Annotated in this window: 54 protein-coding genes and 2 tRNA genes (1 of these 56 running past the window's edge); 13 read left to right on the top strand and 43 right to left on the bottom strand. The window is 55.9% G+C overall.

What is annotated here, in order from left to right; translation table 11 throughout:
- The first annotated feature begins 327 nt into the window (after nucleotides 1–327).
- From BR83_RS0102030 to BR83_RS16310, 4 genes are all read left to right on the top strand, one after another.
- Nucleotides 328–1,425: an amidase domain-containing protein gene (locus BR83_RS0102030; protein WP_027355675.1), complete on the top strand. Its 1,098-nt coding sequence runs from the start codon at nucleotides 328–330 to the stop codon at nucleotides 1,423–1,425.
- A complete protein-coding gene (locus tag BR83_RS17080) occupies nucleotides 1,368–1,904 on the top strand; it encodes a hypothetical protein (protein ID WP_157832947.1) in 537 nt (178 codons plus the stop codon). Before BR83_RS0102030 ends, BR83_RS17080 begins: the two co-directional genes overlap by 58 nt.
- A 138-nt stretch (nucleotides 1,905–2,042) precedes the next feature.
- Nucleotides 2,043–2,411, top strand: a complete 369-nt coding sequence (locus BR83_RS16305) for a copper amine oxidase N-terminal domain-containing protein (protein ID WP_051617744.1) — start codon at nucleotides 2,043–2,045, stop codon at nucleotides 2,409–2,411.
- A 26-nt stretch (nucleotides 2,412–2,437) separates the two neighbouring features.
- Nucleotides 2,438–2,950, top strand: a complete 513-nt coding sequence (locus BR83_RS16310) for a hypothetical protein (RefSeq protein ID WP_051617746.1) — start codon at nucleotides 2,438–2,440, stop codon at nucleotides 2,948–2,950.
- A gap of 472 nt (nucleotides 2,951–3,422) precedes the next feature.
- Here the strand turns inward: BR83_RS16310 and nadD are convergent, their stop codons facing one another.
- A complete protein-coding gene (gene nadD, locus BR83_RS0102040) occupies nucleotides 3,423–4,037 on the bottom strand; it encodes a nicotinate-nucleotide adenylyltransferase (RefSeq protein ID WP_027355676.1) in 615 nt (204 codons plus the stop codon).
- Between the two features lie 213 nt (nucleotides 4,038–4,250).
- On the opposite strand from nadD, the gene BR83_RS14805 reads away from it, so the two are divergent.
- Nucleotides 4,251–5,159, top strand: coding sequence for a selenium metabolism-associated LysR family transcriptional regulator (locus BR83_RS14805; RefSeq protein ID WP_034634366.1), 909 nt, complete (start codon nucleotides 4,251–4,253; stop codon nucleotides 5,157–5,159).
- Nucleotides 5,160–5,309: 150 nt separating this feature from the next.
- Here the strand turns inward: BR83_RS14805 and BR83_RS0102050 are convergent, their stop codons facing one another.
- Both BR83_RS0102050 and proB read right to left on the bottom strand, forming a co-directional pair.
- Complete coding sequence (locus BR83_RS0102050) at nucleotides 5,310–6,569, bottom strand: glutamate-5-semialdehyde dehydrogenase (RefSeq protein ID WP_034634320.1); 1,260 nt, start codon at nucleotides 6,567–6,569, stop codon at nucleotides 5,310–5,312.
- Nucleotides 6,570–6,608: 39 nt separating this feature from the next.
- A complete protein-coding gene (gene proB, locus BR83_RS0102055; RefSeq protein WP_027355678.1) occupies nucleotides 6,609–7,733 on the bottom strand; it encodes a glutamate 5-kinase in 1,125 nt (374 codons plus the stop codon).
- Nucleotides 7,734–7,971: 238 nt separating this feature from the next.
- Between proB and BR83_RS0102060 the strand changes: the two genes are divergently transcribed.
- Nucleotides 7,972–9,687 carry a stalk domain-containing protein gene (locus tag BR83_RS0102060; protein WP_027355679.1) on the top strand — a complete coding sequence of 572 codons (1,716 nt, stop codon included), beginning with the start codon at nucleotides 7,972–7,974 and terminating at the stop codon, nucleotides 9,685–9,687.
- Between the two features lie 98 nt (nucleotides 9,688–9,785).
- Here the strand turns inward: BR83_RS0102060 and obgE are convergent, their stop codons facing one another.
- From obgE to BR83_RS0102195, 27 genes are all read right to left on the bottom strand, one after another.
- The gene (gene obgE, locus BR83_RS0102065) at nucleotides 9,786–11,051 is read right to left on the bottom strand and encodes a GTPase ObgE (RefSeq protein ID WP_027355680.1); all 1,266 of its coding nucleotides are present in this window, start codon (nucleotides 11,049–11,051) and stop codon (nucleotides 9,786–9,788) included.
- 51 nt (nucleotides 11,052–11,102) lie between these two features.
- Nucleotides 11,103–11,672, bottom strand: coding sequence for a Spo0B domain-containing protein (locus tag BR83_RS14810; protein ID WP_051617748.1), 570 nt, complete (start codon nucleotides 11,670–11,672; stop codon nucleotides 11,103–11,105).
- A gap of 131 nt (nucleotides 11,673–11,803) precedes the next feature.
- Nucleotides 11,804–12,070, bottom strand: a complete 267-nt coding sequence (gene rpmA / locus BR83_RS0102075) for a 50S ribosomal protein L27 (RefSeq protein WP_027355681.1) — start codon at nucleotides 12,068–12,070, stop codon at nucleotides 11,804–11,806.
- Nucleotides 12,071–12,112: 42 nt separating this feature from the next.
- A complete protein-coding gene (gene rplU, locus BR83_RS0102080) occupies nucleotides 12,113–12,424 on the bottom strand; it encodes a 50S ribosomal protein L21 (protein ID WP_027355682.1) in 312 nt (103 codons plus the stop codon).
- A gap of 282 nt (nucleotides 12,425–12,706) precedes the next feature.
- A complete protein-coding gene (locus BR83_RS0102085) occupies nucleotides 12,707–14,386 on the bottom strand; it encodes an Rne/Rng family ribonuclease (protein ID WP_027355683.1) in 1,680 nt (559 codons plus the stop codon).
- 20 nt (nucleotides 14,387–14,406) lie between these two features.
- The gene (locus tag BR83_RS14815) at nucleotides 14,407–15,075 is read right to left on the bottom strand and encodes a TIGR03936 family radical SAM-associated protein (protein WP_034634322.1); all 669 of its coding nucleotides are present in this window, start codon (nucleotides 15,073–15,075) and stop codon (nucleotides 14,407–14,409) included.
- A 26-nt stretch (nucleotides 15,076–15,101) separates the two neighbouring features.
- On the bottom strand, nucleotides 15,102–16,964 hold the full coding sequence (locus BR83_RS0102095; RefSeq protein ID WP_027355684.1) for a TIGR03960 family B12-binding radical SAM protein: 1,863 nt from the start codon (nucleotides 16,962–16,964) through the stop codon (nucleotides 15,102–15,104).
- Nucleotides 16,965–17,047: 83 nt separating this feature from the next.
- The gene (locus BR83_RS0102100) at nucleotides 17,048–17,929 is read right to left on the bottom strand and encodes a M50 family metallopeptidase (protein ID WP_027355685.1); all 882 of its coding nucleotides are present in this window, start codon (nucleotides 17,927–17,929) and stop codon (nucleotides 17,048–17,050) included.
- Nucleotides 17,930–17,940: 11 nt separating this feature from the next.
- Nucleotides 17,941–18,675 (bottom strand): M23 family metallopeptidase, encoded by a 735-nt coding sequence (locus tag BR83_RS0102105; protein WP_027355686.1) that lies wholly within the window; start codon nucleotides 18,673–18,675, stop codon nucleotides 17,941–17,943.
- Between the two features lie 67 nt (nucleotides 18,676–18,742).
- Nucleotides 18,743–19,036: a carboxypeptidase-like regulatory domain-containing protein gene (locus BR83_RS0102110; protein ID WP_027355687.1), complete on the bottom strand. Its 294-nt coding sequence runs from the start codon at nucleotides 19,034–19,036 to the stop codon at nucleotides 18,743–18,745.
- An 82-nt stretch (nucleotides 19,037–19,118) separates the two neighbouring features.
- Entirely contained in the window at nucleotides 19,119–20,447 is a 1,329-nt protein-coding gene (gene rodA, locus BR83_RS0102115; protein WP_027355688.1) for a rod shape-determining protein RodA, read from the bottom strand.
- Nucleotides 20,448–20,567: 120 nt separating this feature from the next.
- A complete protein-coding gene (minE, locus tag BR83_RS0102120; protein ID WP_027355689.1) occupies nucleotides 20,568–20,855 on the bottom strand; it encodes a cell division topological specificity factor MinE in 288 nt (95 codons plus the stop codon).
- A 25-nt stretch (nucleotides 20,856–20,880) separates the two neighbouring features.
- Nucleotides 20,881–21,675, bottom strand: coding sequence for a septum site-determining protein MinD (gene minD / locus BR83_RS0102125; protein WP_027355690.1), 795 nt, complete (start codon nucleotides 21,673–21,675; stop codon nucleotides 20,881–20,883).
- Between the two features lie 32 nt (nucleotides 21,676–21,707).
- Nucleotides 21,708–22,058, bottom strand: coding sequence for a septum site-determining protein MinC (gene minC / locus BR83_RS0102130; protein WP_242655859.1), 351 nt, complete (start codon nucleotides 22,056–22,058; stop codon nucleotides 21,708–21,710).
- 101 nt (nucleotides 22,059–22,159) lie between these two features.
- The gene (mrdA, locus tag BR83_RS14820; RefSeq protein WP_051617855.1) at nucleotides 22,160–24,502 is read right to left on the bottom strand and encodes a penicillin-binding protein 2; all 2,343 of its coding nucleotides are present in this window, start codon (nucleotides 24,500–24,502) and stop codon (nucleotides 22,160–22,162) included.
- An 82-nt stretch (nucleotides 24,503–24,584) separates the two neighbouring features.
- Nucleotides 24,585–25,079, bottom strand: a complete 495-nt coding sequence (gene mreD / locus BR83_RS0102140) for a rod shape-determining protein MreD (protein ID WP_034634371.1) — start codon at nucleotides 25,077–25,079, stop codon at nucleotides 24,585–24,587.
- Between the two features lie 65 nt (nucleotides 25,080–25,144).
- Nucleotides 25,145–25,984: a rod shape-determining protein MreC gene (gene mreC, locus BR83_RS0102145; protein ID WP_027355693.1), complete on the bottom strand. Its 840-nt coding sequence runs from the start codon at nucleotides 25,982–25,984 to the stop codon at nucleotides 25,145–25,147.
- A 21-nt stretch (nucleotides 25,985–26,005) separates the two neighbouring features.
- Nucleotides 26,006–27,037 carry a rod shape-determining protein gene (locus BR83_RS0102150; protein WP_027355694.1) on the bottom strand — a complete coding sequence of 344 codons (1,032 nt, stop codon included), beginning with the start codon at nucleotides 27,035–27,037 and terminating at the stop codon, nucleotides 26,006–26,008.
- A 27-nt stretch (nucleotides 27,038–27,064) separates the two neighbouring features.
- Complete coding sequence (radC, locus tag BR83_RS0102155; RefSeq protein WP_027355695.1) at nucleotides 27,065–27,760, bottom strand: RadC family protein; 696 nt, start codon at nucleotides 27,758–27,760, stop codon at nucleotides 27,065–27,067.
- Between the two features lie 53 nt (nucleotides 27,761–27,813).
- Nucleotides 27,814–28,407: a Maf family protein gene (locus BR83_RS0102160; protein ID WP_027355696.1), complete on the bottom strand. Its 594-nt coding sequence runs from the start codon at nucleotides 28,405–28,407 to the stop codon at nucleotides 27,814–27,816.
- A 15-nt stretch (nucleotides 28,408–28,422) separates the two neighbouring features.
- Nucleotides 28,423–28,680, bottom strand: a complete 258-nt coding sequence (locus BR83_RS0102165; protein WP_242839607.1) for a DUF4321 domain-containing protein — start codon at nucleotides 28,678–28,680, stop codon at nucleotides 28,423–28,425.
- 111 nt (nucleotides 28,681–28,791) lie between these two features.
- Nucleotides 28,792–29,805: a sodium:calcium antiporter gene (locus BR83_RS0102170; RefSeq protein WP_027355698.1), complete on the bottom strand. Its 1,014-nt coding sequence runs from the start codon at nucleotides 29,803–29,805 to the stop codon at nucleotides 28,792–28,794.
- A 243-nt stretch (nucleotides 29,806–30,048) separates the two neighbouring features.
- Entirely contained in the window at nucleotides 30,049–30,279 is a 231-nt protein-coding gene (locus BR83_RS0102175; protein WP_027355699.1) for a hypothetical protein, read from the bottom strand.
- Between the two features lie 25 nt (nucleotides 30,280–30,304).
- The gene (locus BR83_RS0102180; protein ID WP_051617752.1) at nucleotides 30,305–31,552 is read right to left on the bottom strand and encodes a Ger(x)C family spore germination protein; all 1,248 of its coding nucleotides are present in this window, start codon (nucleotides 31,550–31,552) and stop codon (nucleotides 30,305–30,307) included.
- Between the two features lie 49 nt (nucleotides 31,553–31,601).
- Nucleotides 31,602–33,242, bottom strand: a complete 1,641-nt coding sequence (locus BR83_RS0102185; protein WP_027355701.1) for a spore germination protein — start codon at nucleotides 33,240–33,242, stop codon at nucleotides 31,602–31,604.
- A gap of 387 nt (nucleotides 33,243–33,629) precedes the next feature.
- Nucleotides 33,630–35,015, bottom strand: a complete 1,386-nt coding sequence (locus BR83_RS0102190; RefSeq protein ID WP_027355702.1) for a bifunctional folylpolyglutamate synthase/dihydrofolate synthase — start codon at nucleotides 35,013–35,015, stop codon at nucleotides 33,630–33,632.
- 48 nt (nucleotides 35,016–35,063) lie between these two features.
- Complete coding sequence (locus tag BR83_RS0102195; RefSeq protein ID WP_027355703.1) at nucleotides 35,064–37,712, bottom strand: valine--tRNA ligase; 2,649 nt, start codon at nucleotides 37,710–37,712, stop codon at nucleotides 35,064–35,066.
- Nucleotides 37,713–37,861: 149 nt separating this feature from the next.
- Here BR83_RS0102195 and BR83_RS0102200 point away from each other — a divergent pair, with 149 nt between their 5' ends.
- A complete protein-coding gene (locus tag BR83_RS0102200; RefSeq protein ID WP_157832948.1) occupies nucleotides 37,862–38,950 on the top strand; it encodes an ABC transporter substrate-binding protein in 1,089 nt (362 codons plus the stop codon).
- Here the strand turns inward: BR83_RS0102200 and yihA are convergent.
- The 6 genes from yihA to tig all read right to left on the bottom strand — a co-directional run bounded on the left by yihA (nucleotide 38,928) and on the right by tig (nucleotide 47,482).
- Nucleotides 38,928–39,512 carry a ribosome biogenesis GTP-binding protein YihA/YsxC gene (gene yihA, locus BR83_RS0102205; RefSeq protein ID WP_027355705.1) on the bottom strand — a complete coding sequence of 195 codons (585 nt, stop codon included), beginning with the start codon at nucleotides 39,510–39,512 and terminating at the stop codon, nucleotides 38,928–38,930. The two genes, BR83_RS0102200 and yihA, sit on opposite strands and share 23 nt — an antisense overlap.
- Nucleotides 39,484–41,928 (bottom strand): endopeptidase La, encoded by a 2,445-nt coding sequence (gene lon, locus BR83_RS0102210; protein WP_027355706.1) that lies wholly within the window; start codon nucleotides 41,926–41,928, stop codon nucleotides 39,484–39,486. Before lon ends, yihA begins: the two co-directional genes overlap by 29 nt.
- 374 nt (nucleotides 41,929–42,302) lie before the next feature.
- Nucleotides 42,303–44,045 carry an ATP-dependent protease LonB gene (lonB, locus tag BR83_RS0102215; protein WP_051617754.1) on the bottom strand — a complete coding sequence of 581 codons (1,743 nt, stop codon included), beginning with the start codon at nucleotides 44,043–44,045 and terminating at the stop codon, nucleotides 42,303–42,305.
- A 184-nt stretch (nucleotides 44,046–44,229) separates the two neighbouring features.
- Complete coding sequence (gene clpX / locus BR83_RS0102220; RefSeq protein ID WP_027355708.1) at nucleotides 44,230–45,480, bottom strand: ATP-dependent Clp protease ATP-binding subunit ClpX; 1,251 nt, start codon at nucleotides 45,478–45,480, stop codon at nucleotides 44,230–44,232.
- 15 nt (nucleotides 45,481–45,495) lie between these two features.
- The gene (clpP, locus tag BR83_RS0102225; protein ID WP_027355709.1) at nucleotides 45,496–46,089 is read right to left on the bottom strand and encodes an ATP-dependent Clp endopeptidase proteolytic subunit ClpP; all 594 of its coding nucleotides are present in this window, start codon (nucleotides 46,087–46,089) and stop codon (nucleotides 45,496–45,498) included.
- A gap of 67 nt (nucleotides 46,090–46,156) precedes the next feature.
- Entirely contained in the window at nucleotides 46,157–47,482 is a 1,326-nt protein-coding gene (tig, locus tag BR83_RS0102230; protein ID WP_027355710.1) for a trigger factor, read from the bottom strand.
- Nucleotides 47,483–48,045: 563 nt separating this feature from the next.
- Here tig and BR83_RS0102240 point away from each other — a divergent pair.
- From BR83_RS0102240 to BR83_RS0102250, 3 genes are read left to right on the top strand one after another with little or no spacing between them, the layout of a single operon-like run.
- Nucleotides 48,046–48,234: an OadG family transporter subunit gene (locus tag BR83_RS0102240; RefSeq protein WP_027355711.1), complete on the top strand. Its 189-nt coding sequence runs from the start codon at nucleotides 48,046–48,048 to the stop codon at nucleotides 48,232–48,234.
- A 17-nt stretch (nucleotides 48,235–48,251) separates the two neighbouring features.
- Entirely contained in the window at nucleotides 48,252–48,467 is a 216-nt protein-coding gene (locus BR83_RS0102245) for a biotin/lipoyl-containing protein (RefSeq protein WP_027355712.1), read from the top strand.
- A gap of 16 nt (nucleotides 48,468–48,483) precedes the next feature.
- Nucleotides 48,484–49,599, top strand: coding sequence for a sodium ion-translocating decarboxylase subunit beta (locus BR83_RS0102250; RefSeq protein WP_027355713.1), 1,116 nt, complete (start codon nucleotides 48,484–48,486; stop codon nucleotides 49,597–49,599).
- 78 nt (nucleotides 49,600–49,677) lie between these two features.
- Here the strand turns inward: BR83_RS0102250 and BR83_RS0102255 are convergent, their stop codons facing one another.
- On the bottom strand, nucleotides 49,678–50,928 hold the full coding sequence (locus tag BR83_RS0102255; RefSeq protein WP_027355714.1) for an MFS transporter: 1,251 nt from the start codon (nucleotides 50,926–50,928) through the stop codon (nucleotides 49,678–49,680).
- A 172-nt stretch (nucleotides 50,929–51,100) separates the two neighbouring features.
- Between BR83_RS0102255 and BR83_RS0102260 the strand changes: the two genes are divergently transcribed.
- Complete coding sequence (locus tag BR83_RS0102260) at nucleotides 51,101–53,194, top strand: beta-propeller domain-containing protein (protein WP_027355715.1); 2,094 nt, start codon at nucleotides 51,101–51,103, stop codon at nucleotides 53,192–53,194.
- Nucleotides 53,195–53,246: 52 nt separating this feature from the next.
- Here BR83_RS0102260 and upp read toward each other — a convergent pair whose 3' ends face one another.
- Complete coding sequence (gene upp, locus BR83_RS0102265) at nucleotides 53,247–53,885, bottom strand: uracil phosphoribosyltransferase (RefSeq protein ID WP_027355716.1); 639 nt, start codon at nucleotides 53,883–53,885, stop codon at nucleotides 53,247–53,249.
- Nucleotides 53,886–54,072: 187 nt separating this feature from the next.
- Here upp and BR83_RS0102270 point away from each other — a divergent pair, with 187 nt between their 5' ends.
- Entirely contained in the window at nucleotides 54,073–54,819 is a 747-nt protein-coding gene (locus BR83_RS0102270) for a thymidylate synthase family protein (protein WP_027355717.1), read from the top strand.
- A gap of 116 nt (nucleotides 54,820–54,935) precedes the next feature.
- Nucleotides 54,936–55,304, top strand: coding sequence for a hypothetical protein (locus tag BR83_RS0102275; RefSeq protein ID WP_027355718.1), 369 nt, complete (start codon nucleotides 54,936–54,938; stop codon nucleotides 55,302–55,304).
- A gap of 90 nt (nucleotides 55,305–55,394) precedes the next feature.
- Here the strand turns inward: BR83_RS0102275 and BR83_RS0102280 are convergent.
- The 5 genes from BR83_RS0102280 to BR83_RS0102310 all read right to left on the bottom strand — a co-directional run.
- A tRNA-Arg gene (locus tag BR83_RS0102280) sits at nucleotides 55,395–55,471 on the bottom strand.
- A gap of 97 nt (nucleotides 55,472–55,568) precedes the next feature.
- A complete protein-coding gene (locus BR83_RS0102290; RefSeq protein ID WP_027355719.1) occupies nucleotides 55,569–56,498 on the bottom strand; it encodes a PP-loop family protein in 930 nt (309 codons plus the stop codon).
- A 115-nt stretch (nucleotides 56,499–56,613) separates the two neighbouring features.
- Nucleotides 56,614–56,687 (bottom strand) — tRNA-Gly (locus BR83_RS0102295).
- A 183-nt stretch (nucleotides 56,688–56,870) separates the two neighbouring features.
- Nucleotides 56,871–57,074 carry a hypothetical protein gene (locus BR83_RS0102305; protein ID WP_027355720.1) on the bottom strand — a complete coding sequence of 68 codons (204 nt, stop codon included), beginning with the start codon at nucleotides 57,072–57,074 and terminating at the stop codon, nucleotides 56,871–56,873.
- Between the two features lie 322 nt (nucleotides 57,075–57,396).
- Nucleotides 57,397–57,671, bottom strand: partial view of a sigma-54-dependent transcriptional regulator gene (locus BR83_RS0102310; RefSeq protein ID WP_027355721.1) — the 3' portion only. The gene runs 91 nt beyond the window's last position; only the last 275 of its 366 coding nucleotides appear in the window; its start codon lies off the right edge, out of view; the stop codon is at nucleotides 57,397–57,399.

Raw genomic sequence — 57,671 nt, forward strand, 5'->3', positions numbered from 1 at the left:
CAGACAACCGGGGTTGGGGCATGAGAGTGGTTGGGGAAAGGGAAAATCTTTGCCCAGGCGGGCGTATTCTTCCGGCGGTACAGGCGTGTAAAATATCTGCTGCATGGCGGTCACTTCCAGCAAATATTCTACCTGTTCCACAGCCGGAAGAAAAGGGGTCAGTCACTGGTTGTCATATTCTGGTGAATAGACGGACTGACTGACCTGAAATACCAGCACAATTTGCGAAGCAGTTGCAGATTATTCTGGTATCGGAAATAGTTGCAGATTGTTCAATCTGCGAAAATGGGCAGGGGTTGGGCTAAATCAAAGTGAGAATTGACAGTAATGCCAGCAGTAGTAATACTAGCAATGTTTGGTAATAACACTTTAGGCCAGGCAAATGTTGCTGATGAGGCTGCAATCAAGTCAACAATAACTAAGTATTTTGCTTCCAAGTACGAATCACTTTCAACATTAACTGAGGTTTCAATTGACAACTTCTTTTTTAGAGAGGACCCGGTTTCAGCCAGGAGTGCACAATTTGAGAAAGATGTACGTCGCATATTAGTAGAGTGGAGAAAATTAAGAGATCTTCCCATAGAGAAATTCAGCCTCAAACCAAATTTTGAGGAAATAAAAATATCTGGAAACAACGCGAAAGTCCGTGTTTTTGATACATGTACTTACCAATATAAAAACCTCCCATTTGAAACAACAGAAAGCACGCTTCATGAAATTACATTAAGAAAAGTTGGCTCATCCTGGAAAATTATTAATGATTTTTATGAAGATTCAATAACACAACTTATCAGGCTTAACAAAGAACAAGGTAAGTCCATTGAAGAGTTATTTTCTATGCTACCGCGATTCAGCAGGAACATAGATACTCTAAAAAATATGAGCTCAAGCACGTTTAGTCTAGAGAAAGAGGATTCGGTTATTCCGCTGGGAACAGGGTGGTACGATCGTACTAGCGCTGCACAACATGCTGATAGATATGCCACCAAAGATACTAGTGACGACGGTTATGGATATGATCCAAACTATATAGACTTCTCCACACAGGGCGGTGACTGCACAAACTATGCTTCACAAAATATCAGAGCAGGTGGAGCAACTTTAAATGACACAACAGGACCCTACACTTGGTATTACCGGAACGCCGGTGGATCAACTGCTGATGATACTTGGTCAGCTTCATGGTGCAATGTCGACCCACTAAAAGAATATATAGTAAACAATACCACTAACGGAACACCGTCTGGCTATATAACAAGCGATATTACCCGCTTAGGTGTTGGAGATATTATTCAGTATAATTTGGATTCAGATAGCGCTTTTGAACATACCGGTTTTATTGCATACTGCTATAAGGATGGTCTCGTATGGTTTTACTTGATAAAAGTGCTAATAAAGATTCTGTATGGCGCAATAAAACCGTAAAAATCCAAGAACCCATAAAAATATATGACGCCACTGACTCATTGTACAGCTACTTGTTTAAATGGTCAGGGCCTTCCGGTTGTTCTCCAACGTCAGCAGCAAATATTATGAAGTACTGGGCTGATCATGGTTTCCCAGAACTAGTCAGAGGATTATCCGATGAACAGTTGTTGTATCAATTGAGGACTGCTATGGGCACTAGAAGTGATGGATCGACACCAGTGAATAATATTTCTCCAGGAATGAGAAATTTTGCTCGAAATCGTGGTGTTAGCAGCGCAGATGCATGGTATCTCAATCCACCCACATGGAATGCGTATAAATCAGGAATTACAAATAATGGGCCAAATGTTATAAGTTTTGTTGGTCAAACTTATTATAGAGATCATTCTGTCACGGGTGTTGGATGGGTTGAATTTTATTATAACGGATCCTGTGAGGGTCATCAGTATATGGAGGTTCACGATCTAACAAAATAATTAGTCTTTACTGAGAGGCTAGGGTGACCTATTGAAAATTAATGCGTTACTTTTTTCTAAGTTATATGGCCTCCCAGTAAAGATTATTTTTTAGGGTTAATTTAATTAATTTTATGCACATGCGGGGAGTGGTTTAAAATGAATAGATATATTTTATTGTTATTATTGATGTTTATTCCTATAATGACTTTTCCCACTATGGTCATTGGGTACAGTCCCGCTAATATAAAAATATACATAAATGAAAAGAAAATAACCTTTGACGAGGATCCTATCGTTGTAAATGGAAGAATTTTGGTGCCGTTGCGAAAAATTGCTGAAATATTTTTTGCATCTATAGATTGGAAGGATCCGCAGGTATTAGTTAAAAAGGGAGATGTGGAAGTAATTTTGACTATAGGCTCTTCTAAAGCATTTATAAATCGTAAAATTGTTTTTTTCGAACAGCCACCAGTTATTGTAAACGGGCGAACTAGGTTTCGCTTCGTTTTATTACTGAAGCGTTAGGAGCAAAAGTCGTATGGGATAGCCGTATGAGAATTGTTAAAATTTCATCTGAAGGATTGGAACTACCGGGTAATGAAAATCTTTATAAAAATAATGTACCACTAATTGGTCCTGTAAGAGGGCCTGATTTTGAAGAAGCGAAAGCATATGTGTTAAGTCATAAACTCTTAAAAGATATTGAAAATATGCAATACACACCAATTCGTTTTTCCGAATTTTTGGATACTTATACAATGATTGCAGGAAAAGATGAGTTTGACCGTAATAAGGCTTTATGGTTGAAAAAAGATAAATATACTGGTCAAGTAGTCGAAGTTGATTCGGTCATGATCGATGAAGGTATTGATGAAGAGAGAGTATATTTTATATTGGAGCAAAAAGGCATTATAAGGGAAATGGTTCAAAAAATATACCTTGCTCCCTATAATGAAGGTAATGTTTGTTGGTATGTTGTTGCTAGGACAAATGACAAAGAATATTATTATTGCTTGGATTTTAAAACAGGGGTTATTGTTATTGAGAATATCAATACGATTTAAAAATATTTTGCTGTAGCGTGGGACGTCACGGACCTCCCCGTCCCGGCGGATCTCCTCGTTTATACCATAGCCGAAGGAAGGCCCTGGTCGATCAGAAAAACCGGTTTCACGAGGTATTTGTGCGCGAGACTGTGTGGGTGTACTGCGCGGATGACTGCCACTAGGTTTTGCTATGAACACTATTACGCAGCATCTTTTAGGTACAGTCGCTAAACCACCCAATAGCCCAACCTCTGGCAAATAACAGAAACTACCAGACTGTTGGGAACAGCTTGCATTTGGATTGTCCAATTACAGGTAACGGTCTCTTCCTGTGGATTGTGGATAAAACGCCCGCCGTGTGCTAAAGCCCCTAAAGGCATCAATTAAACAGTAAAACCTGTAAACAACTTAACGTAAAAGATGGCCTCACGGCGGGCTGCACCTGCATCCCGGCTTTATTCCGGACAGGTGCTGCCCCTCCGCGGGCCATTCACTTATACAGCCCCCGGTTCAGGATGTACGCCTCCACCGGCTCGGGCAAAAGATACTTGATGGGGCGCCCTTCCCGCACCCGGGCCCTGATTTCCGTGGAGGAAATGGCCAGGGCCGGCACCTCCATGGGGATAATGCGCTTCACGTGCTCCGGGTTTATCCCCGCCAGCCGGCGTTTTAAATTTCCCAGGGGATAGCCGGGCCTGGTAGCGGCAACAAACCAGCACATTTCCAGCAGTTCGTTTACGTTTTTCCAGCTCAAAATTTCCAGCACCGCATCCGCACCGGTAATAAAAAAAATTTCCGCCCCCGGGTACAAACCCCGCATTTCCCGCACCGTATCAATGGTATAGGAATAACCGGGCCGATCCACTTCAATGGTGGAAGTGTCAAAGTAAGGGTTGCTGGCCACGGCCAGTTCCGTCATAATCCAGCGGTGGTGCGCATCGGTGATTTTCCGGCCCGTCTTATGGGGGGGACGGCCGGCGGGGATGAAAATAACTTTTTCCAGTTGAAAGGCATGACGGGCTCCCTCGGCAGCCACCAGGTGCCCGTAGTGAATGGGGTCGAAGGTACCGCCCATAATACCCAATCTTTTCCATATCCGCGTCATAAGCCAAAACCTCAGCAACATTTTAATGGCCGGGGCGACAAAAAGCAACCCCTTGTTGACACAATTGGCGGGTGCGTATAGAATTAAAAAGTGTTATTAAGTATGTAATAATTCACATTTTTCAACGGAGTTACCCAGCATTTGCCGCTTTTCAGGAAATATCAAACCAGAGGCAGCACCAAATATATTCACAACTGGAGGGTAGAAAAGATAGTGCTCGATCACCAATTAAGGGTTTTTGTAACCGTCGCGGAAAAGAAAAATTTCTCCCGGGCTGCTGAGGCGCTCAACCTCACCCAGCCAGCCATCAGCCAGCACATCCACTCCCTGGAGGAACACTACCGGGTGCGGCTTTTCGACCGTTCAAATAAAAAGGTGGAACTGACCCAGGCCGGCGCCATCCTTTACTCGTATGCGAAAAAAATTTTAAACCTGCACCAGGAAGCCGAGCGGGCGGTAACCGATCTCATGGAACTGGTTACGGGTAAAATCGCGGTGGCGGCCAGCATGACCATCGGCGAGTACGTGCTCCCCCGGCTGCTGGGTGCTTTCGCCCGGAAGTACCCCGATGTGGAGCTGGCCATGACCATTGGCAACACGGCCATGGTTTTTGAGCAGACCCTGGAGGGGAGCATTGATATTGGCCTGGTGGAAGGACCGGTGGAGCACGCCCACCTGCAGGTGGAGCCCTTCTTAATCGATGAGATGGTGCTCATCGTCTCCCCGGAGCACCCGCTGGCCAGCAAATCCCAGGTCACGGGAGAGGATCTGGAACCCTGCACCGTCATCCTGCGGGAGGAGGGTTCCGGCACCCGTATAGCCGCGGAAAACGCCCTGCGCCAGCTGGAGGTCACGCCGGCCAGGACAATTGTCATGGGCAGTACCCAGGCCATCAAGCAGGCCGTGGAAGCGGGGCTGGGTATCTCTTTCCTTTCCAAGTGGACTATCCGCAAGGAGCTGGCCCTGGGCACCATCAAGCCGGTACGGCTGAAGGACATGAACATAACCAGGGAATTCAAGATCATCCGCAACCGCACCAAATTTCATTCCCGGGCCTGCGACGAATTCGCCCGCTTCATCACCGCGGAAGAAACCATCGCCACCCTGCAGGCCAGGGCCTGACCGCCAGAATTCAAAGGGACAGGCCTTTTATCAAAGCCTGTCCCTTTTATGTGCCCCGGTTTTACAGCAGGAGCGACCTGGAGTGAGCGTTGCCGGGCCAGGCCCGGGCGACGGGATGAGGCGGAGCCGCGGACAGGATGTCCAGAGATATCAACTCCGGATCTGGCCTTCCCCGAAAACAATGTACTTGTATGTGGTGAGCTCCTTTAACCCCATGGGACCGCGGGCATGGAGTTTCTGGGTGGAAATGCCGATCTCGGCACCAAAGCCGTACTGGTAACCGTCGGTAAAGCGGGTGGAAGCATTGACGTACACCGCTGCCGCATCAACTTCCCGCAGGAACCGGCGGGCCCGGGCATAATCCCGGGTGACGATGGCCTCGGAATGCCTGGTGCCGTACCGGTAAATGTGCTCCATGGCCTCTTCCATGGACTCCACCACCCGCACGGCCAGGATCAGGTCCAGGTACTCCGTGGCCCAATCCTCCTCCGTGGCCGGTACCACCCAGGGCACCAGCTCACGGGTCTTTGCGCATCCCCGCACTTCCACTCCAGCCGCTTTTAAATCCTCCAGAAGTCCCGGCAGCAATTCTTCAGCCACCTGCCGGTGCACCAGGAGCGTTTCCATGGCGTTGCATACCCCGGGACGCTGGCATTTGGCGTTGATGACGATGGAACGGGCCATTTCCAGGTCCGCACCTTCGTCCACATAAACGTGGCAGTTGCCCACGCCCGTTTCAATTACCGGCACGGTGGCGTTCTCCACCACCGTCCTGATCAACCCCGCCCCACCCCGGGGGATGAGTACATCCAGCAGGCCGTTCAACTTGAGCATCACATTCACTGCCGCCCGGTCGGTATGCTCAATGAGCTCGATGGCGCCGGCGGGAATACCCGCACCTTCGGCAGCAGCGGCAATAACGGCCACGATGGCGCGGTTGGAGTTGATGGCCTCGGACCCGCCCCGCAGCACCACAGCGTTGCCCGCCTTCAAGCACAGGCCGGCGGCATCCACAGTAACGTTGGGCCGGGCCTCGTAAATCATCCCCACCACTCCCAGGGGAACCCGCATCCGTCCCACCTGCAGGCCGTTGGGCCGCAACCACATGGATTCCACTTCCCCCACCGGATCGGGCAGGGAAGCCACGGCCCGCAAACCTTCAGCCATATCCGCGATCCGCTCGGGAGTCAGCAGCAGGCGGTCAATCAGGGCCCGGGAAAGCCCCTTCTCCCGTCCCGCCCGCACATCAATTTCGTTGGCCTCCAGGATGCGTTCCTGGTTCCTCACCAGGCTGTCGGCCATGGCCAGAAGGGCGCGGTCCTTAACCTCCGTGGAAAGATAGGCCAGGTGCCGGGCTGCCTCCCTGGCCCGGCGGGCTTTTTCCTTTACCTCCCGTTCAATTTGTTCCATCAACCTTCACCCCCAGTATCCCTGCCGCTATGGCATGCATTATATATCCAGCACCAGGTTATTGCGGTGGACCACTTCGTCATAGTCCTTGTGGCCCAGAACCCTGGCAATTTCCCTGGTCTGCAGGCCCTTAATGCGTTCCACTTCCGCGGAGGAATAGTTGACAATGCCGCGGGCTATTTCTTTACCCGTCGGGTCACAGATGCTCACGGTATTGCCCATTTCAAAGGAACCCTCCACCCGGGTGATCCCCGAAGGCAGGAGGCTCTTACCGTTTTCCTTGAGCGCCCGCGCTGCTCCTTCATCCACGTAAATGCGGCCCTGCACGGTGGAACTGTAGGCAATCCAGCATTTTTTCTTTTCCAGACGGCTGCAGGGCCAGAATATCGTACCCAGGGGTTCGCCGGCCACCAACCGCCTGACCACATCTTTTTCGGAAGAACTGGCCAGCACGGTAACAATACCCGCATGCATGGCAATGCGCGCCGCCTGCAGCTTGGTTACAATGCCCCCGGTACCCACCGGAGACCCCGCCCCCCCGGTAAGGGCCTCCAGTTCCGGCGTGATCTCGTGCACTTCCGCGATCAATCTGGCCCCGCTGTCCTTGCGGGGGTCGGCATCGTAAAGGCCCTCTATATCCGAAAGAAGTATCAGCAATTCGGCATCCACCAGGGTGGCCACCAGGGCTGCCAGGTTATCGTTATCCCCCAGCTTAATTTCCTCCACCGCCACCGTATCGTTTTCATTGATCACGGGGATAACCCCCTGGCGCAAAAGGGCATACATGGTGTTGCGGGCATTTAAAAAGCGCTTGCGGTCGCTGAAATCCTCCCGGGTAAGGAGAATCTGACCCACGGGAACGCCGTATTCGCCAAAAAATTTATCATAAAGGTGCATGAGCATGCCCTGTCCCACCGCCGCAGCGGCCTGTTTTTCCGGGAGGGTCCTGGGGCGGCGGGTGTAGCCCAGCCGGTGCAGCCCCATCCCGATGGCCCCCGAAGTAACCAGGAGCACTTCCCTGCCCTGGTTATGTATATCGGCCAGCTGGCGCGCCAGCTGTTCCATCTGCGAAAGGTTGGGCCGGCCGGTAGGGTGGATTATGGAGCTGGAACCTACCTTAACCACAATGCGCCTGATGTGACGAAAGTCCCTTTCCCCGGCCATGAACATCACCACCGGCAACAGTATACCATAAACTGCAGGCCGGTGCCAAAATACTCTTATTTATGGCGCTTATTTTCTCAGGATACTGTGAAACCAAATTTCGCCATAATGCGTCTAAAATATTGGGTCCATATATTTAGACAGGGGAGGTGAATACGCTGGTACGGGCACGGGAAAAACCTCCGTCCCGGTTATCCAGGCAGGATTAACCCAACAAAATTGATAAGAGGTGTTTTTCATGAAACGATTGTTCTCCGGGCTCCTGATGGCCCTGCTGTTCTCCGGGCTGTTTTTCCTTTCCTTCACCAACCCGGCTGCTGCCAGCACGGGCGTAATTACCCTGAAGCTGTCCTCCAGCCAGGCGACGGTTGACGGGGCAGTTTATGATCTCCCGGCAGCACCGGTGGTTAAGGATGGTGTAACGCTTGTGCCCCTGCGTTTCCTGGTGGAAACCCTGGGCATGGAAGTGTCCTGGGACAGCCGGTCCCGGGAGATAACCATAAGCGCGCAGGAAGGCCGGGTACAGCTCAATCCGGGGAGCAAAACGGCAGTGGTTAAAGGAGAGGTGCAGCAGCTGCCCTGTGCACCGGTAATCAGCAACGGCACCACCCTGGTACCCCTGCGTTTCGTTGCTGAAACTCTCAAGTACCAGGTGTACTATGACGCTTTCAACCGGGAAATCAGGCTGGCACCACCCCTCCCACCACCTCCACCGCCCCCACCAAACCGGCCCCCGGTAGCCCGCTTTGAAGTTGAAAAAACCACTGTGGCCCAGGGGGAGACGGTAATTTACCGGGATGAAAGCTATGACCCTGATGGGGACGAGCTGGTGGAAGTAAAGTGGACGGGCAAGCAGCGGGCCTTCTTTAAACCCGGGGAATATACCGTCACCCTGCAGGTCAGGGACAGCCGCGGGGCGTGGAGTGAAATAGCCAGCAAAACCATCACCGTTACCCGGGAAGTGGTTATGGACGAGATTACCTACAACCTGCACAACCCCATCCCGGGAGAACCCCTGGACCTGTCGGGTATTGAAGTGCTGCAGCTGCCGGTGGTGGATCCCGCCACCACCATGAACCGGGAAATGCTGGTAGTCAGCAACAGCCCGGAAATATTCACCCGGGAAGGCATCCTCTATACTGATACCGTGCAGGGAGACACCAGGCTTTACTACCATCACATCAACGGCAGCACCGTCAGCCAGCGCGTCTACCTCCTGGCCACCAACCAGGGCCTGGAAACAGCCGCGGTCACCATTAAAAGGCAGGCCCTTGCCGGCCCCGGGGACCCCATGGCTGCGGGCCGGGCGGCCACCTACCGTTACCTGGCGGCGGATACGGGGCAGGTCCGGACCATATATATCAAACCGGGGGAAACCCGTATTTTAATTGAAGACAGCAGGCCCATTGCCCCGGGCCTGTGCGTGCACGGCATCCTCGACCTTAACACCGACCGGGAGGTGCAATTAACGATACTGGCCCTGGAAAAAGGGGATCCGGTAACCGTATACCGCAACCTGCCCGTCCTGCCTCCCGACGGCATACATATCCGGGGCACGTTCCCCCGGGCCAACCGGTTCCTCTCCGTACACCTTTATGAAAACAAGCCGGCCCGGCTGATCATTGCCGACGGGGATGGTGACTCCTTCCTCTACGGCAGGGACGGGACTACCAACCTGGTGGGGTACAACAAGGGCAATTACGGCGTGTCCTACGAAATAACCATTGAGTCGAAGTACCGCATGGGCGTGTTCTTTTCACCCCGGGGCGGGCCCTTTGCCGGGGCGGCCACCTGGGAAGGTCAGCCCTTCTACCTGCCCAACCGGGGTATGCTGAACCCGCCCAACCAGGGAGCCCTGGTGGGCATCGTCGAACCCGGCCAGCGGAAAACCCTGCGCTTTATGCCCCCGGCGGCGTCCTACCTGCCGATTAACCTGATCTTCGTACCCTTTTAGCCACCACCGCCTGCCCGGGCCGGGCGGGACCGGCTCCCCCACTCCCTGTGCGCTACCCATAAATTTTGAGGCCTCCCCTTTGCCGGGGGAGGCTTTCTTTACTCCATGTAGGTAAACTCAAATCTCCCGATACGTACCGTATCTCCTTCCCGGATGCCCGCCTCCTTTAAAGCTTCTTCCAGGCCCATCCGGGAAATAATCCGCTGCAGCCTTTCCACCGCCTCTTCATTCTCCAGGTCGGTCATGGCCACGTGGCGCTCGATCTCCCGCCCTTCCACCACAAACACCCCATCCCGGCGGGACACGGTAAACCGGGGTTCCTCCACCCTGGTTACGCGCACCCTTTCCTCAACCGCCGGCTCCGGGGCCGGAAGCTGATCCAGCAAGTCAGCCAGGCGGTAAATCAGGGGAGCGATGCCCTCCCCGTTCAGAGCGCTGATAGGAAAGATTTCATACCTGTCACCCAGGGCCCCGCGCAGTCGCTCCAGGTTCTCCGCAGCCCCGGGCAAGTCCATTTTATTGGCCGCCACCAACATGGGGCGCGCCGCCAGGTCCGGGTCGTACAGGGCCAGCTCCCGGTTGACGATCTCAAAATCCTGCAGGGGGTCCCGCCCCTCGCTCCCGGCAATATCCAGGACGTGCACCAGAAGGCGGGTTCGCTGTGTATGACGCAGGAAGTGGTGGCCCAGCCCGGCACCGGCGTGGGCTCCTTCAATGAGGCCGGGTATATCGGCCATGACAAAACTGCGTCCCTCACCTACCCGCACCACGCCCAGGTTGGGCACCAGGGTGGTGAAGGGATAACTGGCGATTTTGGGGCGGGCAGCCGAAACACGGGCGATCAGGGTGGATTTGCCGGCGTTGGGGAAGCCCACCAGCCCCACATCGGCCAGCAGCTTGAGCTCAAGCTCCAGCCAGCGTTCCTCTCCCGGCTCGCCTTTTTCGGCCAGGCGGGGAGCCCTGTTCACCGCAGTGGCGAAACGGGCGTTCCCCCGGCCTCCCCGTCCCCCCCGGGCCACCACCGCTTCCTGCCCCGGGTACACCAGATCGGCAATCACCTCGCCGGTGGCAGCATCCCGCACCACAGTACCCGGCGGAACCCTGAGGATCAGGTCTTCCCCCTGCCTGCCGTGCATGTTTTTTCCCATGCCATGCTGGCCCCGCTCAGCTTTATAATGACGCTGGTAGCGGAAATCCACCAGCGTGCGCAGGCCCGGATCCACCTTCAGAATTACATTTCCACCCCGGCCCCCGTCACCGCCCGCGGGCCCTCCTTCGGGCACATATTTCTCCCGGCGAAAAGCCACACACCCGTTTCCGCCGTCGCCTCCCCGGACGTATATTTTCGCTGTATCATAAAACATACCGCTCACCCTGCATAACTTAATATACCCTTTCCCAACCCGTATAAATGCTTACGGCTCCCGGCGGGGGAAGAAAAGTAAAACCTCAAAAAATTTCCCGTTATCACGCCATATTTCGCCCATCTCCACCCGGCCGTCCTGACCGGACAGAATATCCTTAAGAGGCTGCAGCTCTTCCTCTACCCCCGGAAAACCGCCGGACGGGAAGACCAGCTGGCAGGTATAGCATTCCCCCGACTCCTGCAGGATAATTTCCAGCCTCCGCATCCTGACCTCGGGCGGTGACAGGAAGGATAAAACCCGCTGGAAGGCTGTTTCCAGTGCCCTGCCCACCCGGGCTCCGGAAACAGCACAGCCGCCCAAGTGGCACCGGATATCGTAATCCACCTCAACCTGCAAGCGGTTGCCCCGGGCGAGGGCTGCCAGAAAGGCTGCCGTGGCTTCGGGCATCTGCAAGTGAATCACCCTGCCCAGGCGCTCCAGCTCCCGGGCCACTCCCAGGAGATACTCCCGCGCTTGTTCCCCTTTATTCATCTGGATAAAACCGGAAATTACCTGCAGGTGATTAAGAAAATCGTGCCTCTGCAGGCGGATAAATTCCAGCAAGGACTGCAGTTCCATAAAATAACTTCCTCCAGCCATCAAATTCTAGAGATTAACATTTTCTATACAGAACAGGCAATCCCTGCCGTTCATTGAAAATAGCTAAAAAATAAGGCCAGCCCTGGAGCTGGCCCGGATAGCCGTTTTTTTTAAGCCTGTGCCGCCACCGGTATCACGCTGACCTGCTTTTTATCGCGCCCCTTGCGCTGGAAGGAAACCACGCCGTCCACCAGGGCAAACAGGGTATCGTCGCCGCCCTTGCCCACATTACGCCCCGGGTGAATACGGGTTCCCCGCTGCCGGACCAGGATGCTTCCGGCGGTGACAAACTGGCCGTCCTGGCGCTTTACGCCAAGAAACTTGGGATTGGAATCCCGGCCGTTCCGTGAGCTGCCTACACCTTTTTTATGCGCCATAAAACTCACCTCCTGCTGTAGGACGGTACGGGCAAATTCACCTCAAGCTTCGATTTTTTCCACCACAACTTCGGTAAAAGGCTGCCTGTGGCCTTTTTTGCGGCGGTAATTCTTCTTGGGCTTGTACTTGAAAACAATAATCTTGGGACCCCGGCCGTGGCGCAGGGCCTTTAAAACCACCCTGGCTCCTTCTACCACCGGGTTGCCCACGCGGAGCTCCCCATCCTTTTCCACGGCCAGCACCCGGTCGATTTCCACCACTTCACCGGGCTCCACCGCCAGTTTTTCCACCAGCAGCTTATCACCTTCACGTACCCGGTACTGTTTACCGCCTGTAGCAATGATGGCGTACAAGATTTAAACCTCCCCTTTTCAGGTCTCGCCGAAAGCAGGTAGGGCGCCGGCCCTTTTACCAAAACCCCTTTCGTGCGGTTGCGGCAGCGCGAAAACTGCCTACGGTATAACATTTTAACATAACGGGTGGTTTTGTCAAGCAATACGGGAATTTACGTAAATGTTCAGTAACCCGGCTATGGTGCCGTGTTGTCCACGCTCGCTCCAGCGCTCCGCAAGTCGCTCGCTTTGGACAACAAGGCACAGCGCCGATGGTAGCGGTTGTATTGAACAATTACGGAATTACTTCACCAGGCGGGCCCGGGCATAGGTGCGGTAGACCTTGCTTACTTCCACGGGCACCGTTTCGCCCACCAGGGAACCGGCCCCTTCGATATCCAGGATGAAACCGTCAATGCGGGCAATGCCGTCGTTGGTATTGGAGATATGGGGTTCCTCCACCTTGACCTCCAGCACCTGCCCCGGCTTTACCGGGAGGGTGCAGGCAATATCTTCTTCCTTGTTGTAAAGCGGCCGGATGCTTACCGATTCGATATGCTGCCCCTGGGAACCGCGGATGTAGAGGTTCTTACCCGTTTTCTGCTCCAGTTCCCGCAGGTTGACACCGCCACTGCCGATCAGCCGGGCAGCCACCAGGGGGTGCGCCTCCACCAGAATGGTGTCGGCACTGGTCCGACGGGCCAGCTCAATAATGCGGTTTTTAAAATGAATGCCCACCGTTTCTTCCGAAAGCACCTTGCCCCGCCCGTCGCAGTACGGGCAGGGGCGCTGCAACACCTCGGAAAGGCTGGGGCGGACCTTCTTCCTGGTCATCTCCACCAGCCCCAGCTGGGTAATCCCCAGGATATTGGTTTTTGTCTTATCTTTTTTGATTTCTTCTTCCAGAACTTTTAAAACCTGCCGCCGGTGACCTTCCTGCTGCATGTCGATAAAGTCGATAATGATAATGCCGCCTATATTGCGCAGGCGCAGCTGGCGGGCGATTTCCACCGCCGCATCCAGGTTGGTCCTCAGCACCGTATCTTCCAGGTTGGTGCTGCCCACGTACTTGCCCGTATTAACATCAATCACGGTAAGGGCCTCGGCCTGGTCGATGACCAGGTAGCCGCCGCACTTGAGCCAGACCTTGCGTTTGAGCGCCCGCTCAATTTCCTGTTCAATGCCGTAATCCTGAAAGATGTTTTCCCTTTCCTCCAGGAACACCTTGTATTTCAGCTTTGGCGAAGTGATATCCAGCAGCTCCATGATTTTTTCATACTCGGAGCGGGAGTCCACCGTCAGGCGGTCCACATCCTCGGTAAAAACATCCCGCAGGATGCGCTGGATCAGCTCCAGATCCCGGTGAATGAGGTTGGGCACCGGCCCCCGGCTGGCCCGCTGGAGGATCTTGTGCCAGAGCCGGGTCAGCATATGCACGTCCTGGGCAATATCCTCCTCGCCCACCCCTTCGGCCACCGTGCGGACGATTAATCCCATACCCTCGGGTTTGAAACGGGCAGCCAGCTCCTTTAACCTTTCCCGCTCCCGCTCCTGCTCAATGCGGCGGGAAATGCCGATGTAATCCATGGTGGGCATCAGGACCACGTATCGTCCGGGAAGGGTGACGTGCGTGGTCACCCGCGGCCCCTTGGTACCTATGGGTTCCTTAACAATCTGGACGATTACTTCCTGGCCCTTTTTCAGGACGTCCGCAATGCTGGCCCCCAGCCCGTGGTGAAAACCATTACCCCCCCGGGACGGCAGAGCATCCTCCACGTACAAAAAGGCGTTCCTGTCCAGGCCAATGTCCACAAAGGCCGCCTGCATGCCGGGCAAAACGTTTTCCACCCGGCCGCGAAAGATATTGCCTACCAGGCGCTGCCGGGACGAACGCTCAATGTACATTTCCACCAGCACCCGGTCTTCCAGCACCGCTACCCGGGTTTCTTCTTCGCCCACGTTAATGACAATTTCTTTATACAAAACCAAAACCTTCTTTCAAATTAACCTCCACAGTACAAGCCTGTTCTGCTTACCCCCGGCTGCTCGTCCGCAACCGGAAGCCCGAACCGTTCCGCCAGCACCTGTACCACCTCTTCGGGGCGCACGGTTGCGCGGCTGCCCACGGCAAGGCACATCTCCAGCGTGACCCGATCCCCTTCCACCCGGCCGGACAGGGCGTGGATACCCGGGCGGATATCCAGAGTCTTTTCCTTTTTATCCCCGGAACGACGGGTAATGATGATCTCAGGTAAGGCCAGCAGGCCGTCAATGATTTTCCGCAGGTCCTCCGGGGTGATTGCCCGTACCAGGCGCAGGTCCACCCGGTAGGTAGCTTTCTCCAGGGTGGCCATTAACGCCGGCGCATCCTCGGGAATGGACCAGACCCGGGTAACCTCAAGGCCCCCGGGAAGCTGCTCGTTCAGGCGTCCTTTGATCTCGTCCTCCGGGAGCGCAGTAACCAGCTCCAGGTCCAGGTATTCCCTTTCGCCCTTCACTCCCACCGGCAGGGGCGCCCCCAGGCTGAAACGGGGATGGGGGTTGAACCCCCGGGAAAAGGCCAGGGGCAGGCCGGCCCGGCGCATGGCCCGCTCCAGGGTGCGCACCAGGTCCAGGTGGGAGATGAAGCGGGCCATCCCTTCCTTGCGAAACTCAATCCGGTAACGGGGCAAAATGGCTACCTCCTCCACAGCTTTCCTTATCCGGATGCATTCTCTTTAACCCGCTCCAGCAATTCCGGTTCAATTTCCAGGGTGGGGCAGAGCCCGCACCCCGGACACACGCCGGTGCGGCAGTCGGGGGTTGCTTTCCCCTCCATGGCCCTTTTATGCTCCAGAACCAGGTATTTCCTGCTCACGCCGGCATCAATATGATCCCAGGGCAGGAGATCATCGTATGCATAGCGCCGGTAGGCATACCGGGCCGGGTTTATGCCGGCCAGGCGGAATGCTTCCTGCCACTTCTCAAAATCAAAGCATTCGGACCAGCCGTCAAAACGGCAGCCCAGCCGCCAGGCCTCCTCCAGCACCCGGCCCAGGCGGCGGTCCCCCCGGGCCAGGACTGCCTCCAGAAAGCTGGCTTCCACCTCGTGCCAGTGAAAGACCAGCCCTTTACCCCTTAACAGGCCGCGCAGGGTCCTCTGCCGGCGGCGCAGTTCCTCCATCTCCACCTGCGGCTCCCACTGGAAGGGGGTGTGGGACTTGGGGACAAAGGAGGAGGTACTGACGGTAACCCTGAGCCTGTTCCCGGGCACACCCATTTCCTTTCCCCGGGCCAGTACCTGCCGGGCCAGGCCGGCAATGCCGTGCAGGTCCTCTTCCCTCTCCGTGGGCAGGCCGATCATGAAGTAAAGCTTGATGGCCGTCCAGCCGGCGGCAAAGGCAGCCGATACGGCCTCCATCAGGTTTTCTTCCGTCACACCCTTGTTGATCACATCCCGCAGGCGCTGGGTGCCCGCCTCGGGGGCAAAAGTAAGGCTGGCCCGGCGTACCCGCTGTACTTCCCGGGCCAGGGCCACCGAAAAGGCATCCACCCGCAGGGAGGGCAGGGATACGCTCACACCCATGCCCTCCAGCCGGTCAAGCAGTGAACGTACCATTTCCTGAATCCGGGAATAATCGGCGGTACTCAGGGAAACCAGGGAAATTTCATCGTACCCCGTGTGCCTGATAATTTCATCGGCCTGCTGCAGCAGGGTGGCCGGGCTTTTCTCGCGCACCGGCCGGTAAATCACCCCGGCCTGGCAGAAACGGCAACCCCGGGTACACCCCCTCTGCACCTCCAGCATACCCCGGTCGTGAACCACACCCAGGGAAGGCACCAGGGGCTTTACCGGAAAAGGAGCCCGGTCGAAATTACGGACGACCCGCTTGACCACCCTCGCCGGCACACCGCTGGCCACGGGCTCTATGGCGGAAATAGTCCCATCGGCATGATATTCCACCCGGTACAGGGAGGGGACATAAACACCGGCAATGGCTGCCGCCCGGTGCAAGAAGCGCTGGCGGTCCAACCGGTGACCGCCCAGTTCCAGGTAGAGATCCAGCAACTCGTGAATAACTTCTTCCCCCTCGCCAATTACAAACAGGTCGATAAAATCGGCCAGGGGTTCGGGGTTAAAGGCACAGGGCCCCCCGGCAATCACCAGAGGGTGCCCGGGGCCCCTTTGCTCGCTGCGCAGGGGAATACCTGCCAGATCCAGCATATTCAAAATATTGGTGAATGTCATCTCGTACTGGAGGGTGAAGGCCAGGATATCGAAGTCCTTCACCGGCCGGTGGGACTCCAGGGTAAACAGGGGCAGCCCCCGGCGCCGCATCTCTCCCTCCATATCCACCCAGGGAGCGAAGGTGCGCTCCAGGAGCGCATCCTCCCGGCTGTTCACCACATGATAAAGGATCTGCAGGCCCAGGTGGGACATGCCCACCTCGTAAACATCGGGAAAAGCAAAAGCCACCTTAACATCAGTTTTATCCCAGTCCTTGCGGACAACATTCCACTCACCGCCCACGTAACGGGCCGGTTTCTGTACCCGGTGCAAGACCTGTTCCAGTTCAAACATAAGCTCCTCCTGCATCGTATTATTGCCCGGGAAGGCATTACTTAAAATTATTTTACCTGCATATCCAGAAGATGTAAACCCGATTAAAGCGGGTTTAAAGGCAACCGCCCCACGGGCAGGTCCAGCCCGTGGGTTAACAGGCCGTCGACTATCTGGGCCTCCGTAAGAAAGCCCTTGTACCGCCACTGGCGGTCAATAACCAGTACCAGGTGGAATTTCTGCAGCAGAAAAGGCCTGACAATTTTACCCAGAGGCACGTCCTCCAGGGCAACCAGGGGCTGTACCGGAAGCACACCGGCCCTGATTATTTCTTCCTTCTTACCGGCCAGCTGGCCCACGAACAGGTAGGGAGCCATGCTCCGCTCCCGGGTGGCGGCAAAAAACAAAAACAGCCCCGTCAGTAAAATATCCAGACCCGTTAACCCCAGCAATAAGCCAAGGGAACCCAGCACCACCACAATCCCGGCAATAATCTGCCCCAGGGTGGCTGCCCGGTAAGTGGCTTCCTTTACGCTCATCTGGCCGGCCAGGCTGGCACGGTAGACCCGGCCGCCGTCAAGGGGCAGGGCGGGCAGGAGATTGAAGGCGGCAATGAGCAGGTTGCACTGGAGAAAAAAGGGCCCCAGTTCTTCATGCCATAAACCGTAGTTCCGGCCGGCCAGGCCCAGAAGAAGCATTACCACGTTGCATAACGGCCCTGCCGCAGCCACATAAACCTCTTTAGCAGGATCCAGTACCAGTTCGCTGCCCATGTGGGTAACTCCTCCAAAGGGCAGCAATTCCACTTCTTTTACCGGCACCCCCAGATAACGGGCGCAGGCCACATGGGCCAGCTCATGAAGCAGCACCACCGCAAAAGCCACCAGCCCCTTGCCCAGGATACCGGCCACAAAGAACAGCCCCAGCAGGGCCAGAAAAAAGGTATTCAGGTATAATTCCACCCCCATGAACCGCCCCAGGCGCACCTGAAACCACCTCAAAACTGCAGCTTGATCAGGGGATCGATCAGCCTTCCCTTTTCACGCACCTCAAAGTGCAGGCCGCCCCCGGCCACATCACCCTTATCCCCCACTTCGCCCAGCTTCTGTCCCCCGGCCACCTGCTGGCCAGGGGTCACAGCAATACCGGCCAGCCCGGCGTAAAGGGTATAATCCCCGTTCCCGTGATCGAGGAGCAGGTAGCGTCCCAGGGAAGGGTCCTCGCCCACCCTGGCCACCTGACCTTCCCGGACGGCTTTCACGGGCGTACCCACCGGCGCTGCAATATCAATACCGGGGTGAAAGCGCTCCAGGCCATCCAGGGGATCCTCCATCCAGCCGAAGCCGCGCACCACCTTGCCCGAAACGGGAACCTGGAAGCTTTCCCCACCGGTGGGGCTCAGGGTCTGGCGGGCGCCCCAGGAAGTATCCCCGGGGAAAGGCTGGTCCACGTTGACCATTTGCAGGGCCAGCTGGACCACTTTCTGGATTACGGGCTGGTAGTTCCATTCGGTGGTTAAGAGGTAACGCAGGCTTTCCCGAACCTGCTCCCCGCCCGGTGAGGGGAGTTCCCGGGCCAGGAGCAAAATAGCAAAAATGACCACAGCCACCATACACCGCCAGAACCAGCTGTTATTCCTGCTCCGCCTGGAAGGCGTATGGCGGTATGGCCAGTCTTCCGCGCGCGGGAATTCAGAAAAGGAGTAGCTCCTCTTACGCCTGTTCCAGAGCAAGGTTCATCCCCCCCCGTTTAAAATATACTGGGCAGGGGGGACAAATATGACAAGCTCCATTCCAAATCTAATTGGCTACGGCATCATCCCGCTCCACCCGGCGGTGGAGGACAAAATTCACCGTATCCCGGAGAAACAACACGGTAATTTCCTCCCGGGGCTCGTAATCGGGAGCTTCGACCCGCACCCGGTAGGTACCGGCATCAATACCTTCAAAGGCATAACTGCCGTCGGCGGCAGTGGTGGTTTCGTACAGCACCTTATCCTGCTCCATGTCCAGCACCAGCACCTTTGCCCCGGCTACAGGCTGCCCGGTGGCAAAAGCCGTCACCTTTTTACCTGCCCGTATTTTCCCCCGCAAGCCCACCCCCAAAACAGGAAATTGAAAATAAAAATAAACCGGAGCATTTTGCTGCTACCCCGGTAAAAGCCTTCCCTAACATTTAAAACAGGATTTTCCTGCGCCGCATATAAACGTTGAGCAAAAGCCCGAGAGCCGCCAGATTCATCACCATGTTGCTGCCGCCGTAGCTGAACAGAGGCAGGGGGATACCGGTAACGGGCATGATTCCAATGGTCATACCGATATTGACAAAGATGTGAAAGGCAAACATGCAGACCACTCCCCCGGCCAGAAGCGTCCCCTGCAGGTCCCTGGCCTGGGAGGCTATCTTCAAACCCCGGTATAGAAAGACCAGGTACAGGGCCAGGAGCGCCCCTGCCCCCAGAAATCCGAACTCCTCGCCCACCACCGAGAAAATAAAGTCGGTATGTCGGATGGGCAGGAAGGTAAGGTGACTCTGGGTACCACCCAGCAGGCCCTTGCCCAGGAACCCCCCGGAACCAACGGCAATGAGGGACTGCCATATATGGTATCCGGCGCCCAGCAAATCGCTCTGGGGATCCAGGAAAACGGTCAGCCTGGTCATCTGGTATTCCTTGAGGGTGTAACGGTGAAAAGATTCGTGCCGGCGGTGAACCTCCCGGTAATCCTTTTCCACCTGCTGATATTTTTTCTCCAGCTCTCCCCTGTCCTTTTCGCTAACGGCCACCTTTTTCTGCTGTTCCAGGGCCAGTAGCTGTTTCTCCAGGTTAACATCAGCTTTATGCAGATACGTATGCAGAGCAAATAAACCAATCATTAAGATCAGGCCGGTACCAATCAGGGCCAGGAGTAAACGCGGCCTGGCTCCGGCCAGGTAGAGCATGCCGAACATGACGGCCACAAAAACCATGGAAGTGCCCAGGTCAGGCTGCATTAAAATCAAAAGGGTGGGCACCCCCACGTACGCAAAACAGGGCAGCAGGTCCCGGAAGCGGTCCAGGCGGCCTTCCCGGGCGGAGAGGAAACTGGCCAGGGTGATGATCATGATGAGCTTGGCAAACTCGGAAGGCTGAAAGGTAAAGGGGCCGATACTAATCCAGCGCTGGGCTCCCAGGGCCTCCCGGCCCAAAAAGATTACCGCCACCAGCATGATCAGGTTAAATACATAAAGCGCCCGGGCGTGCTTGCAGATATCCTCATAAGGTATATACATGATTAAGGCCATCAAGAGCAACCCGACCAGAATCCAGATAACCTGTCTTGTAACATAGGTATAGTCCAGGTGCAGGAGCTTGACCATAAAAAAAAGATCTTTTAACCGGCTGAATGATTCATCGGTAAATTCCAGGGTGGCACTGCCAATGGTTATCAGGCTGAAGCAGATCAGCGCGGCGGCAGAAAGGAGGAGGGTGTGATCAAGGCTGCGGACAAAACGCTTGCTGACCAAGAAAATCACCGCTTTCGGTCAGGTCTTAAAAAATACAATTTTAATTATATACCAACCCGGAGGGACAAAAAAGCCCCGGGGTAATACCAAATTACCACAGGGTCAGGTGATAATTATCCTTCAAATACCCGACGCCAGGTGCCTGGAAACGCGTTTCATACCTTTAACCGGGATACTGGCCACCAGGGCCACCTGGGTTTCATTGCTGTCCAGGTTGATTTCCAGGGCCTCTTCATCAATATCCATATACTTTTCAATAACTTTAATCAGATCCGTCTTCAAAGTTTGCAATAACTGGGGTGATACACTGGCCCGGTCGTGCACCAGCACCAGGCGCAACCTCTCCTTGGCCACGTTTTTACTCCCACCGGTTTCCCGCCCGAAAAAGCGGTTTAAAAAATCCAGCAAGGCCAACCCCCCTCACCTGCAAAAACTAGGATAAACCCATCATGCGCCGCAAAAAGCGGGACATCAAGCCGCCTTCCTCGAGCTTCATCATTGGTACCTGCTCACCTTTGATGCGCCGAACAATATTGCGGTAAGCCTGACCCGAACGCGAGCGTTCATCCTGAACCACGGGTTCCCCCCGGTTGGTGCTGATCACCACCGCCTCATCTTCCGGCACCACTCCCAGTAAATCGATGGCCAGGATGTCGATAATATCTTCTATGCTCATCATATCCCCGTGCCGCACCATGCGCGGGCGAATACGGTTGATAATCAGCTTGGGATCCCGCAGTTCGGACGCCTCCAGCAGGCCGATAATCCGGTCCGCATCCCTTACAGCGGCCACCTCGGGGGTGGTTACCACGATGGCCTTGTCCGCCCCGGCAATGGCGTTGCGAAAGCCCTGCTCAATCCCTGCCGGGCAGTCAATAATTACATAGTCAAACTCCTGCCTGAGTTCTTCACACAGGGCCTTCATCTGGTCCGGGCTGACTGCCGTTTTGTCTTTGGTCTGGGCGGCAGGTAAAAGGAACAGCCCCTCAAACCGCTTGTCCTTGATTAAGGCCTGCCGCAGGCGGCAGTGCCCGCCGGTGACATCTGTTATATCGTAAACTATCCTGTTTTCCAGCCCCAGAACCACATCCAGGTTGCGCAGCCCGATATCGGCATCTACCAGAGCTACCCGGTGACCGTGGGCAGCCAGACCCGCACCCAGGTTGGCCGTGGTGGTGGTCTTGCCAACCCCACCCTTTCCGGAAGTAACTACAATGACCTCACCCATTTCCAGGCCTCCCCTTTAAAATTTCCTGTCATTCATCCCTGGCGTTCCCCGTTATAAATTTCAATGGTTACCACACCGTTTTTTATCCTGGCTATTTCAGGCTGTTCGGGTTTCAAATCCTGCCCATCCGGGGGGCGTGTGATATGACCCGCAATACGCAGCTGGGTGGGTTCCAGGCGGAAGGCCAGTACCATGGCCTTTTCATTTCCACCGGCACCGGCATGAACAACCCCCCTTACTGCACCCATGACAATAATGTTACCCGTGGCCACCACCTCGGCCCCCGGGTTTACATCGCCAATGATGACCACGTTGCCGTCGTAATGGATCTTTTGACCGGAACGCAAGGTGCGCTGAATTAGAACAGTATTATCATCTACCATTTCCCCCGTGCAAGACAGCCGCTCCCTGCCCACGGTAAATACCCCCCAGTGGTGCTTTAAATTCTACAGCTGGCAACCAAATCCTGCTAAAAATTATAGTTTTATTGTCCTTCCCCTTCCCCGGGCGCCTCCGGAGCACCCCCGGAAGGAGAGGGGGAATTGCCGTTGGCCGGGGGCTGGTTGCCCGCACCTGGCGGGGCAACCGTCTCCTCTTCATTGGGAGGCGAGCCGGCAGCCGGGGTACCCCCTCCGGAATCGGCGGGGGGTGTAACACCTGCAGGCTGCCCGGAAGAGCTCCCCCGTCCCGCTCCGCCGGAGGGGGCCTGCGGCGCCGCTGCTGCACGCCCGGGCCGGTTATTCCCGGAGCTGGCAGCCGGGCGTTCGGGTGCCGGCGCAGCCTGCTGTGTCCCGGCTGCTTTCTCCTTGGAGAGCCCGGCAGTGGGAGGTGCTTTTTTCAAACTGAAGTAAGCATCCAGGATCTCCCGGGCCACAGAGCCGGCAGCACTGCTGCCGTGGCCACCGTATTCCACCACCACGGCCAGGGCTACTTCCGGCTTTTCATAGGGAGCGAAGGCCACAAAGAGGGCGTGGTTATCGTGGCCATGGACCTCGGCGGTCCCGGTTTTGGCGGCAACACTGTATTCCGCCCCCGCAAACACACCGGCTGCAGTCCCATCCGGGGGCAGAGCTACCTCGCGCATGCCCCGGCGTATAATCTCCAGCGTCTTGCTGGATACGTCGACCCGGCGGATTACCCGGGGTGAAAACCGGGCCACTGTCTGGCCGTCGGGGGCGACCACTTCTTTTACCAGGTAAGGTTTGTAAAGGGTACCCCCGTTGGCAATGGCGGCTATATAATTGGCCAGCTGAAGAGGGGTATAGTAGTTATTACCCTGGCCGATGGACATATCCAGCGTGTCGTATTCCCGCCACGTCAATTCCCATTCGATCTTGCTGTACTGCTCCTGCAGAGGTGCCAGCCGGCGGTTCATTTCCCGCTCCAGGGCCGCCCTCTCCCCTTCACCGGCACCGGCCAGGCGCTTTTCATACTCTTTGCGGATCTCGTCCATCTGTCGCTGGACATTGTCCAGCAGGGGTTTCCACAGCTTGTATTTTTGTTCCGGTCCCGGAATGCGGCCGGCGTGTTCCCCGGGGAGTTCCACCCCCGTCTTTTGCCCCAGGCCGAATTCCCGGGCATAGCGGGCAATGGGTTCGGGGCCGAGCATTGCTCCCACGGTCCAAAAAAACGTATCGCAGGACACCTTCAGGGCCCTTACCACATCCACCCGCCCGTGACCCCCGGGCTTCCAGTCCATCTTATACTTATATCTCCCGGTGTCATAAATGGAGAACCGGGAAGTTATCTTACCCATTTCCAGCGCGGCAGCAGCCACCACCATTTTAAAGGTGGAACCCGGCGGGTAGAGGGCCAGGGCCCGGTTGAGCAGTGACTGATCCCGGGAAATTTTGGCCCAGGCCTCGTTCCACTCTTGAGGAGAAAGATCCCGGGTAAAAATGGTGGGATCATAGGTGGGATGGCTGGCCAGGGCCAGGATCTCCCCCGTCCGGACGTCCAGCACCACCGCCGCTCCGGCCCTGGCCTGGCTGTAACCCTCTTTCTGCACCCGGGCTATACCCCGGGCCAGGGCATCCTGGACCGCCCGCTGCAGGCGGGCGTCAACAGTCAGCACCAGGTTGTCCCCCGGGACGGGCTCTTTTACGCCCAGGTCCCTTACCGGCTGCCCCTGAGCATCCACTTCCACCTGGCGGGCACCCCGCCGGCCCCTGAGGTAGGATTCAAAGGATTTTTCCAGACCGTCCTTACCCCAGGAGTCACCCAATGTATAACCCTTATCCTTGTTTTCCTCCAGCTCTTTTTGATCCATTATCCCCACGTAACCCAGGGTGGGCACCAGGAGGTCCCCATAGGGATAATGCCGTACCGGCCGCACGTCTATGAGCACTCCCGGAAGCTCCAGGCGCTGCTCCTCAATCCGGCTTACCGTTTCACTGGATACTTTATCGGCCACGGGTACAGGTTCATATAGACGTAATTTCTGCTCCTTAAGTTTTTTATGGATTTCCTGTTCAATTTCTTCCGCCGTCTTGCCCTGGAATGATTTTTCACCCACCAGAATACGGGCCAGCCGGGCAATTACCCGATCGGTATCCTCAACCCCCAGGTAAGCAAAAGAAATGGTGTAAACCGGCTGGTTGCCCACAATGCGCACGCCGTTGCGGTCGAAAATTTCCCCCCGGGGAGCAGCGATGGGGATCAGGCGCAGGTGATTCTGCTGGGCCATCATCTTGTACTTGTCCGCCTCCACCAGCTGCAGGTAAGCCAGGCGGAGGAAAAGAAGGGCAAAAGCAGCAATCACAAGGCCCAGCAGAACCTGCAACTTTTTCTCCACTTTCCTGCTGGTAATAATCCCGTCCGTTGCCATAACCTTCCCCCTGCCCTGCCTATCGTTCACCCTTTTCCTTTCCCCATGAAAGGTACAGGACGTTATCATGGTCATCCTTAAACTATAGCCGGGACACCCTGAACCATCCCCTCAGGTACAAGCGGTAAAACCGGCGGTAAATTAACGCGGACAGCAAGGCATTGTATGCGGCTGCAGGCAGGATAACTCCCATCAAGGCCACACCGGGGGAGATCACGACCTGCAGGTAAAACAGCAGGAGGTAATAAATTAATTGGCCTGCGACGGTGGCCAGGAAAGTAAGTACCATCATCACCAGGCGGCTTTCCTTGTACAGGCGGGTCTCAAACCAGCCCACCAGGTAACCGGCTGCCGCCATGGAAATGGCATTCAGGCCCCAGTAGTGGCCCGAAACCAGATCTTCCAGGAGGCCGGCCACAAACCCCCAGAAGGTCCCCTCCCGCTGTCCCTTCCAGAAGGCATAAAAAACCACCAGTATAAAAACCAGGTCCGGTACCACACCCCGGATGCGGATCAAATCCACCACCGTTACCTGCAATAAAAGGGCCAGCAATAAAAAGCCGGGCAGGAACACCATACCTGGCAAGAAAAAAACCCCCTCTGGCATCCGTTAAATACTGTCATCATACGGGCAGGCGGCGGTTACAGGGCCGGAGAACGGACTCCGGTAACCACCAGCACTTCCTCCAGGCGGTTGAAGTCCACAAAAGGCCGGACAACCGCTTCAAAAAAAAGGCCGGTGGGGTCTCTTTTCACGCTTACTATCTCGCCAACGGGTATACCCTTGATGAAAATGCTCCTGGAAGTGCCGGAAGTGACCACCACCTGCCCGGCTTTCACGGGCATATCATTGGGGATGTGGATCATGCGCAGGTTGCCGGCCCCCCCGGCGATTCCCTCCACCATCCCCGGCGTGCGGCTGTCCTGCACCAGGGCGCTTACCGCACTGCGGGGGTCGGTAATCAATAAAACGGTGGCCGTCTGGCTGGTGGTGGAAATCACCCGCCCCACGAGACCCCGGGGAGTTATTACCGTCATGTTTGTTTTGATGCCCTGGGCCCGGCCCTTATTAATGGTTATGGTACTGAACCAGCTTCCCGGATCCCGGCCTATAACCGCCGCCGCAGCCAGTTCCAGATGGGAACTGGCTGCCGGACCGCTCTGAAAATCCAGCAGCCTTTTCAACCTCTCATTTTCCAGCTGATACTCCCTGGCCTGCTGCAGTTCGCTCTCCAGCAGGTCCACCCGTTCCGAAAGCTCCTGAGCCCGTTGCGAGGCCCTGACCAGGGAAAAGGGAAAGGTGAACACATCCCTGGCCAGCCGGCCTGCCCTGGTAACCGCCTGTTCCACCGTGCCAAAAGCATCCACCAGGGTGTTCCCCAGGGGTGGCACCTCCACCCGGCCGTGAGCAGTAATCCGCATCACATAAAGGGCCACAACCAGCAGGATAACCAGGAAAAATAGCCTCTTGCCCGAAGTCAACGGGGATCAACACCCATCTTCTCACGATAATTTGCGCGGGTTGATGAGCACCCGGCGCAGCACGTCAATATTCTCCAGCACCCGGCCGGTACCATAAGCCACGCACAACAGCGGCTCGTCGGCCACGTGGATGGGCATGGATGTTTCCTCACTCACCAGGCGGTCCAGGCCCCGCAGCAACGATCCTCCCCCGGCCATGACGATGCCCCGGTCCATGATATCGGCAGCCAGTTCCGGCGGGGTCTGCTCCAGGGTGCCTTTAATGGCTTCCAGGATGGCCGATACCGGCTCGGAAAGGGCCTTGTAAACTTCTTCGGAGGTTATGCGCACCGTTTTGGGCAGGCCGGTCACCAGATCCCTCCCCCGGACGTCATAGGTCTGAACCTCTCCGGTGGGGTAGGCGGTCCCAATCTCGATCTTGATTTCTTCCGCCGTGCGTTCCCCGATCAAAAGGTTATAAGCCTTCTTTACGTGCTGGATGATGGCATCATCCATTTCATCGCCAGCAATGCGGATGGAGCGGCTGGTGACAATTCCCCCCAGGGAGATTACCGCCACCTCCGTGGTACCCCCGCCGATGTCCACGATCATATTGCCTGTGGGCTCGTGCACGGGCAGGCCGGCGCCAATGGCTGCCGCCATAGGCTCCTCAATGAGATAGGCCTCCCGGGCACCGGCCTGCAGGGCAGCTTCCCGCACCGCCCGCTCTTCCACCGGCGTTACCCCGGAGGGAACCGAGACCACCACCCGGGGGCGGACAAGAAAAGTGCGGTTGCGCAGGGCCTTGTTGATAAAATACTTGATCATGCTCTGGGTAACGTCGAAATCGGCAATTACCCCATCCTTCATGGGGCGGATGGCCACGATATTTCCAGGAGTACGGCCAATCATCTGCTTGGCCTCTTCCCCCACGGCCAGAACCTGGCCGCTGTCCCGCTCTATGGCCACCACCGAGGGTTCTCTTAAAACAATACCTTTACCTTTTACATAAACCAGGGAGTTGGCGGTGCCCAGATCTATACCCATATCCCTGGAGAACAACCCGAGCCGCATGTTTTCTCCCCTTTCTCACTGGTTCATCTAAATCAGGCCTTCAGCCTTGAAACTGACGTACTTATTATCTCCGATAATCAGGTGATCCAGAACCTCAATGCCAATAATACGCCCGGCCTCCCAGAGGCGCCTGGTTACATCCAGATCTTCCTGGCTGGGGGTCGGGTCGCCGCTGGGGTGATTGTGCAGCAGGATGACCGCCGCCGCGTTACGGCGGATGGCATTCTTGAACAATTCCCGGGGATGCACCGTGGAGGAATTGAGGGTACCAATAGATACGATCTCCCGGGCAATGACCTCGTTTTTGGTATTGAGCAACAGGGCCCGGAAATGCTCCCTGTCCAGGCGGCGCATTTCCTCCATAACCAGACGGGCGGCATCCTCGGGACTCCTGATCACCGGCCGCGCCTCACTGCCCGCCCGGGCAATGCGCAGGCCCAGCTCCAGGGCAGCCTTGAGCATGGCCGCTTTGGCCGGCCCGACCCCGCGGACGCTGCTCAATTCTTCCACGGATGCATCCACCAGCCCCCGCAGGCCGCCAAAATGTCCCAGGAGCGCCGCTGCCAGTTCCAGGGCACTGGCCGTGGGCGTACCCGTACGCAGGAGGACGGCCAGAAGTTCCAGGTCCGACAGCACCCCGGCCCCATCCCGCAGGATGCGCTCGCGGGGGCGCAAATCCACAGGCATGTCCTTGATGGTAATACGGTACACCTGGGAATCCAAAGCTCCTTCCCGCCTTCACAAACATATTTAACCGGGAATACTCCGACGGGTTTTCATTTCTCGAGGAAACACTTCAGGGGGTCCACCCCGAACTCCCTGAGCACCCGGGCCAGGCGGGCCAGGGGAAGCCCCACCACATTAAAATAGCAACCCTTGATTCCGGCAATAAAAATTGCCCCCAGCCCCTGGGCAGCATAGGCCCCCGCCTTATCCAGGGGTTCACCGGTGGCCACATATCTGGCTATTTCTTCCTCCTCCAGCGTCCGAAACCTGACCCTGGTACACTCATGGGTAACCACCAGGCGCCCGGAAGGTTTCTCCATCACCGCCAGGCCGGTATAAACCTCGTGTTCATTACCCGACAGCAGGCTGAGCATAAAAACGGCTTCCCGGGGACCGGCGGGCTTGCCGAGAATCCTGTCCTGGAAGACCACCACAGTATCCGCCGCCAGTACCAGCCCCCGGGAAATGGCGGGCGCCACAGCCCGGGCCTTTTTTTCGGCCAGCGCCTCTACCAGTTTCCGGGGAGGCAGGCCGCCATGCTCCTCTTCTTCTACATCGGGCGGAACCACAGTGAATGGCAGGCCCAGCTGTTCCAGCAGCATTTTCCGGCGCGGCGAAGAAGAGGCCAGGTAGATGGGTAACAATGCCAAACCTCCACTTTAAAGTTTACGGTACAAAAGGAATCCCAGAAGCAATCCCAGAGCCGTAAGGGGACCTAAAGTAAGGGTAAAACCAAGGGTAAGCCGGGCAAAATGGAGATCAAGGGTAGCCGGGGCAAGACCTATAGAGGTAAAGGGTTTCAGCGCGGGCAACAGGGGAACGAGTACCACGCCCAGCGCATCACCCACCAGTGCTCCAATCAGCATCAGCAACAGCAGCAACCAGAAGCTTTTCTGAGGCCTGTACACGTTAGCCACGGTTATCACCCGGCGTCAGGTAGTAAAATGAGCGCTATCTGTACTAGTTTATCATTTTGCTCCCCTGCTGACAAGCTGCAACCAGGAATTTTACCCGGGGCACCTGTAAACCTAGCTTACTTTCCCGGTAAGAACCGCTGCCACAAAGGCCGCGTAAAAAATTCCGCCGTAGACCATTGTAAGCCTGGCGTCCAGGTAACCCCGCCACAGGAGCAACAGGTAGGTCAGCAGTCCTGAGGCCAGGGCCAGCAGGGCGCTAAAGATAGCCGTTTCCGTCAGCACCCACGGCGTCAGCACAATACCGATGGCCGGAATGACGGAACTCTGGAAAACCATTGCCCCCGTGATATTCCCCAGAGCCATGGTATCCTTGCGCTGGGCAAGCCAGATGACGCTGTTGAATTTCTCGGGCATCTCCGTGGCCAGGGGAGCCACCAGGAGGGAGAAGACAAGGGCGGGCACTCCCAGCAGGGCCGAAAGATCCGCCACGCCATCCACAAAAACCCTGGCCCCGCCCACGATGCCCAGAAAACCCAGCAGCACCTGAACAATAACCAGTCCCAGGGGGGGATTGCCGGCCTTCCTGTACAGGTAGAGCGGGTCACCTTCACTTTCTTCCACATCCAGGGTATGGCCCTTGCTCATGGTTTCATAGACAAAGTAAATGTAGGCCGCCACCAGCCCTGTTGCCACCACCAGTTTCCACGGGCGGGGGAAAAAAGCGGCGCCAATGGCCAGTGTATAAACTACCAGGAAGAAGAGCAGGTCCCGCCGGATGACAACGGCATCGGGCTCCAGACGGGGGTAATTAGCAGCCCGCTGGCGGCGGAAAGCCAGCACGGCCCCCCCGCTGATGAATAAGGCCAGGGTCCCCAGCATAAAGGGCGCGCCCAGGATGGCCCCGATGCCTATTTCTTCCCCCGCTTCACCATGCCCCAAAAGGAGGGCGATCAGGGGAATAACCGTTTCCGGCATGGCCGTGCCCACCGCGGCCAGGATGCTTCCCACCGCCCCCTCGGTAAGCTGAAGTTTTCTTCCCAGCCATTCCACACCATTGGTAAAAACGCCGGCACTGATCAGAATAATCCCCAGGCTGATTAATAAAAGGGCTGCATCCAGGCCCATAACACGCTCCCCTTTTATGTAAAAAGGCCCACCGCCTGCAAAACGACGGGCCTTTCTATACTGAAATTAATTATAGTCCCCCCGCCGGGCAAAAGTCCAGCCCCCTCGCCCGGAGCCCGAATAGGATTCCAGCACCCCCATCCCACGCAAACGCCGTTCCGGCCCCGCTTCTGGCACGGCTCCCGACAGGGCCGGGCCACACAACCGGATCACCGTTCCCGGTACCCAATCCCGCCCGGGCCATCAGCTCAGCACCTTCTGAATCATGGAGGTAACGGGAGTGAAAACGATCTCCACCACCCTGGCCGGGTTGGGCAGCGGTATATTGAGGGCCAGGCCATAACTGTAAAACATGGCCACTACCATGAGCACGCTGTACGCAACCAGCTCCCGCCACATTTTCTGCTTCACCAGGGGTGGCACCTGCAGGACGATGATGGCGATAAAAAGCAGGCTCAGCAATGCAATCTCCATTGCAGATTACCCTCCTTTGATATGTTCACCGGGGACGCAGGGGCTTATTGATCAGGCCGATGCGCCGGATTACCGCCTTCACTTCCACCGTAACGGGCATGGTGGCGAAAACATCCTCCCATTCTCCTTCTACCTGCCTCCACACCCGGGGATACTTGCGGTGCACCGCTTCACCAAAGCCGAGGGCATCGGCCCGGTATTCCTCCTGCAGCCTGGTTACGCAGGCCATGACCTCCTGCTTGATTACCCCGGCCAGCTGTTTTTCCAGCCGGGAAATGACCTGGGGATTCCTTAAATCAATCTCCAGGTTTTCCGATTCGGTAAGGTTCACGCGGGTGTTGATCTCCACCCTCATGCCCGGCTGCCCGCCGGCCAGAAACGGTTCCAGCTTCACTCCCCCGCGGCCGGCACGCAAAATTTCCACGGCCAGTTTCTGTTCACCCCGGGAACCGGGAAGGGAAAAGGTGATTTGCCCGCCCCGCACTTCCCCCCGCACCCACAACAATCCCCGGGTTTCCCGTTCGTTAAGCCAGCCCACCAGCCTGTCCCGGCGAAAGACGGCCGTCCCGGTAAGTTTGATGTTATGAAAGGGCGCAGGTCCTGCCCCCCCGGGATGCAGGGACATGCGGCTGAAAGCCTCGTTGGGTACTGCTTCCAAAATGGCCGTATAGGGCTCCTCGCCTGAACTCTCCAGCATCTCGGTAAATTCCCCCAGGCGAGTGGGGGCGAAACGGGCGGAAAGTTCCTGGTTGTTGATTACCCCCACGATATTCTGGGCCGGGGTGGTTTCCAGGTGGACGGGAACCTCCATGATATCCCTGGGATCCCCCCTGGCCACCAGGATCCAGGTATTCCGCCGGAACTCGCGGTTGCGCTCAAAGAAATCCATCACTTCCGCAACCCCCCTTTCCCGGGCCAGTTTTTCAGAAATAAGGATCACCTGGTTATGAGCGAAAAAAAGCTCCCGGGGGCTTTCCATGGACATCCGGCGGATGGCCTCAAAAACCGTCCTACCCTCCGTAGTCAGGTCGAGGTAGCGCTTACGTCCGCCACCTCCACCACCACCGCCCATACCTGTGATTCCACCTCCGCCGGCAACGGCCGTGGGAACCAGGGTCTGCACTACCACACGTATCTTGCCCCCGGGGGCGGCATCCACGGCCGTGAGCAAAACAATGCCCAGCTCTTCCACCTCCCGGTGGTCCCAGCAGCCAGAGACGATAGTTACCAGCATCAGCAATAACGTCAGAGAAACCAGGCGAAACCTGTTCATTGTTGTCACTACCCTTTAAGCCGCAAGTACAAAATGCCGGACCTGCCGCTTACCCCTGCCCGCCTCTTTTATCCGGCGGGGCAGGTTTGAGGCCCTCTTCCTGGCGGAGGGGATCTCCCTTGGCCAGCTCCGATGGGCGTTTATCCATGGCCCACAGGGGAACCCGCATCAGCAGATCTTTCAAATCGCTGGTGTGCAGGGGAGCCAGGGGGGCCAGGTAAGGAATGCCAAAAGAACGCAGGGAAGCCATATGTACCAGGATGGCCAGAAGCCCCATCATTACCCCGAAAATACCCAGGGTAGCCGCCAGGACCATCATGGGGAAACGCAGCAGGCGCATGGTAATGGCCATGCTGAAAACCGGGGCCACAAAAGAACTGATCCCGGTCAGGGCCACAATGATAACCATGAGGCTGGAGACAATCCCGGCGGAAACGGCCGCCTGGCCAATTACCAGGGCCCCCACAATGCTCACCGCCTGGCCCACGTTCCGGGGCAGGCGGATGCCGGCCTCCCTCAAGGCCTCAAAGGTAAACTCCATTAAGAAGGCCTCCACAAAAGCCGGGAAGGGCACCCCCTCCCGGGACGCCGCTATGCTGATCAGCAGCCGGGTGGGGATCATCTCCTGGTGAAAGGTGGTTAAGGATATATACAGGGAAGGTAAGATCAGTGAAGCCACAAAAGCAATGTAGCGCAGCCAGCGCACGGCTGTGGCCAGGAAAAAACGCTCGTAATAATCCTCGGAAGACTGTAAAAAAACGATAAATTCCGCCGGTACCACCAGCACAAAGGGCGTACCGTCAGTGACAATGGCCACCCGCCCCTCCAGAAGCATGCTCACCACCCGGTCGGGGCGTTCCGTGCGGAACACCTGGGGGAAGGGCGAGTACGGGTGGTCCTCGATCAATTCCTCAATATTGCCGCTTTCAAGAATGCCGTCCACCCTGATCCGGGAAAGGCGGTCCTTGACTTCCCGCACCAGGGTGGGAGCAGCCAGGCCCCTAATATAAATGACTTCCACGCAGGTGCGGGTGCGCTCCCCCAGCGTGATCCGTTCCAGCACCAGGTTGGGAGTGCGCAGGCGGCGGCGGATGAGGGAGGTGTTGGTGCGCAGCAGTTCGGTAAACCCCTCCCGGGGCCCCCGCACCAGGTTCTCACTTGTGGGCTCCTCGATGCTCCGCACCGGCCACCCGGGGGCGGTAGCAAGGAGAGCCTTTGTCTCCCCCTCGATCAGCACGGCCGCGTCGCCGTAAAGGATCCCGTCCAGCACTTCAAATACCGTTGCGGCTTCCCTTACCGAACTGGTATTGACCATGAAATTGCGGACCAGGGTAAATATATTTCCGGCGTTCTTCCCTCCCAGGCCGGCCATGCGGGACTCCAGGGTCAGGCCCTTGAGCAGGGTATCATTAACCGTACCCTTGTCCGTCAGGCCGTCAATAAACACCACGGCTCCGGGAACACCCCCGTCAACACCAAGCTGAAGCTCGCGGATAACCAAATCGCTGCTGTGCCCCAGGATTTGCTTAATAAGGGCCAGGTTGTCCTTTAACCGGGAACTCAGGGGCACCTTTTTCAATTCCCCGGCCTCGTAGCTTTGCTCCCATTGAACGTGGCTTTCCTTGAGGGATTGGGGGCTTTTTTTGCCCTTCGGCAAAATCCGGGCAAAATTTTTTAAAATGCGGACCAAAGGAACACCTCCCGGAAACGGGGCGAATGGTGAATTACCCCTTCGAGATGGTATTATGAGTTGGCCGGGGAGGTTTTATCCAGAGACACCAGAATTAAAAAAGCACCGGATAAACCGGTGCTACAGCCTGTAGACAAACTCTTTATGTGCCCTGGTTTTAATGGAGGAGCGACCTGGAGTGAGCGCTGCCGGGCCAGGCCGAAGCGACGGGATGAGGCGGGGCCGCGGACAGGATGTCCGCGGAGGCCACCTGAACACAGGACGTGTGAATGTGGCCGGTACCCGCCGAAGACCGGAGCTGAGGCCTTGAGGCCCGGCCAGCGAAACGACCGGGAGCGACGACTTAAACCAGGGCACATTCCGGAAACACTTTGCCTAAAGGTTGAGCTACAATCTCCCGCTCTCGTGAACACCATGGCCGATCCCCTTCTCCAGGAGCACCTCCCGGGCCTCGGCCACCATATACAGCGAGCCGGTGATGCACACCAGCTCATCCGGCCGGGCTAAAGATAAGGCCTTTTCCACGGCCCCGGGAACGGACTCGATGGTATAAACTTCGGGTACATACCTGCGGGCCTCTTCAGCCAGGCGCTGCCAGTCACCGGCCCGGGGGCTGTTGGGACGGGTTACCACCACCGCCCGGGCCCGGGGAGCCAGCTCGGCCACCACCCTGCCCCGTTCCTTATCTCCCAGCATCCCGATGACCAGCACCACCTGCCTGCCGGGAAAGTAGTCGTCCCACGCCCTGGCCAGGCTGCGGGCGCCGTCGTGGTTGTGGGCACCATCCAGGAGCACCAGGGGGCGGTGCTGGAGAATTTCCAGCCGTGCCGGCCAGTGAACCCCGGCCAGGCCCCGGTACAGGGCTTCCTCCGGGATGGGAAAACCCTGTTCCGCCAGCAGATCCAGCACTGCCACCGCCCCGGCGGCGTTAGCCAGCTGGTGCCTGCCCAGCAGGGGGATGAAGAGATGGCCATAGGTGCGGCGCAGGCCCCGGACCGCCAGGTACTGCCCGCCCTGCCCGGCCTCCCCTCCGCCCGCCTCCCATAAAACAGTGCGGCAGGGGAAAGCCGGATCAAAACCGGGGCCGGCCATATCCTCCCCTTTTTCACCCACCAGCACCATGGGAGCACCTTTCTCCCGGCAAAATCCGGCCATCACCTCCAGGGCTTCCCCCCGGCAGGCCGTTACCAGGGGAACGCCGGGCTTGATGATCCCGGCTTTAACCGTGGCAATTTCCCGGATGGTCCGGCCCAGGTAATCCATATGGTCCATGGCCACGTTGGTGATAACTGTGACCAGGGGCCCGGCCACCACATTGGTGGAATCAATGGCTCCCCCCAGCCCCACCTCGAGAACTAAAAAATCCACCTGCTCCTCGTCAAAATATTTGAAGGCCATGGCGGTGCTGACCTCAAATTCGGTGGGATGCTCATAACCCTGCGCCACCATGGCATCCAGGTGGGGTTTTAACTGGCCAATCAATAGAGCCACCCGTTCGGGAGAAATCTGCACGCCGTCAATCTGGTAACGTTCCGTATAGGAATGCAGGTGGGGAGAGGTAAAGGTACCCGTGCGGTAACCGGCAGCGGTAAGCACCGAGGCCACCATGGCCACCGTGGAACCTTTACCGTTGGTCCCCCCCACGTGAACCACCCGCAGCCTGTCCTGGGGGTTACCCAGCCGGCGCAGTAGCTCCCTGATCCGGCCCAGGCCGAAATTCATCCCGAACTTGGTCAGGTTCTGCAAGTAGGTCAAAGCTTCCTCATAATTCACCGCTGTCACCTCGTAATGCAGGTCAGCCCGGGACCATGGCTTTACTGCCTACACCTTTTCCAGCAGGGCCAGCCGTTCCCGGATGGCCGACGCCTTCCCGGCCAGCTCCCTGCCCCTGGAACGTTCTTTTTCCACCACTTCTGCCGGCGCCCTGTTCAGGAAACCGGCGTTACCCAGCTTGCCCTCCACCTTCCGGAGTTCTTTTTCCACTGCCGCCAGCTCTTTCTTCAGGCGGGCCAGCTCCCGGTCAATGTCAATGAGCCCGGCTAAAGGCATGTAAATCTCCACCCCCCGGGCCACCCCATGGGCAGCCTGCGGGGGAACCCTGTCCAGTTCGGATTTTACCTGCACCCGGCAGCGGGCCAGCCCCTGGATGTAAGCGGAATGGCGCTGGAGCAAATCTCCCACGGGATCCCCGGCTGTCACCAGAATAACGTCTGCTGTCTTGCCCGGGGGAACGTTCATTTCGCTCCTGAGGTGCCGGATAGCCCGGATGATCTCCATAAGAACAGCCATTTCGGCCTCGGCTTCTTCATCCCTCAATTCGGGCTGGAACGCCGGCCAGGGAGCATACATGATGGTTTCCCCCCGGTGCGGAAGGCGCTGCCAGATTTCTTCGGTGATGAAGGGCATGAAGGGATGGAGCAGCTCCATGGTCCCCCGCAGCACCCGGGACAGCACGTCCTGGGCGCAGGCCCGGTCAACGGGATCCTGGCCGCGGTAAAGACGGGGTTTCACCAGCTCAATATACCAGTCACAAAACTCATTCCAGACGAACTCGTAAAGAACCCGGGCTGCTTCCCCGAGCTCGTAAGATTCCAGGAACCCGGTTACATCCCGCACGCAGGACTGGTAGCGGCTCAGGATCCAGCGGTCGGCCAGGGTATGGGCCTCCCTTCCCGGGGCCGAAGCAGGATCGTAATCCTGCAGGTTCATCAGGGCAAAGCGGGAAGCGTTCCAGATCTTGTTGGCAAAATTCCTGGCCCCGTCCAGGCGCTCGAAGTGAAAGCGCAGGTCATTGCCGGGCGTGTTGCCGGTAACCAGCATAAAGCGCAGGCTATCCGCCCCGTGACTTTCAATAACATCAATGGGGTCCACCCCGTTACCCAGGGACTTGCTCATCTTGCGCCCCAGGGCGTCCAGAACCAGGCCGTGGATGAACACCTCCCGGAAGGGTACATCCCGCATGAAATGAAGGCCGCTCACAATCATCCGGGCCACCCAGAAGAAGATAATATCCCGGCCTGTCACCAGCACGGAAGTGGGGTAGTAATAGTCCAGTTCCGGCGTTTTTTCCGGCCAGCCCAGGGTGGAAAAGGGCCACAGGGCCGAAGAAAACCAGGTATCCAGCACGTCGGGATCCTGTTCTAAGTGCGTGCTGCCGCAGCGGGTGCACTTCCCGGGAGGTTCTTTGGACGCAATTACCTCCTCACAGTCCTGGCAGTACCACACCGGGATACGGTGCCCCCACCACAGCTGCCGGGAAATGCACCAGTCCCTGATGTTTTCCATCCAGTTCAGATATATTTTTGTAAACCGCTCCGGAATGAAACGAATGCGTCCTTCCCTGACCGCCCGGATGGCCGGTTCCGCCAGCGGTTTCATGCGCACAAACCACTGCCGGGACAGCATGGGCTCGATAACCGTGTTGCAGCGGTAGCAGTGCCCCACGGCGTGGCTGTGATCCTCCACTTTAACCAGGTAACCCTGCTCTTGCAAATCCCTGATGATCTTCTTGCGGCATTCCCAGCGGTCCAGGCCCCGGTAAGGGCCAGCTTCCTCATTCATCACCGCGTCCTTGTTGATCACCTGCACCCGGGGCAGGTTGTGCCGCCGTCCCACTTCAAAGTCGTTGGGATCGTGAGCGGGCGTGATCTTCACCGCCCCGGTACCAAAGGAGGGATCCACATACTCATCGGCAATGACGGGCATTTCCCGGCCCACGAGGGGCAGGATCAGGGTTCTGCCCACCAGGTGGCGGTAGCGTTCATCGTCCGGGTGAACGGCTACGGCCACGTCCCCCAGCATGGTTTCCGGCCGGGTGGTGGCTATGATGATGGCATCACGGCCGTCGCTGGTGGGGTATTTGATGTAGTAAAGCTGTCCGGGCTTGTCCAGGTGCTCCACTTCAATATCGGATATGGTGGTCTGGCAGCGGGGACACCAGTTGACGATGTAATAATCCCGGTAAATGAGGCCCTCCTCATACAGGCGCAGGAAAACCTCCTTCACCGCTTCCGAACACCCGGCATCCATGGTAAAGCGCTCCCGGTCCCAGTCGCAGGAGGCACCCAGCCGGCGCAGCTGGTGGGTTATGCGCCCCCCATACTGTTCCTTCCAGGCCCAGACCCGTTCCAGGAACTTCTCCCGGCCCAGGTCATACTTGCTCCTGCCCTCTTTCGCCAGATGTTCTTCCACCCTGGCCTGGGTGGCAATGCCCGCGTGGTCAGTACCGGGAAGCCACAGGGTATTGTAACCCTGCATGCGGCGCCAGCGGATCAGGATGTCCTGCAGGGTATTGTCCAGGGCATGCCCCATGTGCAGCTGCCCGGTGACATTGGGCGGGGGCATGACAATGGAAAAGGGTTTACGGGCATCAACTTCCGTATGGAAAAACTTGTTTTCCTCCCAGAAGCGGTACCACCTTTCTTCCACCGCCCCGGGGTCGTAAGTGGTAGGCATATCAAACCGGGTCATCTTGCCTCTCCTTATCTCTATAATCTGTGAACATTATAATGTGCTCCCCATTCTTTTAGCAACATCCAGGTTAATTTCTGGCATTAAATGCTAACCGTTAAATAGAATTAAAAGGAAAAACGATTTTGGAAAATATGGGGGTGTTGAGAGTGGGCAGGCCCAGGTTATTACTGCTGCTCCTGTTGGTTCTGAGCCTGGCCCTGGCAGCAGGGGTTGTTCTGGTGCAAAAGCTCGGCCAGCCGCAACCTGAAACCAAGGTTATCCGGCTGGTGGAAGGCCCTCCCTCGGTATATCACCTGCCCCATTACCTTGCCCTGGCCCTGGGCTTTTATAAAGAGCAGGGGCTGGAAGTGAGGTTGGAAAGCATGTCCACGGAACAAACACTGCTACCCGCCCTGGCCCGGGAACGGGCCGATGTGGCCCTGGTGGGCCTGGAACAGGCCATTTACAGCCGGCTGGAAGGTTCTCCGGGCGACCTGGTGGCCTTTGCCGCCGTAACCCAGCGGGACAGCCATTTCCTCCTGGCCCGCCAGGCAAAAGAACCTTTTACCTGGACCTCGCTGAAGGATAAGACCGTCATTGCCGGCTGGCCCGAAAGCAGGGAAACGGTACTCCTGGAAGGGCTCTTAAGGGAAAATGGCCTTGCTCCCTACCGGGAGGTGACCCTTTACACCAATATCCCGGCTTCTTTACGCATAGGAGCTTTTTCTGCGGGTTCCGGCGATTTCATCCTCCTGCCCGAACCCCAAGCCTCAATGGTGGAAAATGGCGGTTCGGGCCGGGTGGTGGCCTCCCTGGGGAAGGAAACGGGCCCCCTGCCGGCAGCAGTTTACGTGGCCAGAGCGGGTTTTATCCGCAACAACCCCGTCACCCTGCAGCGCTTTACCAACGCCCTGTATAAGGCCCAGCTCTGGCTGGCCCATCAGAACAGCCAGGAGGCTGCCCGGGTGGTCAAACCGTACTTCAAAGATGTAGATGAAAGTGTTCTTCTCCAGGCCATCGAGCGTTACCGCAAACAGGATACCTGGACGGCCAGCCCGGTCATCGCTCCGGAAAGATTCAACTACCTCCTCGACCTGCTGGATCAGGCCCGGGAAATACCCCGGAAGATCCCTCCGGAGCAAATGGTGAACAACCGGTTTGCCCGGACAGCCCTGGAAATGGTGGAATATGTACCCGAAAAGGAAAAGCCACGCTGGCTGGAACGTTTAAAGCTCAATTTACCCACCTTTCAATGATGCGCCAGAGCTCTTCCCGCCCCTCGCGGGTACGGGCGGAAAATTTAATTAAAAGGTCGTCCCCGCTTAAACCGAGAACCTGCCGGATTACCTGAAGCTGGCGCAGTCCCTGGCTCCGGGAAAGTTTATCTGCCTTGGTGGCCACCACCACTGCAGGCAGGCCGTGATATTTCAGCCACTGGTAAAGCTGCACGTCCTGGGCGGTGGGAGGGTGGCGCACGTCCACGAGCTGGAGCACACCCCTTAACTCCGGGCGGTGAGTGAGGTAACCCTCGATCAGGGGCCCCCAGCCGGCCCGCATCTTTTCCGGCACCCGGGCAAAGCCGTACCCCGGCAGGTCCACCAGGTAAAACCTGTTGTTAATCAGGTAGAAATTCAGGGTACGGGTCCTGCCCGGGGTATTGCTGGTGCGGGCCAGGTTATGGCGGTTGACCAGGCAGTTTAAAAGGGAAGACTTCCCTACATTGGAGCGCCCGGCCAGGGCAATTTCAGGCCTTCCCCCGGCCGGGCATTGTTTTAAATCGGCTACACTTTTAACAAATTGAGCAGAAACGATGTTCATGGATTGCGGAGGGATCCTCCTTAACCGGTATTACAGGCTGGTAGGAAACTTCTTCCACTTCCCCCGGGGAAGGGCCCAGTTCGGCGGTTTCCGGCGCCTCTTCCTTGTCCAGGAGAGCAACCTGCAGAACCTCATCCATATGCTCCACCTGAATGAACTGCATCCTGTTCCTGACGTTGGCCGGTATTTCATCCAGCTCCTTGCGGTTATCCCGGGGCAGAATTACCGTGGTGATCCCCGCCCGGTGCGCAGCCAGTACCTTTTCCTTGATGCCGCCCACAGGCAGCACGCGCCCCCGCAGGGTAATTTCCCCGGTCATGGCCACATCATGACGCACCTTGCGCCCCGTAAAGGCCGAAGCCAGGGCACAGGCCATGGTAATACCGGCCGAAGGCCCGTCCTTGGGAATGGCCCCCTCCGGAACATGGATGTGAATATCGCGCTTATCAAATATCTCCTCGTCGATACCCAGCTGGCTGGCCCGGCTCCGCACATAGCTGTAGCTGGCTTGAGCCGATTCCTTCATCACTTCACCCAGTTTACCCGTTAAGGTAAGGCGGCCGGTGCCCCGGTAAATGGTAACCTCGATGGCCAGGGTGTCTCCCCCGACCTCGGTCCAGGCCAGGCCGGTGGCCACACCCACCTGGTCCTCCTGTTCGGCCACCCCGTACCGGTACTTGGGTGTTCCCAGGTAGTGCTCCAGGTTCTGCACGGTGATGCGAACCTTAGTTGCTTCCTCCGTAACAATCTGCCGGGCAGCCTTGCGGCAAAGGGCGGCTATCTGCCGCTCCAGGTTGCGGACCCCGCTTTCCCGGGTATATTCCCGGATCACCCGGCGCAGAGCTTTTTCTGAAATGCTGAACATTTCCGGGGTCAGCCCGTGCTCCTTCAGCTGCTTGGGTATGAGGTGTCTTAAAGCAATCTGCACCTTTTCCTCTTCTGTATAACCGGAAATCTGGATCACTTCCATCCGGTCCAGAAGAGGCCGCGGAATGTTGTGCTGGACATTGGCTGTGGTGATGAACAGGACGTTGGAAAGGTCAAAAGGCACCTCAATGTAGTGGTCGCTGAAACTGTTATTCTGCTCCGGGTCCAGCACTTCCAGCAGGGCTGCCGAAGGGTCACCCCGGAAGTCCATGCTCATCTTATCAATTTCATCCAGCAAGAACACCGGATTTTTAGAACCGGCATTCCTCATCCCCTGAATTATCCTGCCCGGTAACGCCCCCACATATGTGCGGCGGTGGCCGCGGATTTCCGCTTCATCCCGCACGCCGCCCAGGGAAATACGCACAAACTTGCGTTCCAGGGCCCGGGCAATGGAACGGCCAAGGGAGGTTTTACCAACTCCGGGCGGTCCCACAAAGCACAGGATAGGCCCCTTCAATTTCTTGGATAGCTTGCGGATGGCCAGGTATTCCAGAATCCGCTCCTTGACCTCGGTAAGACCGTAGTGGTCTTCATCCAGGATGGCTTCCGCAGCCTTGATATCCAGCCGGTCTCTGGTACTCTTGCTCCAGGGCAGGGCCAGCAACCAGTCCAGGTAATTGCGAATAACTGCCGATTCCGCCGCCATGGGTGGCATTTTTTCCAGGCGCTCCACTTCTTTTAAGGCCTTTTCTTCCACTTCTTTGGGCAACCTGGCCTCGGCAATTTTCTCCCGGTATTCCTCACCTTCCGCCACCCGCTCGTCTTTCTCACCCAGTTCCCGCTGGATGGCTTTCATCTGCTCCCGCAGGTAATATTCTTTCTGGGTTTTTTCCATCTGCTTGCGGACGCGGATATTAATCTTGCGCTCGAGCTCCACAATCTCCAGCTCCCTGGCCACCAGGGCGCACAGGCCTTCCAGCCGCTTGACGATATCCACGGCCTCCAGCACCTGCTGTTTTTCTTCAATGCGCAGGGGTAGATGGGAGGCAACAATATCGGCCAGCCGCCCCGGCTCCTCCAGGTTGACCACCGAAACCACTGTCTCCGGCGGGATGCGCTTGGAGAGTTTTACATACTGCTCGAACTGATGCACCAGGTTGCGCATCAGAGCCTCAATTTCAGGAGTTTTAACAAAGTTTTCGCTGTACTGCTCCACTTCCACCTTGAAGTAAGGTTCGTGGGCCAGGTAACGCCTGATAAAGCCGCGAGCAAGACCTTCCACCAGCACCCGGATGGTGCCTCCGGGCAGCTTGAGAAGCTGCTTTACTTCCGCCACGCTACCAATACGGTATATATCATCAACGCCAGGATCGTCAGTCTGAGCTTCTTTCTGGGTAGCCAGGAAAATAATGCGATCATTCATCATGGCCTGCTCAATGGCCTGCACTGACTTTTCCCTACCCACGTCGAGGTGGATGACCATGTAGGGAAAAACCAGAATCCCCCTTAGCGGCAGCAATGGTAAGACTTTTACTACCGGCTCCATAGCTGCACCTCCTCTTCTATACAGGTTCTGCGTTCCGGCCAGATACATCACTATTTTAACATACACCCGGCATTACTGCCATAGCAATAAGTGGTGCTTGAAAAGAAGAACCCGGCGCATAAGCACCGGGTCAGCCTGTTAACAAAGTATTCTGGAATGTGCCCTGGTTTTAGTCGTCGCTCCCGGTCGTTTCGCTGGCCGGGCCGAAAGGCCCCGGCTCCGGTCTTCGGCGGGTACCGGCCACATTCACACATCCAGTGTTCAGGTGGCCTCCGCGGACATCCTGTCCGCGGCACGTAGCCTGGCCCGGCAGCGCTCACTCCAGGTCGCTCCTCCTATAAAACCAGGGCACATAAGGAGTTTGTCAACAGCCTTCAGCTTCCGGGACAATGGTTTGCCGGGAAACCGGAGGAGGAGGCCACCCCCGCCGCCACCAGCACTTCCCGCGGCGCCGGCAGGACACCTTTAGGGGAGGTCCCGGGTTGCTCCACCAGGGCCGCCTTGAGCACCTCTTCCAGCCTGTCCACCGGAACCACTTCCACATCCTCAAGGTCCCGGAAAAGCTCCTGATAATTTTCCCGGGGGATGAAAACCTTCCTGGCCCCCGCCTGGCGGGCAGCCTCCACCTTGGGCACAATCCCCCCTACAGGCAGCACAAGGCCGCGTATGGAAACCTCGCCGGTCATGGCCACCCGGTTATCCACCGGGATACCGGTAATGGCCGAGTATACCGCCGTGGCCACCGCCACCCCGGCCGAAGGCCCGTCCACGGGAATGCCGCCGGGAAAATTCACGTGGATATCGTAGTCCCGGGGATCCACACCGGTGGTGCGGCGTAAGACGGTGAGCACGTTTTCCACCGCCCCGCGGGCCATACTTTTACGGCGTATGGTCCGTCCCCGGCCGTTTACCTCTTCCTCATCCACCACCCCGGTCACTATTACCCTGCCCTGGCCCCGGGGGGCAGGCAGGGCGTTGGCTTCAATCTCCAGAAGCGTCCCCATGTTGGGGCCGTAAACGGCCAGGCCATTGACCAGGCCCACCTGGGGCTGGGAAGCCACTTTTTTTTCGGGCCGGGGACTGTACTGGCCGCTGTGAACCACCCATTCCACATCGGCCGCCCTGATCTGCTGGCGCCCCTCGGTGAGGGCAATGCCGGCGGCTATCTGCACAATGTTGACCGCCTCTCTACCATTGGTGGCGAATTTTTTGATCACCGCCAGCCCCCGCTCGTCCAGGGGAAAACCAACCTTGCGGGCGGCGTTGGCGGCAATAATTTCTATTTCATGCGGCAGCAGGGGGCGGAAAAAGATCTCCAGGCAGCGGGAGCGCAGTGCCGGAGGAATTTCCTCCGGGGTGCGGGTGGTAGCCCCCACCAGGCGGAAGTCCGCGGGCAGGCCGTTCTGAAAGATATCATGGATGTGACCGGGAATATTGGGATCCTCGGAATTATAATAGGCGCTCTCCAGAAGAACCCTGCGGTCCTCCATTACCTTGAGCAGCTTGTTCATCTGAATGGGGTGAAGTTCACCTATTTCATCGATAAAAAGTATCCCCCCGTGGGCTCTGGTCACTGCACCCGGCTTGGGCTGGGGTATGCCCGCCATGCCCATGGGCCCGGCCCCCTGATAAATGGGATCATGTACCGAACCAATCAGGGGATCGGCGATTCCCCGCTCATCAAAGCGGGCGGTGGTGGCGTCCACCTCCACAAACCTGGCATTTTCTTTAAAAGGAGAGTGGGGATTTTTTTTGGCCTCCTCCAGCACCAGCCTGGCCGCCGCAGTTTTGCCCACCCCGGGCGGGCCGTAAATAATGACGTGCTGGGGATTGGGTCCACACAGGGCCGCCCGCAGGGAACGCAAACCTTCTTCCTGGCCGATAATTTCTTCAAATTTGCTGGGCCGGGTTTTTTCTGCCAGCGGCTCGGTAAGGGAAATGGACCGCAGCCGCTGCAGTTTCTCTATTTCTTTGCGGGACTCCCTTTCCACGGCCGTCCGGTTGCCCTGCTGGGCTTTCAACAGGTTCCAGAAGTAAAGACCGATGATTACTCCGAAGAAAACCTGGACAAAGGTAATAAAACTGCCCAATCCCCCGGGAAACTCTGCCACGTTCATGCCTCCTTGCCTTGTTTTCTGGCAGGATCTATTATTGCCCTTTTTATGCATCTAAAAACACCATTTCCAGCAGCCTGTCTTTTTTTACAGATAAATGAGCCCCGGTTAAAACACAATTTTCTCTGCAATAACAAAAGCGCACGTGCCGTAACGTGCGCTTCCCAGGTTTGCTCTATACTCCGGTTCAGGCCGTTTCCTCTTTCTTTTTCTTGCGATCCATCGCCACCACGAGGGGTTTTTCCTTTTTCAGAATGGTTTCTTTGGTAATGATTACCCTGGCAATATCTTCCCGGGAGGGAATCTCGTACATCACATCCAGCATGATGTCCTCCAGGATGGCCCGCAATCCCCGGGCACCGGTGTTGCGCTTGAGGGCCTCCTGGGCCACCGTGCGCAGGGCGTCGGGGTGGAACTCCAGGCTAACCCCGTCGAGCTCAAAGAGCTTCTCATACTGTTTGACCAGGGCATTCTTGGGCTCGGTCAGGATACGGATGAGCGCCTCTTCATCCAGGGCATCAAGGGTGACGATTATGGGCAGGCGGCCGACAAACTCGGGGATAAGACCGTATTTAAGCAGGTCTTCCGGCAGGATATGTCTCAATATTTCCCCTATCTTCTGATCCCGCCTGCTCTGGATCTCGGCACCAAACCCCAGGCCCTTTTTCCCAATGCGGTTCTGGATAATTTTCTCGATGCCGTCAAAGGCACCGCCGCAGATAAACAGGATATTGGTGGTATCCAGCTGGATGAACTCCTGATGAGGATGCTTGCGTCCTCCCTGGGGCGGCACGCTGGCCACAGTACCCTCCAGGATTTTTAAAAGGGCCTGCTGCACGCCCTCACCGGATACGTCCCGGGTTATGGACGGGTTCTCCGACTTGCGGGCGATCTTATCGATTTCGTCAATGTAAACGATGCCTTTTTCCGCCTTTTCCACATCATAGTCGGCTGCCTGGATTAGCTTTAACAGGATGTTTTCCACGTCCTCCCCCACATAACCGGCTTCGGTTAAGGACGTGGCATCGGCAATGGCAAAGGGAACATTGAGCAACCGCGCCAGGGTCTGGGCCAGCAGCGTTTTACCGCAGCCCGTGGGCCCCAGCATGATGATGTTGCTCTTCTGCAGTTCCACATCATCTATCTTACCACCCAGGTTTATCCGCTTGTAGTGGTTGTAAACTGCCACGGCCAGGGTTTTCTTGGCCTGTTCCTGGCCGATGACATACTGATCCAGGATTTCCTTTATTTCCTTGGGCTTCGGGATATCACCCATATCAAGCCCGAGGTCCTCGTTCAGTTCTTCTTCAATAATTTCGTTGCAAAGCTCAATGCACTCATCGCAAATATACACTCCGGGACCGGCCACCAGTTTCTTGACCTGGTCCTGGAGCTTACCGCAAAAGGAGCACTTGAGCTGACCTTTGTCGTTAAACATAGTAAAACACCTCTTTTATTTTGACTTGCGGTAGGTCAACACCTCATCGATGATACCATATTCTTTTGCCTCTTGAGCGGACATAAAGAAGTCGCGATCGGTATCCCGGGCAATTTTTTCCCTGGGCTGGCCTGTATGTTTGGCCAGCAGTTCATTCAAAATATCCTTTATGCGCAGGATCTCCCGGGCATGAATCTCAATTTCCGTCGCCTGACCCTGCACCCCGCCCAGGGGCTGGTGCAGCATGATCCGGGCGTAAGGCAGGGCGTAGCGCTTGCCTTTAGCGCCGGCAGCCAGCAAAAACGAACCCATGCTGGCAGCCTGACCCAGGCAGATGGTGGAAACATCCGGCTTGATATATTGCATGGTATCATAAATGGCCAACCCGGCAGTAACAATACCGCCGGGGGAGTTAATATAAAAGTGGATATCCTTTTCCGGATCTTCAGCCTCCAGGAAAAGCATCTGCGCAATTACCAGATTGGCCACATGATCATCTATAGGTCCACCAATAAAAATAATCCGGTCCTTTAAAAGACGGGAGTAAATATCATAGGCCCTCTCCCCACGGTTGGTTTGCTCCACAACAATTGGCACTAAAGTGTTCATCACAGGCACCTCCTGCGTAAAGGATGGATATTCATGATAGCAGTCATAAACGGGAATTTACTGTAAACTATTCCTTCGCCTCTGTCGCCGGGTTTTCTTCCGGGGCGACGATCCTGGCGTGGTCCACCAGGAACTGGATTACCTTTTCCCGCACCAGTCCCGTTATGACCGCATCCAGCTGACCCTGGCCCTCCACCACTTTACGCACTACCGCGGGATCCTGTTGCATTTCTTTAGCCATCCGCTCAATTTCGGCCTGTATCTCCTCTTCGCTGACGGTGATATTTTCAGCTTTGGCGATGGCATCCAGCACCAGCATGGTCTTCAGGCTATCCCGGGCATCCGGGCGGAGGCGTTCTTCCAAATCCTCCACGCTGCTGTTGGAATATTTCAAGTAGCTTTCCAGGGTTAAGCCCTGATACATCAGGCGGCGCTCCAGGCTCTCCATCATTTCTGCCAGGCGGTTCTTAATCATTTCCTCGGGAATATCAACCCGGGCATTTTCTACCGCTTTTTTCACGACAGCCTGACGAATTTCGGACTTTGCCCTGGCTTCAGCAGCTTGTTTTAATTTATTCTCCAGATCCGCCCTTAATTCCTCCAGGGTATCAAACTCACTGACATCCTTGGCAAACTCGTCATCCAGCGGGGCCAGCTCTTTGCGCTTGATGGCCTTGACGGTAACAGTAAAGACCGCTTCCTTACCCGAAAGCTCCGGCTTGGGATAGTCTTCGGGGAAGCGCACCTTAATGTCTCTGGTTTCATTGATGGTCATACCAATCAGCTGTTCCTCAAAACCGGGAAGCAACCCGGCATTACCCACTTCCAGGGTATAATCGGTAGCCTGCCCGCCTTCAAAGGTTTCACCGTCCACCCGGCCCTCGAAGTCAACGGTAACAAAGTCTCCCTGCTCAACCGTGCCCTCATCGAGGCTTACCAGCTTGGCGTGACGGTTTTGCAGGCGCTCCAGTTCCTTTTGCACATCCTCAGGCGTTACCTCGGTGCTGGGCTGGCTTACCTCCAGACCTTTATACTCGCCCAGCTCTACTTCCGGCTTAACCACCACTCTGGCCTTAAAAACTACCGGCTTGCCTTCTTCCACCTGAACCAGTTCCAGCTGGGGCTGGGCCACCGGCTCAATACCCGTATCCTGCACCGCCTTAAAATAGGCTTCCGGAATTAGCATTTCCACTGCCTCATCCACCAGTGCCTGCTTGCCGATATGCCGCTCCAGGATAATCCGGGGAGCTTTACCAGGCCGGAAACCGGGCACGTTAACCTTTTTGACCAGCTTCCGGTAGGCTCTATCCATTGCCTGGGAAAATTGATCGGCTTCTACCTCTACTTCCAGTAAAACAGTATTTTTTTCTATTCTTTCCGCGTTAGCTTTCATCTATGCTCCCCCTTATAACGCTTTTTAAATAACCAGATCTGGCCTCTTTTGCCATAATAGTCCGCACGGTATTATAGTGTATCCAGATTTTAAGGTAAATACTTAATTCTACGGCCCCAGGATATTTCCTCCAGAAAAAAGGTTTATTATCCACCGTTCCTTAAAATTTTTATAGCAAATATTTTTCCCTGCAAGCCTCTGCTGGCCCGATTTATGCAAGCTATAACTAGTAAGCTATTTTACCTGATGCCAGGCAAAACTGCAATATGAAATTCCGTTAAAATTAAAACACCGGATATCCCTACAGCTGGCAGGGCTTATGGCTCCCGGAGCGTTTCTAAAAAGTAGCAATACCTCTTTCTTAAATTATATAAGAAAGAAGACGCGATTTCCAATGTGTAGAATTTTGAATATTCATTTTAGAAAGTATTGCATTTTAGTCTTGTATACAATATACTGTTTGTTGAATACAATAAGCAAAAACTGGTTCTCCCAATATACTAAAGCCGGATCAATTTTTTAGCAGGGATTTATAAAAAATAAAAATTAAGGAGGGTTAGCAAATGATCGACTGGACCAGTGCCCTTGTCGTAGCCATCAGCGGTATTGTTTCGGTATTTCTGGCCCTGGGCATACTAAGCGCGGCAGTAAGCTTTTGCGGCTGGCTTTTTGCAACCAGCGCCAGGAAAAAAGTTGCTGCCCAGCAATCCCAGCAGGGACCAGTCCAGGGAAAAACAGCCACCATTCATTAGGAAAGGAGGTGCTCTAAATGGCTACCCCGGTCAACTCACCCATGGTGGGCAAGCTGGTTTCTATCGATGTTAATGTGGGGGATCAGGTAAAGGAAAACGATCCCGTGGCCACCATTGAAGCCATGAAAATGTACGTCAAAATTTATGCCCCGGCCAGCGGTACGGTCAGGGAAATTAAAGCCAACCCGGGCGATGTAGTCAACCCGGATACGGTTATCCTGGTTCTGGAGTAGGGGAGGGGGAATGGCCATGCTGGAGCAGTTGACCCAGGTCATCAACAGCACAGGGTTTCTCAGCTTAACCCCGGGCAATTTAATCATGTGGATCATTGCCTTTATCCTCATGTACCTGGCCATAAAAAAAGGGGTCGAGCCCCTTTTGCTGGTACCGATCAGTTTTGGCATTTTCGCCGCCAATTTCCCCCTCACCGGGTTAATGGAACAGGGGGGGCTGTTCTATATGTTCTTTCATAACGGGATTCAGAACGAATTAATCCCGCCCCTGATCTTCCTCGGCCTGGGAGCCATGACCGACTTCGGTCCGGTAATTGCCAACCCCAAGACTTTACTGCTGGGTGCAGCCGCCCAGCTGGGAGTTTACGCAGCCTTTTTCACCGCCCTGTTGTTTGGTTTCAGCATTGCCGAAGCGGCTGTTATAGGCATTATCGGCGGTGCGGACGGTCCCACCACCATCTTCCTTTCGGCCAACCTGGCTCCGCATCTGATGGGAGCGGTTTCCGTAGCCGCTTATTCCTACATGGCCCTGGTACCCCTGATTATCCCCCCGGTGGCCAGGCTGCTGACCACCCCTAAAGAAAGGGCCATGGTTATGAAGCAAATGCGCCCGGTGAGCAAGGGAGAAAAAATCCTCTTTCCCCTGCTGGCCAGCCTGGTGATTATCCTGCTGGTGCCCAAATCGGCACCCCTGATCGCCATGTTCATGCTGGGCAACCTGTTCATGGAATCGGGTGTGGTCCAGCGCCTCACCGACGTTTCGCGCAATGAGCTGATGAATATTGTGACCATCATTCTGGGCCTGGGCGTGGGTGCCACCATGTCCGCGGAAAATTTCCTCAAGCCCCAGACCATTTACATCTTCATTCTCGGCATTGTGGCCTTTGCCTTTGCGTCTGCGGGCGGCATCCTGATCGCCAAGATCATGAACTTGTTTACGACGAACAAGGTCAACCCGTTGATCGGTGCGGCAGGAGTATCCGCAGTTCCTATGGCCGCCCGGGTGGTGCACCAGCTGGGCGCAGAAGCCAACCCGCAGAACTACCTGCTCATGCACGCCATGGGGCCAAACGTGGCCGGCGTAATCGGCACGGCCGTGGCCGCCGGAGCCTTCCTCACGGCCATCCATTAAAACAAAACCCCTTTGGCGCACCGGGGAACCCCACAGAGTTCCCCGGATTTTTGTTTTACTAAAGGCTGCTCATTTAGCTTAAGAAGCAGGGGCATGCTGGTGGCGCAGCAACCGCCTGCCCAGGAAAAGTAAAATCAGCAGGGCCAGACCGCCGCCCAGGGCAAACCCGGCCGGGGCGCCCCAAAAGCTGGCCACAGTACCGCTCAAGAAATTACCTACCGGTGCCAGCCCGATGAAAACCAGGGAATATACGCTCATCACCCGGCCCCGCAGGTGATCGGAAACGTTAATCTGGATGGTGGTATTGGCGGAAGCGCTGAAAATACTTACCGTAAAGCCGGCAAAGCAGAGCAACACTAAAGCCGGATAATGATAGCGGACCAGGGCCAGCAGGAGCTCACATACGGATAAGCCGGCAGCGGCAGCCAGGAGCAACCTGGCCCGGGGACCGCGATTGCTGAGGTAGGCCAGGGTAAGGGCGCCGGCAAAGGCCCCCAGCCCCGTGGCAGACATGAGAAAGCCGAAGCCCTGTGCCTCCCAGTGCAGCACGTCCCGGGCAAAAACAGGCACCAGCACGTTAAAGTTGAAGGTTAAGGTGCTCATAGCGCCTACCATGGCCAGGACAATGAACACCACCGGGCTGGAACGGATATAAACAAGCCCTTCCCGCACCTCCTCCCACAGGTTTTTCTGCTCTTCCCGGGCAACCTTTTCCTCATTTAAACGGATCAATAGAAGGCCGGCCAGCACAAATAAGAAGCTGGCCGCATTGGCCAGGAAACAGGCGGCAATACCCACCGTATTGATAACCAGGCCGGCCACAGCCGGGCCAATGATGCGCGCCCCGTTGAACACGGAAGAGTTGAGGGCAATGGCATTCATCAGATCCTCCCGGCCCACCAGCTCGATCACAAAGGCCTGCCTTGCCGGCATATCCAGGGAATTCATGGTTCCCAGCAGGAACGCCAGCACGGCCACATGCCAGTACTGGACCACGTGAAAAAGGGTGAGCAAACCCAGGGCAAAGGCAATGAGCATGGACATGCCCTGGGTAAACAACAAAAGCGGGCGCCTGGGCAGGCGGTCGGCCACAGCGCCGGTAAACAGGGCGAAGAGGAGAAGCGGGATGAACTGCAGGGCTCCCACCAGCCCCAGCAAAAACGGGGAACCGGTCAGCTCCAGCACCAGCCAGGATTGGGCCATGTTCTGCATCCACGTACCCACCAGGGAAACACACTGACCCATCCAGAACAACCGGAAATTTCTGTGACGAAGTGAGGACAACATGGTTTTGATACCAGGATCTTTTTTTCTTTCCCCGCGACTCATCCGGGCAAACACCTTTTCCAGTTTATTTTTAGATTTAGTTATACATTCAGGCTCCGGGGTCCAATTCCCTGCCGGCAGCCCTATCCCCGCCGGAAGAAAAGGGAACTTTTGACACGGCCTTTACGTCATAACCTGTGAACGACCCGGCAAAAAAAGATAAGGAGGAGGAGAAATGCAAAGGTGGATTGCCCTGTTCATTTGTGCTGTCTTTATCCTGGCTGCCGGCATAACCCTGTATGGCAGCACGCTGTCACCTCTACCGGCCCGGGCCGCGGAAATTAAAAGTTTTGCCTCTTACGGAGAACTGGTGAATTACATCCACCAGAACACTAACCTGGCCCGTGAAATCGACCGGCTCCTGACCGGTGGGGAACGTGCCGTCCCGGCATTGACCTATGGTGTCCCCCGGGACATGATGCGGGCTATGATAGAGCAGGAAAGTGTAAAGGAATCCGGTAAAGAGCCGTCGGCAGCGGACTTTTCCCGCACCAACGTTCAGGTAACCGGGGTGGATGAGGCAGACGCGGTGAAAAGTGACGGCCGTTACCTGTACCTCCTCTCCGGTAGCAAGGTGGTTATTGTCCGGGCCTACCCGGCCGGGGAAGCGAAAATAATCTCCACCATCTCCTGCGAGGGCCAGCCGCTGGAGATTTTAATCAATAATAGCAGGGTGGTGGTGTTTGGCTACCAGGCCGGGCAACCGGGGATCTTTATCCGGGTCTACAATGTGGAAAACAAAAATAAACCCGTACTGGAAAGTAACATTACCTGCCGGGCAGATTACGTCACTTCCCGTATGATTGGGGATTATGTTTATGCAATCCTGAATATGCCTGTTTATTCCGGCGCGGATCCCGCCGGCGGGGTGGAACTTCCTGCCATCAACATTAACGGACGGGCCGAAGTCATTCCCCCCTCAAAGATTTACTATTTTCCCCACCCGGATTATGCCTATTGCTATACCACCATCCTGACCATAAATCTGCAGGACAACAAAACAACCAGCAAAACATTCCTCACCGGTATTTCGCAAAATATTTATGCCTCTTCAGAAAATATCTATCTTACCGGTTTTAAAACCCCGGATTATATAACCTTCACCAACCGCCTCCTGGATGATGTGACCCGGCTGGTACCGCCCGGGGTGGGGAAAAAACTGGCCGACCTTAAGAAGGTGGAGGACCCGGCCCGGCAATTACAGCAACTGGATGTGCTGCTCGATAATTATCTCCAGACACTGGATGAGCAGAGAGCAAATGCTTTGAGAACGAAGCTATTCGCCCTGCACCAGAAATGGGAGGAAGATCTGGCCCGCGAAAGGGATAAGACGGTTATCCACAAGCTGGCCGTCAACCAGGACCGGGTTGATTACCTCTGCCGGGGTGAAGTGCCCGGCCACGTCCTGAACCAGTTTTCCATGGACGAACACCGGGGAATGTTCAGAATAGCCACCACCAGCACCGGCACTTCCATCTTCAGCGGGCAGGTGATACCAAGAAACAACATCTATGTGCTGGATAAAAACCTGCGCCCCGTCGGGAAGTTAGAGGGGCTGGCTCCCACCGAAAGAATCTACGCCGCCCGGTTTATGGGTGACCGGGCCTACCTGGTTACCTTCCGGAATATAGATCCGCTTTTTGTGGTGGACTTAAAGAACCCGCGGCAGCCCGTACTGGCCGGCGAATTAAAAATACCCGGCTACTCCACCTACCTGCACCCGTATGATGAAAATTATCTGATTGGCATCGGCAGGGAGGTCAAGGCAGGGGATGGAACGGTTGAGCAGCCGAGACCCCTTATCTTCTCACCCCCCACCCCCCGGGAAGAAGGGTTGAAAATTTCACTTTTTGACGTGAGCAATCCGGCCAGCCCCAGGGAAAAGGCCAGCTATGTCATCAGCGGCCAGGACGCCGATTCACCGGCACTTTATGATCACAGGGCCGTACTCTTCGATCGTTCCAGGAACTTGCTGGTCATTCCCGTATCCTTTTCTCCTCCTGTCCGTATTTTAACTTCCGCGGGAGAACAAGCACCTCCGGCCAGATTCTGGTACGGGGCATACGTTTTCAACATCTCCCCGGAGGGCGGGACAAAGCTGAAGGGGAAAGTAGCCCACGGCAGCGGCAGTTACCGGGAAGGGGAAGAAGCCACACCCGTTAAAAGGGCGTTGTATATCGAGGATGTGCTTTATACCATCTCGGACCATCTGGTCAAAATGAACGATCTCAGCAGCCTGAAGGAACTGAAGCAACTCCGCCTGAAATAATCATTATATTTCCAGAAAAGCGGGCCACCCGCAAGGGTGGCCATGTGACTTCTTAAAGCAAATAGAGCCTGTCCCCCGCATCCCCCAGCCCGGGTACTATATAGCCGAGGTCGTTCAGTTCCGGATCTATGGCCGCCGTTACAATGCGGACCCCGGGGAATTTCAGACAGACCTGCGTTATCCCGGCTTCCACGGCAAACCCGCAAACCAGCACCACCTTGCCGGGTGAGTATCCCCGCAACTGCAGCAGTTCCAGGACTTTCACGCTGCTGTTTCCCGTGGCCAGCATCGGATCCAGGATAAAAACGTGATCGTATTCCGTCGCGTTTAAAGGCACTGAACTCAAATATACTTCCGCTTCCAGGGTATCGTGGTTTCTGGCAACCCCCACGTGGGCCACCCTGGCCCGGGGCAGAAACTCCAGAAAGCAGTCCAGAAAACCGAGACCCGCCCGCAGCACGGGCACCAGCAGGCATCTGGAGGAATCCACCTCTTCAACCCGGGCCTCCACCCCGAGAGGTGTTACCACGGTGGTTTCCCTGGTGGACAGGTGGCGGGTCGCCTCAACGGCCAGAATCAACCCCAGTTCCCTTAAAGCCCTGCGAAACAGCTCGGTGTTAGTTTCCCGGTCCCGCAGGGTCCTCAGCCGGTCACTTACCAGGGGATGCTTTACCAGAATCACAGAACTCACCTTATAACCTCCCGAACAGATCATTTTCATACACAGGCAGGCATTATACCTATACGATAAAAAAGGCAAAAACCTTTCTGTTAATTCCCCATGCTGCAAATGATGCACCCGACCCTTACCTCTTGACCCAAAACTTCCTGGATGTTAAATTCATACCGTACCCATACCAAGAAAAGGAGAGTCCGGCATGGTGGAAGAACAGAGGGAATACCTGGAGCCAGTTTTTATCCGGGCCAGAAACTTACCCGAAGCCTGGTACCTGCTCTTAAAAAAATTGTTTGAAATTGATGCCTACACCTATTTCCCCGAATGGGGCGGTGGCGCCGATGAACATGGACGCTGCGACAACAGCCGGCGGGAATTTGATTTCATAACCTGCCAGATCACCCACCCCTGGGAGCGGCCCCTTTGCGATATCCTGCCACCCGGGCTGGGAATTCCGGCTCCGCCCACCACCATGGACAAGATTGAGGAATATTTTGCCACCTACATCCTCAATCCATACAGGTCGGAGGGCGAATCTTACACTTACGGGGAACGGATCTGCCAGCAGGTGGAAGATCTGATCCGTTTTTATCGTACTTATGGCTTTGATCATGTCAAGGGGTGTATTGAAGTCGCTTCCCCGTCCGATCTGGCCAGGGGGAAGTCCCTGCCCTGCCTCCGGTTAATCGATACCAAAATTCGCCTGGACAGGAAGGCCGGCGTCTACCGGATGCACTTTTATGTTTACTTCCGGGCCTGGGATCTCTGGGGCGGTTTCCCGGTTAACATGGGAGGACTGCAGTTGTTCAAGGAATGGCTGATAGAGCAGATAGGACCTCACCCCAGAACAGGCATACCCCTGGAAGATGGGGAAATGATCGTCATGTCCAAGAGCCTCAACGTGCGCGGCCACATGGAACCCTTCGCCCGCGCCAGGGTCGGCCTGTAAAACAAAAACTCAGCAGGTGGAGATGTCTTTGCCGGCTTCTTCGATGTATCCCTAGATTTCCTAGTAAGCCCACGATTACCCGCGAGGGAAATATAATTGAAAGGGGGGAACGATCCATGTCCGAGCAACTGCTGAAAGAGATCCTCGGTGAATTAAAGGCCTTGAATCAATGTGTCGGCAATATGGACCAACGCATCGGCAACGTGGAGCAGCGCATCGGCGGCCTCGAACAAGGCCAGGAGGAGCTCGCCGGGCGCATGGAACGAATGGAAGCCCTTATCGAAAACGAAATCATCGATAAGATCCGCGCCCTCTTCGATGCCCGCGCAGTTCACATGGATTATTTCGTCAGCATCAGGAACTCCGTGGCCAGAATCGAAGAGAGAGTCGAGCACCTTGCACGAAGACAAGTAGAAACTTTTATCAAGCTGGAAGAGCACGACCGGGAAATCAGGCTCCTGCGCCTGGAAATGTCCGGTCATTGATCCTTTGCTTATTGCGAGACTTAAATGACAGAAACTTAAATGACAAATAAAAGACCGCCGCAGGGTTTAACCTGAAGACGGTCTTTTTTCTGGCGTCCCAGGAGGGATTCGAACCCCCGACCTACGGATTAGAAGTCCGTTGCTCTATCCAGCTGAGCTACTGGGACATGAGCGGGAGCTGCTTACCTGCAGCTCCTTTTTGATTCCCGGTGCTTATATTATACAATACTAAGTTTTGGACAGCAACAACCTGTGCAAAGCATTTTACATCTCCTGTACCTGCGGCTGGATCAGGGGGTCGAGCCCGGCCTTCTGCATCAGGCGGCAGAAAAGGCAGGTGCCGGCCGTCGTCGGCTGGCCACAGAGGGAGCACTCTTTTAATTCCACGGGAGTATCGGTGAAATTCCTGCGCCCCCTATCCCAGAAACCAAAGAGGAATCTTTGCTTGGTACCGGGCATTTTTTCTTCCAGGGAGTTGATTAATTCTTTATAGGCCAGAGATGTTGCTCCCCTGGCCAGCGGACAGTCATCGGCGAGATAATCAATCCCCTTCAACCGGCAGTACGTTTCCGTTTCCAGCTCTCCCAGGCGAACCAGCGGCTTAACCCTTGCCGGGAGGCGGGCATGGGTTGAAGGCAGGTGAGGGTACTGGCGGGCCAGATATCCCTCCTGCCAGCCAAATAAATTGCCCAGCAGGGCCGCCGTTTCGTCATCCAGGTTATGCCCCGTAGCCACCACCCGGTAGCCCTTCTGCTGGACCACCAGGTTCATCAGGTACCTTTTTACCGTTCCGCATACGGAGCAGCTCACCCGGCGGGTACGCCGCACAATTTCCCTCATATTGGTGCCGTACATATCTTCCAGCGAAAGGATATACAGCCTGGCTCCCCGGCTGGCAGCAAAATTCTCGCAAATCCGCCGGGAACCCGTGGAATATTCTCCTATACCCAGGTCAACGTGCAACCCGTCGGCATTATATCCCAGGGATAACAGGGCATCCCACAGGGCCATGCTGTCCTTGCCACCGGAAACGGCAACCAGTATTCTCTCATCACTGGAAAACATATTGTATTTCTTAATGGCCCTGGCTACCTGTCTCAAAAAGTATTCTATAAAATGCTCTTTACAAAAGGCCGTATTATTCGATTTGAGATCAATTGCCGGCTCCCCTTTGCATTTTATACAACGTCGCATGGTCAACCACCCTCTTTCTTTCACTGATAATGAAAGGGGAGGGACGCGGAGTACCGGCCTGACCGCTTTTCTACATGTTTCCCCAACACCCTGAAAACCTCATCATATCAATAATTGGAGCGGGTGATGGGAATCGAACCCACGTACCCGGCTTGGAAGGCCGGTGCTCTACCATTGAGCTACACCCGCTCGCACGAGAAAATTATTTTTAGTTGCCGGCAGCAAGTATATTATAGCGAAAACACTCCGTGAAGTCAAAACAATTATCTGGGAAAGGATTAAAAACTTTTCGGTATTTGATAGGATTTTCCCCCTCCAAATTACTGCAGGACAGGCATATTACAAGACGGGCCTGCATAATTGACAGGTCTGCTAGACAGGAGCCTGCTTTTTGCGGCCCTTATTTAAATAAACATCTTCTTCTAGTTTAACTGTTTTTATGGCTTCGTATATTAAAACCGGCTGGCCATTTTCCACCCGCAACCTGACCTCCCCCCACCCAAGCTGCCGGATGAACTTTATCAACTGCACTTCCCGGTTGGTAAAACTTTGCATGGTACCGCCCTCTTTTACCATCTTTCTTACCCCCCCTGGAGGTTTTCTCCGGCACCCACCAAATTAAATCCCATTAACTGGACCCTGCAATAAAAATTGGGGTCTTGTACTATAATTCACAAAAACAATACCACAGCACCCCTGCACTGTCAACCAATTCAGCCTGTCTTACTATTTACACTTTTTCATAAAAGACGGCTATAAAAACAACAGGCCGGCCTCCCTTACCAAACCACGGGCAGACCAGCCTATCGTTGTTCGATTCAGCTGACCGTTAACATTTATTCAATTTATTACATTAAGCTTACTTTGCTTTTAAGTATATCAAATCAGCACCATAACGTCAACCATAAACGGAAAGAGCTTTATTAATTGTCTCTTTAAGATTATTTAACTGGAAGGGCTTGGTTACATAACCACTGGCGCCCCGTTGCAGGGCTTCCAGTGCGGTGGGCAAGCTGCTTAACGCGGTCATAATGATTACCGGCAGCTTTTCATCCTTCTTCCGGATGTGCTCCAGGACCTCCAGACCGCTCATCCCCGGCATCTTGATATCCAGAAGCACTAAATCTACTTCCTCTTTGGCCAGTAAATTCAACCCTTCCGAACCGCTATAAG

This window comes from Desulfofundulus thermocisternus DSM 10259, assembly GCF_000686645.1.
GTDB lineage: Bacteria > Bacillota > Desulfotomaculia > Desulfotomaculales > Desulfovirgulaceae > Desulfofundulus > Desulfofundulus australicus.

Excerpts from the sequence above, each read along its gene's own strand:
- BR83_RS0102180 (WP_051617752.1), bottom strand. The coding sequence starts at position 31,552 with ATGAACAGGTTTCGCCTGGTTTCTCTGACGTTATTGCTGATGCTGGTA.
- minC (WP_242655859.1), bottom strand. The coding sequence starts at position 22,058 with ATGGTAGATGATAATACTGTTCTAATTCAGCGCACCTTGCGTTCCGGT.
- BR83_RS0102245 (WP_027355712.1), top strand. The coding sequence starts at position 48,252 with ATGGCTACCCCGGTCAACTCACCCATGGTGGGCAAGCTGGTTTCTATC.
- lon (WP_027355706.1), bottom strand. The coding sequence starts at position 41,928 with ATGGAGCCGGTAGTAAAAGTCTTACCATTGCTGCCGCTAAGGGGGATT.
- BR83_RS14810 (WP_051617748.1), bottom strand. The coding sequence starts at position 11,672 with ATGGAACTGCAGTCCTTGCTGGAATTTATCCGCCTGCAGAGGCACGAT.
- rpmA (WP_027355681.1), bottom strand. The coding sequence starts at position 12,070 with ATGGCGCATAAAAAAGGTGTAGGCAGCTCACGGAACGGCCGGGATTCC.
- BR83_RS0102195 (WP_027355703.1), bottom strand. The coding sequence starts at position 37,712 with ATGACCCGGTTTGATATGCCTACCACTTACGACCCCGGGGCGGTGGAA.
- mreD (WP_034634371.1), bottom strand. The coding sequence starts at position 25,079 with ATGGTGTTCCTGCCCGGCTTTTTATTGCTGGCCCTTTTATTGCAGGTA.
- BR83_RS0102255 (WP_027355714.1), bottom strand. The coding sequence starts at position 50,928 with ATGAGTCGCGGGGAAAGAAAAAAAGATCCTGGTATCAAAACCATGTTG.
- BR83_RS0102290 (WP_027355719.1), bottom strand. The coding sequence starts at position 56,498 with ATGCGACGTTGTATAAAATGCAAAGGGGAGCCGGCAATTGATCTCAAA.
- BR83_RS0102095 (WP_027355684.1), bottom strand. The coding sequence starts at position 16,964 with ATGTTTGAACTGGAACAGGTCTTGCACCGGGTACAGAAACCGGCCCGT.
- tig (WP_027355710.1), bottom strand. The coding sequence starts at position 47,482 with ATGAAAGCTAACGCGGAAAGAATAGAAAAAAATACTGTTTTACTGGAA.
- BR83_RS0102260 (WP_027355715.1), top strand. The coding sequence starts at position 51,101 with ATGCAAAGGTGGATTGCCCTGTTCATTTGTGCTGTCTTTATCCTGGCT.
- BR83_RS16310 (WP_051617746.1), top strand. The coding sequence starts at position 2,438 with ATGAGAATTGTTAAAATTTCATCTGAAGGATTGGAACTACCGGGTAAT.
- BR83_RS0102050 (WP_034634320.1), bottom strand. The coding sequence starts at position 6,569 with ATGGAACAAATTGAACGGGAGGTAAAGGAAAAAGCCCGCCGGGCCAGG.
- BR83_RS0102275 (WP_027355718.1), top strand. The coding sequence starts at position 54,936 with ATGTCCGAGCAACTGCTGAAAGAGATCCTCGGTGAATTAAAGGCCTTG.
- BR83_RS17080 (WP_157832947.1), top strand. The coding sequence starts at position 1,368 with ATGGTTTTACTTGATAAAAGTGCTAATAAAGATTCTGTATGGCGCAAT.
- BR83_RS0102250 (WP_027355713.1), top strand. The coding sequence starts at position 48,484 with ATGCTGGAGCAGTTGACCCAGGTCATCAACAGCACAGGGTTTCTCAGC.
- obgE (WP_027355680.1), bottom strand. The coding sequence starts at position 11,051 with ATGTTTTATGATACAGCGAAAATATACGTCCGGGGAGGCGACGGCGGA.
- yihA (WP_027355705.1), bottom strand. The coding sequence starts at position 39,512 with ATGAACATCGTTTCTGCTCAATTTGTTAAAAGTGTAGCCGATTTAAAA.
- BR83_RS0102270 (WP_027355717.1), top strand. The coding sequence starts at position 54,073 with ATGGTGGAAGAACAGAGGGAATACCTGGAGCCAGTTTTTATCCGGGCC.
- BR83_RS0102175 (WP_027355699.1), bottom strand. The coding sequence starts at position 30,279 with ATGGAGATTGCATTGCTGAGCCTGCTTTTTATCGCCATCATCGTCCTG.
- proB (WP_027355678.1), bottom strand. The coding sequence starts at position 7,733 with ATGGCCGGGGAAAGGGACTTTCGTCACATCAGGCGCATTGTGGTTAAG.
- BR83_RS0102030 (WP_027355675.1), top strand. The coding sequence starts at position 328 with ATGCCAGCAGTAGTAATACTAGCAATGTTTGGTAATAACACTTTAGGC.
- clpP (WP_027355709.1), bottom strand. The coding sequence starts at position 46,089 with ATGAACACTTTAGTGCCAATTGTTGTGGAGCAAACCAACCGTGGGGAG.
- BR83_RS0102170 (WP_027355698.1), bottom strand. The coding sequence starts at position 29,805 with ATGGGCCTGGATGCAGCCCTTTTATTAATCAGCCTGGGGATTATTCTG.
- minD (WP_027355690.1), bottom strand. The coding sequence starts at position 21,675 with ATGGGTGAGGTCATTGTAGTTACTTCCGGAAAGGGTGGGGTTGGCAAG.
- BR83_RS0102150 (WP_027355694.1), bottom strand. The coding sequence starts at position 27,037 with ATGCGGCTCGGGTTGTTCTCCAGGGATATGGGTATAGATCTGGGCACC.
- BR83_RS0102060 (WP_027355679.1), top strand. The coding sequence starts at position 7,972 with ATGAAACGATTGTTCTCCGGGCTCCTGATGGCCCTGCTGTTCTCCGGG.
- mrdA (WP_051617855.1), bottom strand. The coding sequence starts at position 24,502 with ATGGCAACGGACGGGATTATTACCAGCAGGAAAGTGGAGAAAAAGTTG.
- BR83_RS0102240 (WP_027355711.1), top strand. The coding sequence starts at position 48,046 with ATGATCGACTGGACCAGTGCCCTTGTCGTAGCCATCAGCGGTATTGTT.
- clpX (WP_027355708.1), bottom strand. The coding sequence starts at position 45,480 with ATGTTTAACGACAAAGGTCAGCTCAAGTGCTCCTTTTGCGGTAAGCTC.
- BR83_RS16305 (WP_051617744.1), top strand. The coding sequence starts at position 2,043 with ATGAATAGATATATTTTATTGTTATTATTGATGTTTATTCCTATAATG.
- nadD (WP_027355676.1), bottom strand. The coding sequence starts at position 4,037 with ATGACGCGGATATGGAAAAGATTGGGTATTATGGGCGGTACCTTCGAC.
- BR83_RS0102305 (WP_027355720.1), bottom strand. The coding sequence starts at position 57,074 with ATGGTAAAAGAGGGCGGTACCATGCAAAGTTTTACCAACCGGGAAGTG.
- lonB (WP_051617754.1), bottom strand. The coding sequence starts at position 44,045 with ATGAACGTGGCAGAGTTTCCCGGGGGATTGGGCAGTTTTATTACCTTT.